Source organism: Bradyrhizobium sp. B025 (assembly GCF_042257955.1).
Lineage (GTDB): Bacteria > Pseudomonadota > Alphaproteobacteria > Rhizobiales > Xanthobacteraceae > Bradyrhizobium > Bradyrhizobium diazoefficiens.
Window position 1 is genome coordinate 8,587,664 of the sequence record NZ_CP170150.1, and the last position, 57,671, is coordinate 8,645,334.

Annotated in this window: 51 protein-coding genes (2 of these 51 running past the window's edge); 29 read left to right on the forward strand and 22 right to left on the reverse strand. The window is 65.4% G+C overall.

All coding sequences use genetic code 11. From position 1 onward, the window contains the following. From ACE10W_RS40650 to ACE10W_RS40660, 3 genes are all read left to right on the forward strand, one after another. Positions 1–1,039: the 3' portion of an AsmA family protein gene (locus ACE10W_RS40650; RefSeq protein ID WP_304549523.1), read on the forward strand. The gene continues 1,025 nt to the left of window position 1, outside the view; only the last 1,039 of its 2,064 coding nucleotides appear in the window; its start codon lies beyond the left edge, outside the window; its stop codon occupies positions 1,037–1,039. Positions 1,040–1,287: 248 nt separating this feature from the next. Continuing rightward, complete coding sequence (locus ACE10W_RS40655) at positions 1,288–3,735, forward strand: adenylate/guanylate cyclase domain-containing protein (RefSeq protein ID WP_304549524.1); 2,448 nt, start codon at positions 1,288–1,290, stop codon at positions 3,733–3,735. A gap of 396 nt (positions 3,736–4,131) precedes the next feature. After that, a complete protein-coding gene (locus ACE10W_RS40660; RefSeq protein ID WP_370205217.1) occupies positions 4,132–4,998 on the forward strand; it encodes a hypothetical protein in 867 nt (288 codons plus the stop codon). Here ACE10W_RS40660 and ACE10W_RS40665 read toward each other — a convergent pair whose 3' ends face one another. Continuing rightward, positions 4,999–6,270, reverse strand: a complete 1,272-nt coding sequence (locus tag ACE10W_RS40665; RefSeq protein WP_304553938.1) for a Spy/CpxP family protein refolding chaperone — start codon at positions 6,268–6,270, stop codon at positions 4,999–5,001. Positions 6,271–6,406: 136 nt separating this feature from the next. Further along, positions 6,407–7,432: a LysM peptidoglycan-binding domain-containing protein gene (locus ACE10W_RS40670; protein WP_304549528.1), complete on the reverse strand. Its 1,026-nt coding sequence runs from the start codon at positions 7,430–7,432 to the stop codon at positions 6,407–6,409. Between ACE10W_RS40670 and ACE10W_RS40675 the strand changes: the two genes are divergently transcribed. The 6 genes from ACE10W_RS40675 to ACE10W_RS40700 all read left to right on the forward strand — a co-directional run bounded on the left by ACE10W_RS40675 (position 7,407) and on the right by ACE10W_RS40700 (position 13,983). Beyond that, on the forward strand, positions 7,407–7,577 hold the full coding sequence (locus tag ACE10W_RS40675; protein ID WP_304549529.1) for a hypothetical protein: 171 nt from the start codon (positions 7,407–7,409) through the stop codon (positions 7,575–7,577). The genes ACE10W_RS40670 and ACE10W_RS40675 overlap by 26 nt on opposite strands. 40 nt (positions 7,578–7,617) lie before the next feature. Continuing rightward, on the forward strand, positions 7,618–8,310 hold the full coding sequence (locus ACE10W_RS40680) for a hypothetical protein (RefSeq protein ID WP_304549531.1): 693 nt from the start codon (positions 7,618–7,620) through the stop codon (positions 8,308–8,310). A gap of 233 nt (positions 8,311–8,543) precedes the next feature. Continuing rightward, entirely contained in the window at positions 8,544–11,207 is a 2,664-nt protein-coding gene (locus ACE10W_RS40685; protein ID WP_304549532.1) for an EAL domain-containing protein, read from the forward strand. Positions 11,208–11,486: 279 nt separating this feature from the next. Next, positions 11,487–11,765, forward strand: coding sequence for a 30S ribosomal protein S21 (gene rpsU / locus ACE10W_RS40690; RefSeq protein WP_011083197.1), 279 nt, complete (start codon positions 11,487–11,489; stop codon positions 11,763–11,765). Positions 11,766–11,868: 103 nt separating this feature from the next. After that, complete coding sequence (locus tag ACE10W_RS40695) at positions 11,869–12,129, forward strand: hypothetical protein (RefSeq protein ID WP_038967442.1); 261 nt, start codon at positions 11,869–11,871, stop codon at positions 12,127–12,129. A 159-nt stretch (positions 12,130–12,288) separates the two neighbouring features. Beyond that, positions 12,289–13,983, forward strand: a complete 1,695-nt coding sequence (locus ACE10W_RS40700; protein ID WP_271556328.1) for a GMC family oxidoreductase — start codon at positions 12,289–12,291, stop codon at positions 13,981–13,983. A 120-nt stretch (positions 13,984–14,103) separates the two neighbouring features. Here ACE10W_RS40700 and ACE10W_RS40705 read toward each other — a convergent pair whose 3' ends face one another. Further along, the gene (locus ACE10W_RS40705; RefSeq protein ID WP_256380414.1) at positions 14,104–14,226 is read right to left on the reverse strand and encodes a hypothetical protein; all 123 of its coding nucleotides are present in this window, start codon (positions 14,224–14,226) and stop codon (positions 14,104–14,106) included. 312 nt (positions 14,227–14,538) lie between these two features. Here ACE10W_RS40705 and ACE10W_RS40710 point away from each other — a divergent pair, with 312 nt between their 5' ends. The 4 genes from ACE10W_RS40710 to ACE10W_RS40725 all read left to right on the forward strand — a co-directional run bounded on the left by ACE10W_RS40710 (position 14,539) and on the right by ACE10W_RS40725 (position 17,287). After that, positions 14,539–14,676: a hypothetical protein gene (locus ACE10W_RS40710; protein ID WP_156149861.1), complete on the forward strand. Its 138-nt coding sequence runs from the start codon at positions 14,539–14,541 to the stop codon at positions 14,674–14,676. Between the two features lie 133 nt (positions 14,677–14,809). Then, entirely contained in the window at positions 14,810–15,934 is a 1,125-nt protein-coding gene (locus ACE10W_RS40715) for a lactonase family protein (protein ID WP_304549534.1), read from the forward strand. Between the two features lie 68 nt (positions 15,935–16,002). Next, positions 16,003–16,173, forward strand: coding sequence for a hypothetical protein (locus tag ACE10W_RS40720; protein WP_165448133.1), 171 nt, complete (start codon positions 16,003–16,005; stop codon positions 16,171–16,173). 223 nt (positions 16,174–16,396) lie between these two features. After that, positions 16,397–17,287, forward strand: coding sequence for an efflux RND transporter periplasmic adaptor subunit (locus ACE10W_RS40725; RefSeq protein WP_028175680.1), 891 nt, complete (start codon positions 16,397–16,399; stop codon positions 17,285–17,287). Between the two features lie 236 nt (positions 17,288–17,523). On the opposite strand, the gene ACE10W_RS40730 is transcribed toward ACE10W_RS40725, so the two are convergent. Then, positions 17,524–18,372, reverse strand: a complete 849-nt coding sequence (locus ACE10W_RS40730; RefSeq protein WP_011083202.1) for a caspase family protein — start codon at positions 18,370–18,372, stop codon at positions 17,524–17,526. 422 nt (positions 18,373–18,794) lie between these two features. Between ACE10W_RS40730 and ACE10W_RS40735 the strand changes: the two genes are divergently transcribed. From ACE10W_RS40735 to ACE10W_RS40745, 3 genes are all read left to right on the forward strand, one after another. Beyond that, positions 18,795–20,522 carry a hypothetical protein gene (locus tag ACE10W_RS40735; RefSeq protein ID WP_304549540.1) on the forward strand — a complete coding sequence of 576 codons (1,728 nt, stop codon included), beginning with the start codon at positions 18,795–18,797 and terminating at the stop codon, positions 20,520–20,522. Between the two features lie 149 nt (positions 20,523–20,671). Next, the gene (locus ACE10W_RS40740; RefSeq protein ID WP_011083204.1) at positions 20,672–21,394 is read left to right on the forward strand and encodes a thermonuclease family protein; all 723 of its coding nucleotides are present in this window, start codon (positions 20,672–20,674) and stop codon (positions 21,392–21,394) included. Between the two features lie 103 nt (positions 21,395–21,497). Further along, positions 21,498–22,685: an alanine--glyoxylate aminotransferase family protein gene (locus tag ACE10W_RS40745; RefSeq protein ID WP_304549542.1), complete on the forward strand. Its 1,188-nt coding sequence runs from the start codon at positions 21,498–21,500 to the stop codon at positions 22,683–22,685. A 268-nt stretch (positions 22,686–22,953) separates the two neighbouring features. On the opposite strand, the gene ACE10W_RS40750 is transcribed toward ACE10W_RS40745, so the two are convergent. Next, positions 22,954–24,063, reverse strand: a complete 1,110-nt coding sequence (locus ACE10W_RS40750) for a hypothetical protein (protein ID WP_304549544.1) — start codon at positions 24,061–24,063, stop codon at positions 22,954–22,956. Then, on the reverse strand, positions 24,063–25,499 hold the full coding sequence (locus ACE10W_RS40755; protein ID WP_304549546.1) for an MBOAT family protein: 1,437 nt from the start codon (positions 25,497–25,499) through the stop codon (positions 24,063–24,065). The genes ACE10W_RS40750 and ACE10W_RS40755 overlap by 1 nt, the downstream gene beginning before the upstream one ends. A gap of 336 nt (positions 25,500–25,835) precedes the next feature. On the opposite strand from ACE10W_RS40755, the gene ACE10W_RS40760 reads away from it, so the two are divergent. Beyond that, positions 25,836–27,941, forward strand: a complete 2,106-nt coding sequence (locus tag ACE10W_RS40760; protein ID WP_304549548.1) for a S9 family peptidase — start codon at positions 25,836–25,838, stop codon at positions 27,939–27,941. A gap of 46 nt (positions 27,942–27,987) precedes the next feature. Here ACE10W_RS40760 and ACE10W_RS40765 read toward each other — a convergent pair whose 3' ends face one another. The 5 genes from ACE10W_RS40765 to ACE10W_RS40785 all read right to left on the reverse strand — a co-directional run bounded on the left by ACE10W_RS40765 (position 27,988) and on the right by ACE10W_RS40785 (position 33,199). Next, entirely contained in the window at positions 27,988–28,707 is a 720-nt protein-coding gene (locus ACE10W_RS40765; protein WP_011083209.1) for a ribonuclease activity regulator RraA, read from the reverse strand. Positions 28,708–28,806: 99 nt separating this feature from the next. Next, positions 28,807–30,546 (reverse strand): L-arabinonate dehydratase, encoded by a 1,740-nt coding sequence (araD, locus tag ACE10W_RS40770; protein WP_304549549.1) that lies wholly within the window; start codon positions 30,544–30,546, stop codon positions 28,807–28,809. Continuing rightward, entirely contained in the window at positions 30,543–31,406 is an 864-nt protein-coding gene (locus tag ACE10W_RS40775; RefSeq protein ID WP_304549551.1) for an ABC transporter permease, read from the reverse strand. Before ACE10W_RS40775 ends, araD begins: the two co-directional genes overlap by 4 nt. 12 nt (positions 31,407–31,418) lie before the next feature. Then, positions 31,419–32,180 (reverse strand): ABC transporter ATP-binding protein, encoded by a 762-nt coding sequence (locus tag ACE10W_RS40780; protein ID WP_161532693.1) that lies wholly within the window; start codon positions 32,178–32,180, stop codon positions 31,419–31,421. Next, positions 32,180–33,199 (reverse strand): ABC transporter substrate-binding protein, encoded by a 1,020-nt coding sequence (locus ACE10W_RS40785; RefSeq protein WP_304549553.1) that lies wholly within the window; start codon positions 33,197–33,199, stop codon positions 32,180–32,182. The genes ACE10W_RS40780 and ACE10W_RS40785 overlap by 1 nt, the downstream gene beginning before the upstream one ends. A 94-nt stretch (positions 33,200–33,293) precedes the next feature. Here ACE10W_RS40785 and ACE10W_RS40790 point away from each other — a divergent pair, with 94 nt between their 5' ends. Next, a complete protein-coding gene (locus ACE10W_RS40790) occupies positions 33,294–34,004 on the forward strand; it encodes a GntR family transcriptional regulator (RefSeq protein ID WP_304549554.1) in 711 nt (236 codons plus the stop codon). Here the strand turns inward: ACE10W_RS40790 and ACE10W_RS40795 are convergent, their stop codons facing one another. Beyond that, entirely contained in the window at positions 34,005–36,176 is a 2,172-nt protein-coding gene (locus ACE10W_RS40795; protein ID WP_304549556.1) for a methyl-accepting chemotaxis protein, read from the reverse strand. A 392-nt stretch (positions 36,177–36,568) separates the two neighbouring features. On the opposite strand from ACE10W_RS40795, the gene ACE10W_RS40800 reads away from it, so the two are divergent. The 3 genes from ACE10W_RS40800 to ACE10W_RS40810 are packed head-to-tail and all read left to right on the forward strand — an operon-like array spanning position 36,569 to position 41,664. Beyond that, positions 36,569–36,988, forward strand: coding sequence for a response regulator (locus ACE10W_RS40800; protein WP_011083216.1), 420 nt, complete (start codon positions 36,569–36,571; stop codon positions 36,986–36,988). Then, positions 36,966–40,580 (forward strand): PAS domain S-box protein, encoded by a 3,615-nt coding sequence (locus tag ACE10W_RS40805; protein WP_375762495.1) that lies wholly within the window; start codon positions 36,966–36,968, stop codon positions 40,578–40,580. Before ACE10W_RS40800 ends, ACE10W_RS40805 begins: the two co-directional genes overlap by 23 nt. A 19-nt stretch (positions 40,581–40,599) precedes the next feature. Beyond that, positions 40,600–41,664, forward strand: a complete 1,065-nt coding sequence (locus ACE10W_RS40810; protein ID WP_011084514.1) for an IS630-like element ISRj1 family transposase — start codon at positions 40,600–40,602, stop codon at positions 41,662–41,664. Between the two features lie 130 nt (positions 41,665–41,794). On the opposite strand, the gene ACE10W_RS40815 is transcribed toward ACE10W_RS40810, so the two are convergent. Beyond that, positions 41,795–42,430 (reverse strand): response regulator transcription factor, encoded by a 636-nt coding sequence (locus ACE10W_RS40815; RefSeq protein ID WP_011083218.1) that lies wholly within the window; start codon positions 42,428–42,430, stop codon positions 41,795–41,797. 166 nt (positions 42,431–42,596) lie between these two features. Between ACE10W_RS40815 and ACE10W_RS40820 the strand changes: the two genes are divergently transcribed. Continuing rightward, positions 42,597–42,902, forward strand: coding sequence for a hypothetical protein (locus tag ACE10W_RS40820; protein WP_028175690.1), 306 nt, complete (start codon positions 42,597–42,599; stop codon positions 42,900–42,902). Between the two features lie 52 nt (positions 42,903–42,954). On the opposite strand, the gene ACE10W_RS40825 is transcribed toward ACE10W_RS40820, so the two are convergent. The 7 genes from ACE10W_RS40825 to ACE10W_RS40855 form a co-directional block, all read right to left on the reverse strand. After that, positions 42,955–43,458: a response regulator gene (locus tag ACE10W_RS40825; RefSeq protein WP_011083220.1), complete on the reverse strand. Its 504-nt coding sequence runs from the start codon at positions 43,456–43,458 to the stop codon at positions 42,955–42,957. A gap of 141 nt (positions 43,459–43,599) precedes the next feature. Next, the gene (locus tag ACE10W_RS40830) at positions 43,600–43,917 is read right to left on the reverse strand and encodes a hypothetical protein (RefSeq protein WP_011083221.1); all 318 of its coding nucleotides are present in this window, start codon (positions 43,915–43,917) and stop codon (positions 43,600–43,602) included. A gap of 2 nt (positions 43,918–43,919) precedes the next feature. Further along, positions 43,920–44,798, reverse strand: coding sequence for a protein-glutamate O-methyltransferase CheR (locus tag ACE10W_RS40835; RefSeq protein WP_011083222.1), 879 nt, complete (start codon positions 44,796–44,798; stop codon positions 43,920–43,922). 61 nt (positions 44,799–44,859) lie between these two features. Further along, positions 44,860–45,246: a response regulator gene (locus ACE10W_RS40840; RefSeq protein WP_028143851.1), complete on the reverse strand. Its 387-nt coding sequence runs from the start codon at positions 45,244–45,246 to the stop codon at positions 44,860–44,862. Positions 45,247–45,277: 31 nt separating this feature from the next. Then, positions 45,278–45,751, reverse strand: a complete 474-nt coding sequence (locus ACE10W_RS40845; protein WP_011083224.1) for a chemotaxis protein CheW — start codon at positions 45,749–45,751, stop codon at positions 45,278–45,280. An 81-nt stretch (positions 45,752–45,832) separates the two neighbouring features. Beyond that, entirely contained in the window at positions 45,833–48,682 is a 2,850-nt protein-coding gene (locus ACE10W_RS40850; protein ID WP_304549571.1) for a hybrid sensor histidine kinase/response regulator, read from the reverse strand. A gap of 409 nt (positions 48,683–49,091) precedes the next feature. Next, positions 49,092–49,571: a response regulator gene (locus ACE10W_RS40855; RefSeq protein WP_304549572.1), complete on the reverse strand. Its 480-nt coding sequence runs from the start codon at positions 49,569–49,571 to the stop codon at positions 49,092–49,094. A gap of 444 nt (positions 49,572–50,015) precedes the next feature. On the opposite strand from ACE10W_RS40855, the gene ACE10W_RS40860 reads away from it, so the two are divergent. The 4 genes from ACE10W_RS40860 to ACE10W_RS40875 all read left to right on the forward strand — a co-directional run bounded on the left by ACE10W_RS40860 (position 50,016) and on the right by ACE10W_RS40875 (position 52,497). Continuing rightward, entirely contained in the window at positions 50,016–50,726 is a 711-nt protein-coding gene (locus ACE10W_RS40860) for a Crp/Fnr family transcriptional regulator (protein WP_304549573.1), read from the forward strand. A 192-nt stretch (positions 50,727–50,918) separates the two neighbouring features. After that, positions 50,919–51,617, forward strand: coding sequence for a Crp/Fnr family transcriptional regulator (locus tag ACE10W_RS40865; protein ID WP_171901173.1), 699 nt, complete (start codon positions 50,919–50,921; stop codon positions 51,615–51,617). A gap of 156 nt (positions 51,618–51,773) precedes the next feature. After that, positions 51,774–52,151 (forward strand): Hpt domain-containing protein, encoded by a 378-nt coding sequence (locus tag ACE10W_RS40870; protein ID WP_304553939.1) that lies wholly within the window; start codon positions 51,774–51,776, stop codon positions 52,149–52,151. 97 nt (positions 52,152–52,248) lie between these two features. Next, positions 52,249–52,497, forward strand: a complete 249-nt coding sequence (locus ACE10W_RS40875; protein ID WP_060909763.1) for a hypothetical protein — start codon at positions 52,249–52,251, stop codon at positions 52,495–52,497. A 55-nt stretch (positions 52,498–52,552) separates the two neighbouring features. Here the strand turns inward: ACE10W_RS40875 and ACE10W_RS40880 are convergent, their stop codons facing one another. After that, on the reverse strand, positions 52,553–53,176 hold the full coding sequence (locus tag ACE10W_RS40880) for a helix-turn-helix transcriptional regulator (protein WP_060909762.1): 624 nt from the start codon (positions 53,174–53,176) through the stop codon (positions 52,553–52,555). Between the two features lie 341 nt (positions 53,177–53,517). On the opposite strand from ACE10W_RS40880, the gene ACE10W_RS40885 reads away from it, so the two are divergent. The 3 genes from ACE10W_RS40885 (at position 53,518) to ACE10W_RS40895 (ending at position 56,933) form a co-directional block, all read left to right on the forward strand. Then, on the forward strand, positions 53,518–54,681 hold the full coding sequence (locus ACE10W_RS40885; RefSeq protein ID WP_110115752.1) for a hypothetical protein: 1,164 nt from the start codon (positions 53,518–53,520) through the stop codon (positions 54,679–54,681). Positions 54,682–55,015: 334 nt separating this feature from the next. After that, positions 55,016–55,441: a hypothetical protein gene (locus ACE10W_RS40890; protein WP_304549575.1), complete on the forward strand. Its 426-nt coding sequence runs from the start codon at positions 55,016–55,018 to the stop codon at positions 55,439–55,441. 283 nt (positions 55,442–55,724) lie between these two features. Continuing rightward, positions 55,725–56,933, forward strand: coding sequence for an EAL domain-containing protein (locus tag ACE10W_RS40895; RefSeq protein WP_028174835.1), 1,209 nt, complete (start codon positions 55,725–55,727; stop codon positions 56,931–56,933). 173 nt (positions 56,934–57,106) lie between these two features. On the opposite strand, the gene ACE10W_RS40900 is transcribed toward ACE10W_RS40895, so the two are convergent. Continuing rightward, positions 57,107–57,671, reverse strand: the 3' portion of a protein-coding gene (locus ACE10W_RS40900; RefSeq protein WP_304549576.1) for a DMT family transporter. The gene runs 296 nt beyond the window's last position; the window shows 565 of its 861 coding nt (coding positions 297–861); the start codon falls outside the window, past its right edge — the gene reads right to left on this strand; it ends in the stop codon at positions 57,107–57,109.

A 57,671-nucleotide genomic window follows, 5' to 3' on the forward strand; every position in this document is an offset into this window, starting at 1 on the left:
CAATCTCGGCGCCTATGGCGGCCAGGTCTCCGGCGAAGTGATCCTGGATGCGACCAGCGGCGCGCCGAGCTTTGCCATGCATTCCGACCTCGTCGGAGTGCGCGCGCTGCCGCTGCTCCAGGGCCTTGCCGAATTCGACCGGATCGACGGCAAGCTGCAAGCCAAGCTCGCATTGCGCAGCGCCGGCACCAGCCAGCGCGCCCTGATGGCGAACATGCAGGGCACGGCCTTCGTCAATTTCCAGGACGGCGCCATCCGCGGCATCAACGTCGCGCAGATGATCCGCTCGCTGACATCGGGCACGCTGTCCGGCTGGCAAGACAACCAGAACAGCGGCCAGGACCAGAGCACGGATTTGTCGCAGCTCTCGGCCTCCTTCCGCATCGACAAGGGACAGGCGGTGACGACCGATCTCAACCTGATCGGGCCGCTGGTGCGCGTGACCGGCGCCGGCACCATCGCGCTCGACACCAAGATGTTGGGCTTTCGCGTCGAGCCGAAGCTGGTGATGACCACCGAGGGCCAGGGCCGCGCCTCCGAGCCGGTCGGCTTCGGCATCCCCGTGATGATCCAGGGCAGCTGGTCGCAGCCGCGGATCTACCCTGACATGGCCGGCATGCTCGACAATCCCGACGCCGCCTACGCCAAGCTGCGCGAGATGGGCAAGGGCCTGTTCGGGCCTGATGGCGCCGGGCTCGGCAATATCCTGGGCAGCCTTGGTCTCGGCGGCACGACCGCGCCGGGTGGCGGCAATGCAGCCGGCAACGCCAATCCGCAAACCCAGCAGCCGGGGCAGAACAATCTGCTCGGCGGCCCGCTGGGCGAGGCGCTCGGCAATCTGATCCAGCAGGGGCTTTCCAGCGGAGCTGCAACCGGTGCTGGCACCGGCCGCAGCCGCAGCCTGCCCGCGACGCCGTCCACACCGGCACCGGAGGCCTCGCCCGCGCCGGCGCCCCCGGCCTCGGACGAGCCGCCGGTGGCGCAGCAGGACAGCCAGCCCATGAACGACGTGTTGCGGCAGCTCTTCAATAATCGATGATTGGCGGACCAACAGGCTGGACTCCACGCCAATCCCTTACATCGGCCCGGCCTTTCCCTGCTTCCTCCGAACGGATGAGCCTGCGACAATTCACCACCCTTTAGGCCCGACCCGGCGTCCACTTCGGGTAACCACGCCGGCCGGTCCTCCGGTCCCCGGGACGTCCCTTGGCCCAAATTGTGATAGAAGGGCGGCTGGGCCTGTACGGCCCGTAGCGCCGGCGTCGATGGCGGCGCAAGAGGATCCGGATGGCGGGAGCGAACGACAAGACACGGTTTCTGCGCGAGGGCCTGTTCGCCAAATACGTCGTCTCCCTCGTCGGCCTCGTCGTGTTCGTCCTCGCCGTCAGCGGCGCGATGGAGACCTGGATCTCCTATCGCGCCACCAAGACACAGCTGACCGACGGGCTGGAGGACAAGGCGCAGGCCGCGGCCCGGCGGGTGGAACAGTCGATCTCCGAGCTCGAGCGCCAGATCAGCTGGGTGACCCGCGCGAGCCAGGACACCCTCGAGAAGCGCCGCGCCGACTACGCCCAGCTCCTGCACCAGGTCGCGGTGGTCAACCAGCTGTTCCAGCTCAACGGCGACGGCCGCGAGGTGCTGCGCGTCTCGCGCCAGTCGACCACGACCGGCGGCAATGCCGACCTCTCCCGCGACATGCGCTTCACCGACACCGTCGCCCGCGGCGTCAGCTACGCGCCGGCCTGGTTCTCCGACAGGACTCCGTTGATGTCGATCTCGGTGGCGCATTCCGGCTTCAACGCCGGCGTCACGGTCGCTGAGATCGATCTCAGCTTCCTCTCCGAATTGCTGTCCGACGCCCAGGTCGGCAAGGCGGCCTTTGCCTATGTGGTCGATCCGCGCGGCCGCGTGCTGGCGACGTCCTCGAAAGGACCCGATGTCGGCAAGGACCTCTCCAAGCTGCCGCAAGTGGCTGCCGCGATTTCGCCCGGCCGCGGGCCCGACACGTCAGGCACCGACTTCAACGGCTATTCGGTGCTGACCGCCGCGAGCACCGTACCGAAGCTCGGCTGGAGCGTGCTGTTCGAGCAGCCGACCACGCAGGCCTTGACGCCGATCCGCGATCAGCTGGTGCGCATCGCGCTCTTGATCGGCATGGGCCTGATGGTCGCGATCCTCGCCGGCACGCTGCTCGCCCGCCGCATGATCATTCCGATCACGGCGCTGCGCGACGGCGCGCACAAGCTCGGCGAAGGCGATTTCAGCCACCGCATCGACGTGCACACCTCCGACGAGCTGGAAGATCTCGCCGGCCAGTTCAACCGCATGGCCACCCAAATCCAGGAGACCTATTCGAACCTGGAGACCAAGGTCGAGGAGCGCACCCGCGATCTCGCGCAATCGATCAACGAGCTCAAGGTGCTGGAAGAGGTCGGCCGCGCCGTCGCCTCCTCGCTCGATCTCAACGCGGTGCTGCCGACGATCGCCGCCCGCGCGATCGAGATCACCCATGCCGATGCGGTGCTGATCTACGGCTTCGACGCCGGGACGCGTCGCTTCAACCTGGTCGAATCCAACGGCATCGACAAATCGGCTGACGGCGCCCATGTCACGATCGACGAAGGCGACAACATCCTGAGCGATGCCGCCGGTAGCGGCGAGCCGATCGCGCTTGCCGATCTCGACCATGCGGCCGAGCAGCCGCTGCGCGACGTCGCGATCGAGGCCGGCTTCCACTCCGTGCTGGTGGTGCCGCTGGTTGACCAGCAGGGCACGCTCGGCTCACTCGTTGTTTTGCGCCGTGCCGGCGGCGAGTTCGCCGCCAGCATCATCGGCCTGATGCGGACCTTCGCGAACCAGGCGGTGCTGGCGATGCGCAATGCGCGCCTGTTCACCGAGGTCGATCACAAGAGCCACGCGCTGGAAGCGGCGCACGAGACCGTGCGCGCCCAGGCGGACAAGCTGCGCGTGCAGACCGAGCAGCTCAAGGACTGGAATAAGTCGCTGGAGGAGCGCGTCGAGAAGCAGCTCGGCGAGATCGAGCGCATCCGCAAGCTCGAGCGGTTCCTGGCACCGCAGGTCGCGCAGTTGATCGCCTCCTCCGACAGCCCCGAGGGGCTGCTCACCAGCCAGCGCCGCGAGGTCACGGTCGTGTTCTGCGACCTGCGCGGCTTCACCGCGTTCACGGAAGCGACCGAGCCGGAAGAGGCGATGAACGTGCTGCGCGAATATCACGCGGCGCTCGGCACGCTGATCTTCAAGTATGAGGGCACGCTCGACAAATATGCCGGCGACGGCGTGATGATCCTGTTCAATGCACCGATTCAATTCGAGGACCACACCCAGCGCGCCGTGAAGATGGCGGTGGAGATGCGCGACACCATCGGCCCGCTGACCGAGCGCTGGCGCAATCGCGGGCATAGCCTCGGCTTCGGCATCGGCATTGCCCTCGGCTATGCGACGCTCGGCCAGGTCGGCTTCGAGCAGCGGCTGGAATATGCCGCGATCGGCAGCGTCACCAACCTCGCCTCCCGCCTCTGCGGCGAGGCCAAAGCCAACCAGATCGTGGTCAGCCGCCGCGTCTACGGCATGGTCGAACCCTGGGTGGAGGCGCGCGCACTCGACGACCTCGTGCTCAAGGGATTCAATCATCCCGTGCTGGCGATGGAGATATTGAGCTGGCGCGAGGAAGTGGAGAACGTGGTGAATGCCGCGGCGGCGCGCAGGCGGGGGTAGCCCTCGCTCTCAGCCGCACGCTCGCTGCGTTCCCTTCCCCCTTGCGGCAGGGCAATCGCATTTAAGGCCGTTGCTCTGCGGCCCATCCTTCGAGACGCCCGCCTTTGGCGGGCCCTCAGGATGAGGACGGAGTTCGCGGCAGCAATTTCGACCGGCAAGGATGCCGCTTAGCCTCATCCTGAGGAGACCGCGGAGCGGTCGTCTCGAAGGACGAGGCGCGCGCTCAGGCCCTGCCAAAAGTCATATGCGATTGCCCTGCCGCAAGGGGGGAGGGTGCGCAGTGGAGCAAGCCGCACCGTCGTCGCGACTCTTGCGACGACACTACGAACCACATCCCTCCAACCCGCGACTAACGATCGCCTCAACGACGAGGCACACTCCGGATGGGAGACGATCGTGTCGCTTGGCTTGCCTTCGCGCGCCTATGACTTGCAGATGCTGGACCGTCCGACTGAGCGTGCGCGCGACCACGGCTGGGTCTATGGCTTGCCGCCGGGCATCACATCCGAGCAATGGCCGCTCGATCCCGTCACCGGCTATCCGCTGATGCACGGGTTTACGCTTCTGCTGCCTGACGATTATCGCGTGCATGGCGAAGACATCGTCGCGGTGTCGTTCTTCGCCACCGCGCCCGATCACAATGACGGCGGCGCGCCCGATGATCCTGAAATCCGCGAGACGGTGCTGGCGCTCCCCTCGCATCCGCGCCTGTCGCGCATGACTGACATTCTCGATTACGAATATGCTGCGCTGCTGCTGACCAAGGCGGAATATGACGGCGCTTTCGCGACGCCGCCGGCGCCGCTTGCGCTGGCGACGGCCGACCGGCCGCGCTGGCTGGATGTCGGCGGCGCCTGCGCCTTCTTCGAGGCCGCCGCGCCCTACGCCAGGAAGATGTTCGCCGCGCCGCCGCGCGCCGATCTCGCCGAGACCCGCGCGATCGCCTTGACGCCGCGCGCGAGCGATCCCAATGCCGGCAAGGGCCCGCAGGACGAGCACGTCCGCCAGAACCCACCGACCGGCTATCAGCCCTATTACTATTATGTCGGCGGCGTGCCGAGCCGCGACAATTTTCGCCTGCACGATTGGAGCAAGGACCACGCCCACAACCATCTCGGCGGCACCATGCGGCCGTGCCAGGCGGTGCCGGAGATGAGCCCGTTCTACATCGAGTTCGAGGAATATTTCGGCGGCTACAATTTCGGCGGCGGCAATGCGCAGCTCGACTTCAAGGAGATGAAGTTCGACTGGGCGTGCGGATAGTCACGCCCCCCGCTTCGGTCCGATCGCCTCGAAGCCGGCCTTCTGCTCGTCGCTCAGGTCCGCCTCGAAATCGTCGAGCGCATCGGCAACGCCGTTCACCGCTTGCAGCATCGTCTCCAGCCGTGCCTTCACGGCCGTGAGGCGGCCTTGCGGTGTCGCGGCGGGCTTGGCCGGGCAGGCGCTCAGCGTCTCCATGGTGCGCAGCGTGGTGTCCTGGAGCACGTCGAGCCGGGCGCGGCCGATGTCGTCGAGGCGAAGCGTGGACGCGATGTCGGCCACGGGCCATTGCTGCTGCACGAGCTGCTCGTACTGGCGCTGCAGCTGGGTGTCATAGCGAGGATCGCTGTCCGCCGCGCAGGCGCTTGCTGCCTGCGCATCCTTGTGCTGGCCCGCTGCAAGCGCGGCGAGACGCTCTTGCCCCAGCGCGTCGAATTTCTTCTTCTGGTTCGCGTCGAGCAGATCGACAAATTTGGCGAGCTGCGGCGCTATCGCGTCCGTTGCCTTGATCATGGCCTCCAGGCGCTCGCGCATCAGGCCGAGGCGCTCCGATGCGGTCGCAGGCACCTGCGCCGGGCAGGTCGCGCGAATGCTGTTGCGCGCCGCCGTCGAGGCGGCACTGAGATCATCGAGCGCGGTGCGCTGCAATTCGTTCGGCTGCACGGCGGCAGCAATGCGATCCGCGGGGAAGCCGGCGGGATCGCTGACGTCACAGATGTTTTGCGCCGACGGAATCCTGCGCGCAAACCGGCCTTGCGGCGCGGCGTAGGCGGCAAGCTCCTTGGCCGCATAGGGCGAGAACAGCGCGGCGTAGATGTCGCCGTAGCCGTAGAGCGAGATGCTGGTCGTATCGCCGAGGATGACGGCATTGGCGAGATCGTCATGGGCGAACGGCCAGAACACCGGACCGGCCCAGCCATAGCTGCCGTCGGGGTGGCGCCACCAGCCCTGCGGGCGGCGGCCGCCATGCCAGCCCGACAGCGCCGCTTGCGCCGTGAGCACCGCGCGCAGGATGGCGGGATTGGGCGGTTGCCGGCTCTCGACGCCGCGGGGATCCTGCGACCGCAACGCGGCGGAGCGGTATCCGCCGCCTCGCACCGCCATGCGGGCATGACGCAGGCGCGACAGGCCGATCACGTGGCCGACGGCGAACCGCGCGACGCCGAGCGGCCCGCCGCGCAGCCCGAACTGCGCTTCGGCCCTGTTCGGCAGCAGCACCGCCAGAACGACAAGGGCGGCGCCCGCCAGCACGGGGCCCATCCGTGATCCCGACATGATCGCTGACCTGACCACCTTGGCCCTCCTCCAGCGCCAAGCGCGCACCACCTCGCATCACATGACGCGCGGGGGAACCAAAGGTTCCGGGAGTACGACGGTCAAAGCGTCGCGGCGGCGAGAAGAAGCGCCGCGCTCATTCCGCCTTTTGCGGCAGCACGAGAGTCTGGCCGGGATAGATCAGGTTCGGGTTGTGGATCTTCGCGCGGTTGGCGTTGAAGATCACGGCGTAGCGGGCGCCGTCGCCGTAAGCGAGCCGGCTGAGCGCCCACAGGCTGTCGCCGCGGGAGATCACCCGACTGCCGCCCGCCTCCGCCGGTGTGCCGCTGAGGGCGTCGCCCGGCGACGCCGATGCGACCGTCGTGGCGGCAGGCGCTCGCGCCATGCTGCCCCTAGATTTCGTCGCGCCCATCATTCTGGGCCGCGCCGCGGGCCTGTCCGATGCCGACGGCAGGGATGCCACGACATCCGATCTCGCGTCCGGCGTCGCGGCCCGCTTCGTTTCCAGTTTGGCGGCGGGCGGTGCAACGCGCGCCGGCGGCGGCGCCGCCTCCGCGATCGTCACCGGCATGGTGCGGCTGGACTGCGTGACGGTGCCATCCGGCGCCCTGGCGCGCAGGGTCAGCTCGTAGCTGCCGGCGGGAAGTTGCGGCGGCGTCATGACGAACTGGCCCGACGCATCGGCCACGACCGAATCAAGCGGCTGGCCGTCGCGCAGCAGCTCGACCTTTGCGCCCGGCGTGGCCTGGCCCGCGATCACCGCCGCTTCGCCATGGTCGTCGATGCGCGCGACGTCGAACCGGGGACCGGCGTCGGTCGCGGCCACCGGCGGCTTGACCGGCACGAGATCAGCCAGCGCCGTGACCTGCTTCTGCGTCTCGGCCAGTGGACCCGCAGGCTTCGGCGCGGCGGCGGACGCGGGCGGCGCGCCGGCCGCGAGCTTCGGTTCTTCGGGCGTCGGCGCTGCCTTGGTCTCGGGATTAGGTTCGGTCTTGATTTCGGCGTTGGCTCCGACCTTGGCCTCAGGCTTGGCCGCGACGGCGATCTCGGTGCTCGTCCCGCCCGGCAACAGGCGGCGCAGCTCGGTGGGGCCGATCACCAGCACGGTGCCGACCACCGCGAGCAGGCAGAATGCAATGAAAGCCTTGGAAGCGGTCATCATCAGAAAGCAGACCCTTGCTGGCAAATCGGCCGATGACGGCAAGTTGCTCCGATTTGGCTACGGCAGCAAGACGGTCGAAGGGATTACCGCCCTCCGTTCCCACCCGCTACGGATGAACCGGCGCGGCCCCGTCGGCGTCAAATGATCGAGGCCGCATCGCGGCCTATTTTTTGAGGATTTTTCCCGTGACTGCATTCTGCCGCCCCGCGCCATGGCTGGCGCTTGCCGTGATGCTCGCCGCCACCCCCGCACTTGCCGCCTCGGGCCCGCCGCCGGACTACATCCTCACCGACAATGCCGATCTCGCCTTCACCTCGCCCGACGGCGCCACCCGGATCGAGCAGTACATGAAGGACAGCAAGGATTTCGACGTCAAATGGCAGGCCTGGGCGAGGAACGGCGAGCGGATGACGGAGCTGAAGCCCGAGCAGGGCTATGGCGCCGGCTTCCGCTTCACCAGCGACTCGCAATGGCTGGTGCGGATGCAGAAGACCGGCTCGGGCGAGCAGGATCTGTTTCTCTACCATGTCGAGAACGGCGCCTTCGTGAGCACGACGAAGAAGTCGCTCAGTGACCTCGCCTGGGCCTATTTCCACAGCCGGCCGGACACGAAGAACATGAAGCTCGACTACCACATCTCGGCCAATCTGATGAAGGGCACCGAAGATGCTTATCGCTGGCTCGGCGTTGACTGGCCCAACAACCGCTACCTCCTGATCTCGCTGTCGGGCGAAATGGACAAGCATCCGAAGAACGTCGCCGTGAAGGGACTGGCCGACTGGAGATGCCGTTATGACCTCAAGACCGGCAAGTTCGACGTGCCGGCGATGTTCGCCAAGGGCAACGCGGAGGCGCTGAACTGGGAGATCCGCCGGTGAGATGTGGCCTCCGCCGACCCTGGGCGGCTGCGCTCAAACAAAAACGCGAAAACAACCCCAAGCACAGTAGAACCGCAGGGCGGGGCGGCGAGGCGTAACTTGCCTTGCGGACTGGCTTTCCGCCAGCCAGGGCGCCAACCTCCCGATTCCGTTCCGATTCATATTTTCGTAACCCTCACTGGTAACGGGGTCTTGTCGGTTTTGCTGCATCTTGCATCCCACGGGAGGGCTGGATGGGCACATCGATCCGATGGACCGCGCGGATGCGCGCGCTGCTGCGCCGTTGGCGCGGGGCGCCGCTGACATGGCTGATCGTCGGCGGCTTCGTGCTGATGGCTGCAACCGCCATCGGCACCGCGCTCACCGTCGATCGCTTCCGGCAGAATGCGATCGAGAGCGGCCGCGACAGCCTGGAGAGTGCCGTCCGCCTGCTGGCCCGCCATTTCGACCGCGAGTTCGCGGATTTCGCGGTGCTCCAGAAGAGCGTCATCGCCGAGCTCGAAAGCCACGGCATCGCCTCCACCGACGTCTTCCGCAGCGAGATGGGCACCCTCGCCATGCACGAGGCGTTGCGCGCAAAAGCCAGCGGCTGGTCCGACGTCGCCGGCGCCAATGTGTTCGACGCCAACGGCGCGCTCATCAACTCGTCGCGGCGCTGGCCGGTCGCCGACATCTCGGTCGCCGACCGCGGCTATTTCAACCGCCTCAAATCCGACCCGACCTCGCAGGAGGAGATCGAGGTCGTGCCCGGACGGTTCGGCAACGGACCGGCGATCGTGTTCGCGCGGCGCGTCTCCGGCCCCCATGGCGAATTCCTCGGCATGGTCTCGCGCGCGATCACGCCCGACCAGCTCGAATCCTTCTTTGCCTCGACGGGGCTCGGCGACGATTCCTCGATCGCGATGCACCACCAGAACGGCCAGCTGCTTGCGCGCATTCCGCATGTCGACGCGATGATCGGGCAGAACTACCACACCGGCTCCCCCGAGCAGAAAGCCGTGTTCGAGCGCACCTTCGTCACGATGCAGCTCGCGAGCCCGATCGACGGCAAGGACCGCATCGTCGCCTCCCGCCTCCTGACCGGCGCGCCGCTGGTGATCGTTGCGACCAGGTCGCTGGACGCGACGCTCGCCACCTGGCGCACGCAAACGAAATTCTTCGTCACCGTGGCCGTGCTGTCGATCGGCCTGCTCGTCCTGACGCTGTTCCTGATCTTCCGCCAGGTGACCCGCCGGCTCTCGCTGGAGAAGCAGCGGCTTGACACCGCGCTGAACACCATGACGCAGGGCCTTCTGATGTTCGACCAGGACGAGCGGCTGATCGTCTGCAACCGGCGCTACATCGAGATGTACCACCTGTCCACCGACGTGGTGAAGCCCGGGGCCTATTTCCGCGACGTCATCCAGCATCGCCACGACACCGGGTCGTTCGACGGCGACGTCGATTCCTATTGCGACGGCATTTTGGGCAGTGTCGGACGGACCCAGAGCACGATCGTCGAGACCGCCGACAGCCGCCTGATCGAGATCAAGAACCAGCCCGGCGCCGCCGGCGGCTGGCTTGCCACCCACGACGACGTCACCGAGCGCATCCGCGCCGACGAACGCATCGCGCATATGGCGCATTACGACGCGCTGACCGACCTGCCCAATCGCGTGCTGATGCGCGGCCATCTGGAACGCCGCGTGGCGGAGCTTGCCGAGGGCAAGCCGTTCGCGATCCTCTATATCGACGTCGACGAGTTCAAGGGCGTCAACGATTCGCTCGGACACGAGGTCGGCGACGAGCTGCTGCGCCAGGTCGCGAACCGCCTGCGCGCCTGCGTCAGCGGCAACGACCTCGTCGCGCGGCTGGGCGGCGACGAATTCGCCATCGTCAAGGCCGGTACCCGCGACCAGGCCGAGCTGACGGCGCTGGCGGAAACGATCCTCAACGCATTGCGTGCGCCCGTGAACTGCAAGGGCCAGGAGGTTCCGACCGATGCCAGCATCGGCATCGCGATCGCGCCCGACCACGGCGACAATCTCGACGACCTGCTCAAGCGCGCCGACCTGGCGATGTATGCCGCCAAATCCGAGGGCCGCCGCACCTTCCGCGTCTTCGTGCCCGAATACGACGCCAAGGCGCGGCTGCGCCGGCAGCTGGAGCTCGATCTGCGGCAGGCGCTCGCGCGCGGCGAGTTCGAGGTGCACTATCAGCCGCTGGTCGACCTCGCGGCCAACGTCGTGACCGGCTGCGAGGCGCTGCTGCGCTGGCACCATCCGGAGCGCGGCATGGTCTCGCCCGCCGACTTCATTCCGGTCGCGGAAGACACCGGACTGATCGGCGAGATCGGCGAATGGGTGCTCAAGGAGGCCTGCACGGAGGCGGCCTCCTGGCCCGGCGATATCCACATCGCCGTCAACGTCTCGCCGGTGCAGTTCCGTTCCAAGACGCTGGCGCTCAAGGTCGCCGCCGCGCTTGCCGAATCGGGCCTGGCGCCCGGGCGGCTCGAGCTCGAGGTCACCGAAACCGTCCTCATTCGCGACGACGAGGAGGCGCTGACGATCCTCCAGCAGTTGCGCGAGCTCGGCGTGCGCATCGCGCTCGACGATTTCGGCACCGGCTATTCGTCGCTGAGCTATCTGCACCGCTTCCCCTTCGACAAGATCAAGATCGACCGCAGCTTCATCAGCGACATCGGCGAGCCCGAGGACTCCTCTCCGATCGTCCAGGCCGTGGTGCACATGGCCGCCGCCCGCCGCATGGCGACGACGGCCGAAGGCGTCGAGACCGAGGCGCAGCGCGAGGTGCTGCGCCAGCTCGGATGCAGCCAGATGCAGGGCTGGCTGTTCAGCCCGGCCGTCCCGGCCGCGAAGCTGAAGCGGTTGCTGTCGGCGCAGGCGGCCGCGGCTTAAGCGCCGTTTGCGCAGGCGATGACGGTGAAAACACCTCTCGCGCGGCCCGGAATAGGCTTCAGGTGGCGAATTGACGCGCGCGGCGGCCTTATCGATTGACACGGCGGCCCGGGAGTGTTCACGTCGTCCCCGAACTGTATCGCGGCGACAAGCAGCTCGCGTGTTCGAGGCCGGCGCTGAAGATCGCCGTCACTGTCATCCTCACGATCGCAATGAAGCTCCTGCGCAATCGGCTGCGTGCAGGACTGCCGTATTTCGCAGCCGGACGAGGAGACACAATTGCAGGTACTTGTTCGCGACAACAATGTCGACCAGGCGCTTCGTGTCCTGAAGAAGAAGATGCAGCGCGAGGGCGTGTTTCGGGAAATGAAACAGCGGCGCTCCTACGAGAAGCCGTCGGAGAGAAAGACGCGCGAAAAATCCGAGGCCATTCGCCGCGCCCGCAAGCTCGCTCGCAAGCAGGCGATCAGGGAAGGCTTGCTGCCGGCGCCGCCGAAAAAGAAGCTTCCGGAGCGCAAGCCGCCGCTGCCGCAGACCGCTGCCAGGCCCGCGGGCTGAAACGGCGGCACGACAACGCCGTGAGACCGACCGGGCAATGAGAACAGGCCGGCATCGTTGCTGCGCATCTTGTATCCGGGAAGATGGTCCATATCTCATCGGCATGATGAAGCTCACACTCGTCCAGGACCAGGCTATCCAGGCGCTCATGGCAGGCATCGTCGGCGCCGAGACGTTCGATCGCGTCTTCGCGGGCATCCGCTTCGACAATATCGAGGGCACGATGCTCTACGCCTTCGCCGGGAACGCGGAGGTCGCGTCCGACATCGAGGACAGCTACTCGCCCTACATCGCCGCGGTCGCATCGCAGGTGCTGGACAAGCAGGTGGACGTCGTCATCGTGATGCCGAAAGTGCTGCAATAGGGTTCATCGAGCGAGACGGCGCACACCCGCCGTCCGTCTCGCCCCGCGGCATCGTCCCACCCTGCAGACCTCATGGCGCCACCAACAAAAGCCGTGGCGTGACCTCGAAATAAATCCGCGCTAACCTCTTGAGCACAAGAACAAGAGGAAACGCCAATCGTGTACGACTACATTATCGTGGGCGGCGGCTCGGCGGGGTCCGTGCTGGCCCACCGGCTCTCCGCAAAGAGTGCCAACAAGGTCCTGCTCTGCGAAGCCGGACAGGACACACCACCCGGCAACGAGCCGGCCGAGATCAGGGACAGCTATCCGGGCACGGCCTATTTCGATCCGCGCTTCCACTGGACGGAATTGAAGGTCACGACGCAGGTCGTCAGCCACAACAATCCGAACGAAGCGCGTCCGCCCTTGCGCAAATACGAGCAGGCGCGCGTGCTCGGCGGCGGCTCGTCGATCAACGGCCAGATGGCCAACCGCGGCGCGCCGACCGACTACGACGAATGGGATGCGCGGGGTGCCGAAGGGTGGACGTGGAACGACGTGCTGCCGTTCTTCAAGAAGGTCGAGCGCGACCTCGATTTCGACGGCCCGTATCACGGCAAGGACGGCCGGATCCCGGTGCGCCGGATTCCGCGGGAGCACTGGACACGGCATTCGCAGGCCTTCGCCGATGCCTTCCAGCAGGCCGGTCATCAATTCGTGGCGGACCAGAACGGCGAGTTCGTCGACGGCTATTTCGCGGTGACGCACTCCAACCAGGCCGAGCAGCGCGTCTCCGCCGCGATGGGCTATCTCGATCGCGACACCCGCAAGCGCGCCAACCTCACGATCTCCACCAACACGCAAGTTCGGGAGCTGCTGTTCGAAGGCACGCAATGCGTCGGCGTGAAGGCCAGGGTCGACGGGCGGGAGCAGGAATTCCGCGGACGCGAGATCATTCTCTCCAGCGGCGCCATCCATTCGCCGGCGCATCTGCTCCGCGCCGGTATCGGCCCGGTCGGCCACCTCAAGGACATGGGGATTCCCGTGCTGACGGGCTTGCCGGGCGTCGGCCAGCGCCTGATGGATCATCCCTCGATTTCGCTGTCGTCCTTTGTCCGCCGCGGCGCGCGCATGAACGAGCATACCAGGCGCCACATGCAGCTTGGCCTGCGCTATTCGTCCGGGCTGTCAGGGGTGCCGAAGGGCGACATGTTCGTCGTCGTGCTCAGCAAATCGGCCTGGCACGCGGTCGGCGCGCAAATCGGCTCGCTGCTGACCTTCGTCAACAAGACCTATTCCGAGACCGGACAGGTCAAGCTTGCCTCGCGCGACCCTTCCGCAGAGCCGATCGTCGAGTTCAACCTGCTGTCGGACCGGCGCGACCTCGATCGGCTGATGAGCGGCTTCCGCAAGATGGCGGCGGTGCAGATGAGCGAAATCGTCAGGAAGGTGACGGACAAGCCGTTCCCGGCCGCCTATACCGACAAGGTCCGCAAGATCGGCGTGGTCAACACCAGGAACAAGATCCTGACCAGGATCGCGGCGGCGCTCATGGACGGGCCGGCGGCGCTGCGTCACTATCTGATCGACAATTTCGTGGTCGAAGGCTTCACCTTCGATGACGTGATGAACGACGACGAGGCGCTTGAAGCCTTCGTGCGCAAGGCGACCATCGGCGTGTGGCACGCCTCGTGCTCATGCCGCATGGGCCGGGCCGACGATCCGATGGCGGTGGTCGACAACCAGGGCCGCGTCAGGGGTGTCCAGGGTCTGCGGGTCGTCGACGCCTCGATCTTCCCGGTGGTGCCATGCGCCAACACCAACTTTCCGGTGCTGATGTCGGCAGAGAAGATCGCTGCAACCATGCAGTGAGCGATCCCGGCGGGACGAGGTCCGGAAGCGGAGGCGAGTCCAAACCGGACCTCGGACCGCAGACGTCACCCTCGGGCGAAGCCGGCGATCGGGGAACAGCATCCCGGTCGGGACGAAAGTTCACATCAGCCGTTTGGCCGCGTGCACTTCGACGAACTCGGCGTCGGGATGCGTGACGATGGTGGCGAACATGATGCCGCTGATGATCAGCGACCAGGCGGTGTCCCAATAAATCCAAAACACGTGCCAGCCTCCGTTTTGGCGTCCTCCGCCCGCGAGATCAGGGGTAACGGCGGGAAGGGGGCTGCCGTTCCCTAGCGATCATGTGGCCCTGCGGCCTGAGATGGAGCAGAGGAAGCGCAGCGCTGTTCAAGTTTGTCGGAGAGACCTTGCGATCGGTTTAACCGGTGTGGCGCTTTGCCACGACATCCTCATCCCGCGGACCCTTTCATCCCCTTGGGCTGTGAACGAGTTCATAGAGGCGCGGCCGTTTGCAGTGCACGATGGTTCGCACGCGCCCCGGCGCATCGAACATTCGACCGACGGATTTTCGCCATGCGCAAACGACTCGTCGCCTGGACCATCCTGACCTCGGCATTGCTCGCGGTCGTCGTGTGGACCGTGCTCGGGCCGCCCGACCATCCCGCCGGCCCGAATCTGCACTTCCGCAACCTGACGGCCGCGGTGCGGTAGCCGCCTTCGGCGCGACGCAACCGATACCATTTCGGCATCGATCGATCTCATTTGGAATTTGGTGCGGCGAGGCGCCTGCCGCTATCCTCTGCGACAAAACGACAATGCCGCACTGGCCCCGAGGAGAACGCCCATGCCGAGACCGACACGCTGCGTCGCATCCAAAACGCCCCGCGCTGCGATCGCCACCACCCTCGCCTTCCTTGCCCTCATTTCGGGAGTTCGCGCCGGCATGGCCGAGACCTTTGCCTATGTCGGCAATGCCGACAGCAACGACATCAGCGTGTTCAAGCTGTCCGAAAGCGGCGAGATGACACCGGTGCAGACCGCCGCCTTCACGGGCGTCGAAAAGCCGGGCTCCTCGACGCCGCTCGCGATCACACCCGACCACGGCGTGCTGATTGCCGGCGTCCGCTCGCAGCCGTTCCAGGCGGTGAGTTTTGCGATCGACCCCAAGACGGGCCAGCTCAGCCATATCGGCAACGGGCCGCTCGCCGACAGCATGGCGAACATCGCAACCGACCGCGGCGGCAAGGTCCTGTTCAGCGCCTCCTATGGCGGCAACAAGGTCGCGCTGAATCCGCTTTCCGCGAACGGCGTCGTGGGCGAGCCGAAGCAGGTGATCCCGACCGGGCTGAACGCGCACGCCTTCCTGCCCTCGCCCGACAACCGCTTCGTGTTCGCGACCAATCTCGGCTCCGACCAGGTGCTGAGCTTCGCGTTCGACGCCACGACCGGTACGCTCACGCCGAGCGATCCGCCGAACTACAAGGTGCCGGAAAAATCGGGGCCGCGGCACTTCGTGTTCCATCCGAACGGCAAGTTCGTCTATCTCATCCACGAACTGAACGGCGATGTCGCTGCTTTCACCTATGAGGCCAAGAGCGGCGCATGGGACGAGATCCAGCGCACCACCGCACTGCCGGAGGGTTTTAATGGGAAACCCTGGGCCGCCGACATCCACATCACCCCGGACGGGCGCTTCCTCTACGCCTCCGAGCGCACGACCAATACGCTCACCGCCTACAAGGTCGATGCGGCCAGCGGCAAGCTGACCACGGTCGGCAGCGTGCCGACCGAGAAGCAGCCGCGCGGCTTCAACATCGATCCGTCCAGCCGCTACCTCGCCGCGGTCGGCGAGCTGTCCGACGGCATGACGGTCTATGCCATCGACCAGAGCAGCGGCGCGCTCAGCAAGCTGAAATCCTACCCCACCGGCAAGAAGCCGAACTGGGTGGAGTTCCTGAGCCTGCCGTGAGGGGCCGCGGCCGGCCTAAGTAATCATCCGTAATTTCAAAGTCCGGGGCTTTTCATCATATGACGGTCATGGACCGTCATATTGTCTTCAAGTGCCCCCAGACCGGCATGAACGTGCAGCATCGGCTTGGCGACGAGCCGGCCGATCGCACGCACGTGTCCGTACCCTGCCCGGCCTGCACGCGGCTGCATCTGATCGACCGTTCCTCCGGCAAGCTGCTCGGCGATCGCCGAAGCTGACCGGCAGCCAGGCAGAACCGTCGCACCCCATCTCGAACCACGAGCTGTGCGGCCGCCGCGCCCTGCCCGGCGGCGAGCGAACCTGTTCTCCAATCCCGCGACTAATCAAAGACTTGCCGCGGCAGCCCGGGCGGCGCGGCATCCCGCTTTGGGACAACGCTGCCGTAGTCCTTGCCGCTGCCATCTGCTATCGATTGGAGGCATAGCCCCCGTGGAATTTCCGATGCGCCATTTGCCCCGTGCCGCTGTTCGAGCCCTGTTTCCCGCAACCATCGCCGCAGTGCTCGTCTTCGGCCAATATCCGGCCGGAGCCGCCGATGACGACGCCCCCAAGGGGCCGGCCGTCACAGTGCTGAAGGTCGCAAAATCCTGCTTCTCCGACATCGTCGAGGCCACCGGCACAATCATCGCGCGCGAGGAGACCTCGGTGCGGCCCGAACGTCCAGGCCTGAAGGTAACGGAAGTGCTGGCGGAAGCCGGCGAGACCACCACCGCCGGCCAGGTGCTGGCGCGCCTCGCGCTGCCCGAAGGCGGCACGCTTCAGGTCACCGCGCCGGTCGCGGGTGTGATCGCCACCTCGACCGCGCAGATCGGCAACCTCGCCTCGGCCAAGGGCGAGGCACTGTTCACGATCGTGGCGCGCAGCGAATACGATCTCGTCGGCCTCGTGGCGACGACCGACATGCGCAAGCTCGCAGTCAACCAGCAGGCGACCGTGCGTATCGCCGGCGCCGGCGACATCGACGGCAAGGTGCGCCGCATCGGGCCGACCGTCGAGCCGAACATCCAGCAGGGCATGGTCTATATCGGCATCTCCTCGCAGAAGCGGCTGCTGCTGAATGCGAGCGGGCGCGCGCTGATCAAGACCGGGCAGAGCTGCAACGTCGCGGTGCCGCTGACCTCCGTGCAATATTCGTCCGCCGGCACCGTGGTGCAGGTGATCCGCCGCAACCGCGTCGAGACCAAGCGCGTCGAGATCGGCTTGATGTCGGGCGGCAATATCGAGGTCCGCGACGGCCTCAACGAAGGCGACGTCGTCGTCGCTCGCGCCGGCGCGCTGCTCCGCGAAGGCGATCCCGTGCGCCCGGTGATGGCCGCGGAAGCGGCGAAGTAGCAGCCACGATCGTCATTGCGAGGAGCTCTTGCGACGAAGCAATCCAGAGTCTTTCCGCGGAAAGATTCTGGATTGCTTCGCTGCGCTCGCAAGGACGGTGTAGGGGCAGATGTGCGCTACACACGCATATCGTAGGGTGGATTAGCCGAAGGCGTAATCCACCTCTTTGCTTTCCGCTCTGAGAGAGAAGTGGTGGATTACGCTTCGCTAATCCACCCTACAATCGCCGGGAAAAACTAACCGCCGGCTTCGCCGAAATGAACGTCTTCGAGCAGCGAGGAGGAGACGGTCGGGACCTGGTCGCCTTCGGAGGCGCGGGAGATGGCGACGCGGGTCTTGTTGAAGGCGCTTTCGGCGCTGCCCTGCGCAGCGAGGTTGCCGAGCAACTCGCTCACCAGCACGCTGTGCTCGCCCTTGCCGTCGTCGACGACCTTGCCGGGCGAAGCGGAGGAGAGGATCAGCGCATTGTCGGGCGCGCTGATCGGCGCGAGGCCGTGGCTGTAGGAGCGGAAGCGGCGCTCGTAGGGGTTACGGCGGGAGGCATCGACGACGACGAGCTTGGCCTTGGCGCCCTGCTCCTTCATCATGTCGAGCACGCCGTCGATGGAGACGCCCTGGCGGCGGACGTCGCTTTCCTTCCAGATCACGGCGTCGATCGGCAGCATGTAGCTCTGGCGGCCGGCCTGCACGCCGTAGCCGCCGAAGAACAGCATGACGACGGTGTCGCGCTTGATCCGGGACTTCAGGCGGTTGACGGCGCGGACCATGTCGTCCTTGGTCGCGTCTTCCACCATGTCGACGTCAAAGCCGTTCTTGCGCAGGGTCGAGGACAGCGCGCGGGCGTCGTTGATCGACTGCGTCAGCGGCGCGTTGGCGTCGGGATAATGTCCATTGCCGATGACGAGCGCGAGCCGGGAGGCCTGGCCGATCGACCCGGTGACCTGGTCGGTCGTAACAGCCTTGGCGGCATCGAGCGCGCGCATGTTGAGGGCAGCATGGGCGCCGATCACGAGCGAGACCGTGCCGATGAGGGCTGCGGCCACCGCAATCGTGCGTCGGGAAATGTCGAGCTGCCTTACATTCATCTCGCTTCATTCCTGTCAGTGCCAAAGACCGGCCACGCGCGCGCATACAGGTTGAGTAGCGCGATAGCGTCTTTAGGTTTGAGGGATTGGCCGGGGGAGTGCCCCCGAATTGCGCGCAATTTGCGGCGCCGCACCAAACAAACCTTTAACGGGATATAGGGTGTCCCGCAATAGATTGCCCAAAATTTGAGCTAAGTCGCTGAAGATGTTAGTTAATTACCTGACCTGGATTTCTCCGTTTTTGGTATTCCCGTAGCCTTCCAGGCTCTGATCATGCAGCCCTCGTGCCGACTTTTTCCGTGACTGCCATCACATTTGTTTTTCCTGCGAATCCGGGTAGCTTTTTCAAAGACTTGCAGGGGTGGTGCGCAGATGGGAGCGCACCGGCCGTCCCCGACCAAGGCCCCGCGACCAGGTATTTCATGAGCTTTCATTATTTTGCCGGCGCCGCCTGCCGGGCGCTGACGGCGCGGAAGGACGGCCCCTCGCTTTACGACGTCTGCGATCCCGTATTGTCAGGCCCCGCCAGCGGCGATCCGCATCTGGCCAAATTCTACAAGACCGCACTCGGCAATCCCGCGCTGCGGGTGCTGCTCCGGCGGGCCGGGCTGCCCGAGTTGCGCAACGAGGCCAAGCTCACCCGGCTGCGCGAGGCACTCACCCGCGCCCGCGACGAGGCCGAGCCGGACTGGGCGGCGGTCGGCCAGCCCGTCGCCGATCTCGTCGACAGCATCAGGCTCGACCATCCGAGGCCACCGCCGGCGCTGTTCGTCGGCGCCATGCCGCAGGCTTCACAGATCGACGGCGTGATCCGCGACTGCGCGCAGCATCTGCTCGGCTCGTACCGCAAGAACGGTTTCCTGCCGACCTATGCCGCCTTCAACCTGATCGGCGACCCTGATTTCCGGGGACGCGAGCTGACCATGGCGCTCACCGGGTTGAACGCGCGCGGCTACAAGAACTCCTCGCTGCTGTTCAATCTCGCCCGCGTCTTCATCGCGCGCTCGAAGGCAGCCGCCGTGGTCAATCCGCCCTGGACCGGCATCGCCGAGCCGATGTGGGAGCCGGTGCAGATCCGCCACCGCTCGGCCTATTACGATGCGTTCTTCATTGAAGCGCTGCTCAGCTTCGTTGAGACCGGGCTCGCTTCACCGGCCGACAAGACGGCGGCAGAGCGCGCCATCGCCGACATGGTCGATTTCTGCGTCAACATCAGCCGCGAGGAGGTCGAGGGCACCGACGGTGCGCGCTTCAATGTCATCACCGCGCTCGCGCCCGCGCCACATCCGCGCTTTTCCCGCTTCTTCGCCCAGATCAAGCAGGATCTCGGCTTCGGCGTCTATGTGCCGGACTGCGACACCACGGCCTGCTCGATCTCGGCGGCGACGCAGGCGGGCTGCACCGATCCGATCATCGACCAGCCGCTGCTGGATTTCTACAGCAGTTACCAGGTGCGCGCCGGCGTCAACGAGCCGCGCGTGACCGTGCCGCTCAATGACAATATCGACTACGAGGGCGGGGTCGCGACCTGGATCGACAATCTCAGGGGCGAACGGCCCTACGGCAACGATCTCGATCCGACGCTCAATCTCGACATTCTAGAGGTCAGCTTCCGCAACCTCGTGCGCTGGAAGATTCTGGAGACGCCGGCCCGGCTTGCGACCGTGCATCGCATCATCGGCTTCCAGAAGCGGCTCGCGGCCAGCGGCGCCTTCGCCAATCCGCGCTCGCACATCTATTACCTGCCGGAACTCTACAGCGCCTATTTCGGCCGCTGCTATGCCGCCTTCCTCGCGCTGCCGCTGGCGGCGCAGGCGGCGATCGATCCGGACGGCGACTTCGATTTCATCCGCCACCGCGTGCTCTCCTACGTCAAGGGCGAGCTGATGGCCGCCGAGATGAACGTGTTCGACGCCGCACTCGCCTTGATCGCGCTCGGCCATCTCGGCGCCGACCCGCGGGCCTTCGCGCCGGCGCTGAATGTCATCGTCGCGAGTCTGGGCGAAGGCGGCCGCCGCGGCCCGTTCCGCGCCTATGAATGGAACAAGATGAAGACACCGACGCGGATCCTGGTGGGCGGACCGGAGGTGACGTCGGCGTTCGTGCTGATGGCGCTGGCGGTGGCGAAGCGGGCGATGGCGCGGGGGTAACGTGTCTTCCCCCTCCAGGGGAGGGTAAGTGGCGTCCACGACAATGACGGGAAGTTGAAAGCTTAATCGTTAGGCAAGCGCTGGCCGGGCGGCCAAAAGCCGACCACAATTGCGCGGATTATCGAGATTTTCCTGAACACTGGACCGGCATGTTGCGAAAATTCCTGCTTGCGCTGTCTTTGCTCGCCCCGACGCTCGCCCAGGCCGCCGACATCACCGGCACCGCAAAGGTCCGCGACGGCGATTCCGTCGTGATCGGCAACACGAGGGTCCGGCTCGGCGGCATCGACGCGCCGTCGTCCGACCAGCTCTGCCTCAACACCCATACCGAGCGCTGGACCTGCGGGATCGCGGCACGCGACGAGCTCGCCAAATACACCGAGGGCAAGAACTGGGTCTGTCATGCCCGCGCGATCGACCGGCGCGGCCGCACCGTGGCGCGCTGCGAGGTCGGCGGCGAGGACATCCAGAAATGGCTGGTGCGCAGCGGCTGGGCGCTGTCCTACACCCGCGTTTCGCACGATTACGACGCCGACGAGGCTGCCGCGCGTGAGGCTAAGGCCGGCATGTGGCAGGGCGCCTTCATTGCGCCCTGGGACTGGCGCGTGCGCAACAAGAAGACGACGATATTGGGCGCCACCAAGCCGCCGGAGGGAGCGCATGCCGTGCTGCTCGCTTCGGCCTCGGGGCCGGTCGCGCCCTCGCCGGACTGCACCATCAAGGGCAACGTCAACACCGCCGGCGAGTGCATCTATCACCAGCCGACCAGCCGCTGGTACACCCAGATCAAGATGAAGATCAGCAAGGGCACCCGCTGGTTCTGCTCGGTGGAGGAGGCGGAAGCCGCCGGCTGCCGCGAGACCAAACGATAACCCAGCCCTGCATTTTGCGTGCTTTTCTTGGCTTCCAGCAGCGCGTAAAAGTACGACTCGAGCGACCCACCAGCCTGTCCTCCAGCAACAAGGACCAACAGCAATGACCGTTCGCGCGGGCCGGGAATTTCTGGCCATCCCCGGGCCCACCACGATGCCCGACGAGGTGCTGCGGGCGATGCATCGTCCGGCGATCGACATCTACTCCAAGGAGATGCTCGACCTGACGGAGAGCCTGCTCAGCGACATCTCGAAACTGTTTGCGACCAAGGGCAAGTCCTACATCTACATCGCCAACGGTCATGGCGCCTGGGAAGCCGCGCTGAGCAACGTGCTGTCGCGCGGTGACAAGGTGCTGGTGCTGGAGAGCGGCCGCTTCGCGATCGGCTGGGGCAATGCGGCAGCGCTGATGGGTGCCGAGGTCGAGGTGCTCAAGGGCGACTGGCGTCGCGCGGTGCGGCCGCACGAGGTCGAGGAGCGCCTGCGCCGCGACAAGGAGCACAGGATCAAGGCCGTCGTCGTTGTCCAGGTCGATACGGCCTCGGGCGTGCAGAACGACATCGAAGCGATCGGCAAGGCGATCAAGGCGAGCGGTCATCCCGCGCTGTATATGGTCGACACCGTCGCCTCGCTCGGCTGCATGCCGTTCGAGATGGACAAATGGGGCGTGGACGTCGCGATGTCCGGCTCGCAGAAGGGCCTGATGACGCCGCCCGGCCTCGGCTTCGTCTCCGCCAATGCGCGCGCGCTCGAGGTGCACAAGAAGGCGAACATGTCGACGCCCTATTGGAGCTGGAGCGAGCGCGAGGGCACCGAGAATTATCGCAAATATGCCGGCACCGCGCCGGTGCATCTGCTGTTCGCGCTGCGCAAGGCGATCGACCTGCTGCACGAGGAAGGGCTTGAAAACGCCTTCCGCCGCCACAGCCTGCTCGGCGAAGCCGCGCGCCGCGCGGTATCCGCCTGGACGGAAGGCCAGGTGCTCGGCTTCAACATCGCCGAAGCCAGCGAGCGCTCCAACACCGTGACCACGGTGACCATGAGCAACGGCCATGATCCCGCAGTGCTGCAACGCTATTGCAAGGACAAGTGCGGCGTGGTGCTCGGCACCGGCATCGGCGACCTCTCCGGACAAGCCTTCCGCATCGCCCATATGGGCCACATCAACGCGCCGATGCTGCTCGGCACGCTGGGGGTGGTCGAGATCGGCCTCAACGCGCTGAAGATCCCGCACGGCAAGGGCGGGCTGGAGGCGGCGGTCGCGTATCTCGGCGAAGAGGTGGCGGCGTAGGCGCAAGCCACCGCTGTCGTCCCGGCGAAGGCCGGGACCCATACCGCGTGATCTATCAGTGACGCACGGTGTGCGTACCACGAGAAGACTCTTTAACTACGAGTCTTCGCCAAATTCCTCCCTGGGGTTATGGGTCCCGGCCTTCGCCGGGACGACAGCGGGGTTTTTGGCTACTGCTGACCATCACAGCTGCAGTCTTGCAGCCCGGGTGAGCGAAGCGACACCCGGGATCTGCGCAAGGTCCCGCATATCGCTTCGCTCTTGCGGGCTACGGCTGCGGCACGCGATACGCCTCGACCTGCGCCTTCAGCTCCTCCAGCGACGCGAGCGGCGCCTTCGGATCGACCCGGTATTCCCCGCTCGCCAGCCATTTCAACACCATCGCGTCCACGGCCGGCGAATGGTGGATGACGTCGCCGTAATTGTTGAGGTCGTGGGTCACCGCCTTGATCGCGCGGAAATCGTGGAGGCGCACGTTGGCAAGCTGCGTCAGGCGCTGCGCGATGCGGGCCGTGAGATCGGTGACGATGGTCAGCGTCGCCGGTGAGGCATCGCGCATCGCGACGAATTGCAGGATCGAATAGGGCGGGAAGTAGACGTCGAAGGTCACGTCCGGATGGCGCGTGATCAGGCTGGCGGCGTCACGCTCGAAATGCCTGATCATGGCGTCACGCTCGTAGCCCTCGCCGAGAAAGCTGCTGCGCACCGGATCGGTGATATAGGCGAAGGCGGCGCGTGTCCTCTCGGCGTTGTAGGCGCGCGCGACGTCGAAATCCCGTGGCAGCGCGTAGATGTCGTCGACGTCGGACAGCGCGAACTTGACGGGGAGAAACGGCGCCGCACGGCTCAGCGGCTCCCTCAGCGACGGGACAGACCGCAGCAGCGCGAACAGGGATTCCTTCGCCATCGGCCCGCTGAACAGATATGCCGCGATCCCCTTGGCCGTCCTCCGATAAAGATCGACGGACAGATAGGGATCGGCCTCGATGCCGGCCGCATCGACAAAGCTGAAATCGTCCATCGCCCAGATCACGCGCCGGGCGCCGCGATCGATCGCCTGCTCCAGCACAAAGCCCTGCTGGCGCGAATTGGACCCGGTCATCGCCAGCTTGAGCGAACGGACGCCGAGCGCGCGGTCGATGTCGCTCTGGCGGAAATGGATCGCGAGCGAGGTGCCGATGAAGGCGGTGTCGAACGACTGGCTGCGGATCAGCCCGGCATTCTGCATGCGCGTGTCGTCGGAATAGAACGGCGCGACGAGGCGCGACGGGCGGAACAGTTGCAGGGGATCGACGGCAAAGGTGAGCGCCGCGGCGCCCAGCACGCACGCGACGCTCGCAAGGAGAAGGCGCCTCACGCTGGTGAACGATCCCCGCATCAGAACCGGAAGTAGATGAATTCGCTGTGGCTCTGGATGCCCAGAAGCCCGAATGCGAGCACGAGCGATGCACCATAGAGGAACAGCGGCCGCATGCGCCCTGCCCGCAAGCTTTCGCCGACCCTGCGATTGCCGTGATCGTAGCCCATGATTCCTTGCGTGTTCGGCGCCAGCCACACCAGCGCCGCATAGATCGCGACCTGCACCAGCGCCGCGATCTCCTCGCGGCCGAGGACGATGTTCAAGGGATCAGCCATGGCACTGACGATCCGCAACGCCCAATCGACCCGCTCGGCGCGGAAGAACACCCAGGCGACGACGACGGCGAGGAAGGTCAGCGCGGCACCAAGGATGCGGACCGGGCGCGCATGAAGCGACGGGATGGTCTGCACCAGCGCGCTGAAGGCGTGATTGACGCAGAGATAGGCGCCGTGCAGCGCGCCCCACACCACGAATGTCCAGGCCGCGCCGTGCCAGAGCCCGCCGAGCACCATCGTGATCAGCAAATTGACATAGCGCAGCACGTGGCCGCGGCGGTTGCCGCCGAGCGGGATGTAGAGATAGTCGCGCAGGAATTGCGACAACGTCATGTGCCAGCGGCGCCAGAACTCGACGATGCTCGCAGCCTTGTACGGCGAGTTGAAGTTGACGGGCAGGAAGATGCCGAACATCAGGGAAATCCCGATCGCCATGTCGGAATAGCCGGAGAAGTCGAAATAGAGCTGGAACGTGTAGGCGAGCGCACCACACCAGGCCTGGTCGAAGCTCGGCGAGCGCGCGTCGAAGGCGAGCGCGACCAGGGGCTGGATGCCGTCGGCAAGGCAGGTCTTCTTGAACAGGCCGATGGCGAAGATGATGATTCCGCACAGGATCAGATGCGCGTGCGGCTGCTTGGACTCCTCCCGCTCGAATTGCGGGATCATGTCCTTGTGGTGGAGGATAGGCCCCGCGATCAGATGCGGGAAATAGGTCACGAACAGCGCGTAATGCGGCAAGGCATAACGCGCGACCTGGCCGCGATAGGCATCGACCAGGAACGCGATCTGGGTGAACGTGTAGAAGGAGATGCCGACCGGCAGCAGGATGTGGACCGCGACATGCGTGCCGAGCAGCGCATTGAGATTGTCGGCGGCGAAGCCCGCATATTTGAAGATGCCGAGCACGAGGAGGTCGCCGGCGACACCAAGGGCAAGCGCCGCCCGGCGCTGCGTTGGCATGAGCTCCGCCGCAATCAGGAGATAGCCGACACCGTAGTTGAAGGCGATCGACGCCAGCAGTAGCGCGACAAACTGCCAATTGCCGATGGCATAGAAGGCGAGCGAGGCGACCGCCAGCCAGATCACCGGGGTCAGATTTCCGCGCCGCCCGAGCCAGAAGTACCCGGCCAGCACAGCCGGCAGGAACAGCAGGATGAACGGGTAGGAATTGAACAGCATCAGGCTGGACCGGCGGCGGGGTACGCCCCTAAAGCATACACGGGGGCGATCAACAACCCGGCGACTTGGCGCAGTCCTTTGTCCGGTCCTTGGCGCAGCGACGCTGGCAATCCGCGGAATCGGGACGATATAAGGTGGGACACGCTGTGCTAATTCCCCCTCTCCCCGTTCTTACGGGGAGAGGGTCGGGGTGAGGGGCCTCTCTCCACACGCGAGATGGTCGAGAGACCTGTACCCCCTCACCCGGATTGCATCTCCGATGCAATCCGACCTCTCCCCGCAGGCGGGGAGAGGTAAGGAAGAGGCGCCATACGGACGTGAGATGATGAGGATCGAGTGACCCAGATCAAGACACCTTCCCAGCCCCCCGTCGCCCCGCGCCGGCCGCACAGCTTTACCCGGCACGGCATCACCGTGACCGACGACTATGCCTGGCTGAAGGACGAGAAATGGCAGGAGGTGCTGCGCGACCCCGGGGTGATCAACCCCGACATCCGCAAATATCTGGATGAAGAGAACGTCTACACCGAGAGCCTGCTCGGCCATACCGCGGCGCTGCAGAAGACGCTGGTGCGCGAGATGCGCGGGCGGATCAAGGAGGACGATTCCAGCGTGCCGTCGCCGGACGGCCAGTTCGCCTATTTCCGCAGGTTTCGCGAGGGCGGGCAGCACGAGCTGTTCGGCCGCATGCCGCGCGAGGGCGGCGACGGCCATATCGTGCTCGACGGCGATGCGCTCGCCAAGGACCACAAATATTTCAAGTTCGGCGGCAGCCGGCATTCGCCCGATCACAAGCTGCAGGCCTGGAGCGCCGACACCAAAGGCTCCGAATTTTTTTCGATCCGCGTGCGCGACTGGGCGACGGGGAAGGACTTTGACGACCTCGTCGAGGAGACCGACGGCGGCATCGTCTGGAGCAAGGACGCGAAAAGCTTCTTCTATGTGAAGCTCGACGACAATCACCGGCCGATGCAGGTGTGGCGGCACCGGCTGGGGACGAAACAGGCCGACGACACGCTCGTCTATGAGGAGCAGGATTCCGGCTGGTTCACCCATCTGCACGAGAGCACCAGCGGCCGCTTCTGCGTGATCGCGGGCGGCGATCACGAGACCTCCGAGCAGCGGCTGATCGATCTCGAAAGCCCTGATACGCCGCCGCGGCTGGTCGCGGCGCGTGAGGAAGGCGTGCAATATTCGCTGGCCGATCGCGGCGATCAGCTCTTCATCCTCACCAATGCCGATGACGCCATCGACTTCAAGATCGTCACCGCACCGCTTGGCTCGCCCGAACGGAAGAACTGGCGCGATCTGATCCCGTATCGTCCGGGGATCTACATCATCGACCTCGATCTCTATGCCGGCCATCTGGTGCGGCTGGAGCGCGCCAATGCGCTGCCGGCGATCGTGATCCGCGATCTCGCATCGAACGAGGAGCATGCCATCGCCTTCGACGAGGCCGCCTATTCGCTCGATACGATGGGCTCCTACGAATTCGAGACGACGAATTTGCGCTTCGCCTATTCGTCGATGACGACGCCGTCGGAGGTCTATGATTACGACATGGCCAAGCGCACGCGGACCTTGCGCAAGCGCCAGGAGATCCCGTCCGGCCACAATGCGAGCGACTACGTCACCACGCGCATCATGGCGAAGGCGCAGGACGGCGCCGAGGTGCCGGTCTCGATCCTCCATCGCCATGGGCTGAAGCTCGACGGATCGGCACCGCTCCTGCTCTACGGCTACGGCTCCTATGGCATGGCGATGCCGGCCTCGTTCAACGCCAACCGCCTGTCGCTGGTCGATCGCGGCTTCGTCTATGCCATCGCCCACATCCGCGGCGGTGCCGACAAGGGCTGGGGCTGGTATCTCGACGGCAAGCGCGAGAAGAAGACGAATTCGTTCGACGATTTCGCCGCCAGCGCCCGCGCGCTGATCGACGCAAAATACACCAGCGCAAGGCGCATCGTCGGCCATGGCGGCTCGGCCGGCGGCATGCTGATGGGCGCGGTGGCCAACCGCGCCGGCGAGCTGTTCGCCGGCATCGTCGCCGAAGTGCCGTTCGTCGACGTGCTCAACACCATGCTCGACGACACGCTGCCGCTGACGCCGCCGGAATGGCCGGAATGGGGCAACCCGATCGAGAGCGAGAAGGATTTTCGCACCATCCTGTCCTACTCGCCCTACGACAATGTCGCGGCCAAGGCCTATCCGGCCATCCTGGCGATGGGCGGATTGACCGATCCGCGCGTCACCTATTGGGAGCCCGCCAAATGGATCGCGCGCCTGCGCGCCACCATGCGCGGCGGCGGCCCGGTGCTGCTGCGCACCAACATGGGCGCCGGCCACGGCGGGGCCTCGGGACGATTTGATCGTCTGGACGAGGTGGCGATCGTCTATGCGTTCGCGCTGTGGGCGGCGGGACTGGCGGAGGCCGGGGTGTAGCCCCGTCGTCGTCCTGGCTTTCGCCAGGACGACGACGGAGTGTAAACTACCTGCCGTTCTTCTTCCGCCATTCCGCGAAGTCGGTGAGCGTCTGCGGATCGGTGGCAGGATAGAGACCGAAGATGCCGCGCCCCTTGCCGACTTCCTCGGTGACGAAGTCCTCGAACGCCGTCATCTCGAACGTCTCGTTGGCGATATCGTCGGCAAGATGCGCGGGGATCACGATGACGCCGTCGGCATCGCCCAAAATGACGTCGCCGGGAAACACCGGCGCATCGCCGCAGCCGATCGGCACGTTGATCTCGATCGCCTGATGCAGCGTGAGGTTCGTCGGCGCCGAGGGGCGATGGTGATAGGCGGGGATGCCGAGCTTGGCGATCTCGGCAGAGTCGCGGAAACCGCCGTCCGTGACGACACCGGCGACGCCGCGCTTCATCAGCCGCGTCACCAGGATCGCACCGGCGGAAGCCGCGCGCGCATCCTTGCGGCTGTCCATCACCAGCACGCTGCCTGCCGGGCAGTCCTCGACCGCCTTGCGCTGCGGATGCGAGCGATCCTTGAAGACGTCGATGGTGTTGAGGTCCTCGCGCGCCGGCATGTAGCGCAGCGTGAAGGCCTCGCCGACCATTGTCGGCTGATCAGGGCCGAGCGGGTGCACATCCTGGATCATCTGGATGCGCAGGCCGCGCTTGAACAAGGCGGTGGCGACGGTGGCGGTGGAGACGGATTTGAGCTTGTTGCGGGTGGCTTCGCTGAGTTTTGTCATTGGCGCTTTCTTTCTCGTTCGTCATTCCGGGGCGCGCCACTTGGCGCGAACCCGGAATCTCGAGGTTCCGGGTTCGCTTCGCGCCCCGGAACGACGGTGTTAGTAGATCGACGGCTCGCCGATCGGCGCGCCGAAATCGGTCTCGAGGAAGTCGAAGTCGCAGCCGTCATTGGCCTGCTTGATGTGCTTGGTGAACATCCAGCCATAGCCGCGCTCGAAGCGGCGCTCGGGCTGCTTCCAATCGGCGCGGCGCTTGTCGAGCTCGGCTTCGCTCACATCGAGATTGATGGTCCGCGCGGCGACGTCGAGGGTGATGCGGTCGCCGTTCTGCACCAGGGCCAGCGGGCCGCCGATGTAGGACTCCGGTGAAACGTGCAGGATGCAGGCGCCGTAGCTGGTGCCGCTCATGCGCGCGTCCGAGATGCGCACCATGTCGCGCACGCCCTGCTTCACGAGCTTGGTCGGGATCGGCAACATGCCCCATTCCGGCATGCCAGGTCCGCCCTGCGGCCCCGCATTGCGCAGGATCAGGATGTGGTCCTCGGTGACGTCGAGATTGGGATCGTCGACCGCCTTCTTCATCGACTGATAATCGTCGAACACCAGCGCGGGTCCGGTGTGCTTGAGGAAGCGCGGCGCGCAGGCGGAGGGCTTGATGACGCAGCCGTCGGGCGCGAGGTTGCCCTTGAGCACGGCGAGCGCGCCTTCCTTGTAGATGGGATTGTCGACCGAGCGGATCACGTCGTCATTGTGCACCTCGGCATGCGCGATGTTCTCAGCCACCGTCTGGCCGGTGACGGTGATGCAGTCGAGATGCAGATGCGGCTTGATCTGGCCCATCAGCGCCGGCAGGCCGCCGGCATAGAAGAAGTCCTCCATCAGATAGGCATCGCCGCTCGGCCGCACGTTGGCGATGACAGGCACCTTGCGGCTCGCGATCTCGAAATCGTCGAGACCGATGTCCTGGCCGGCACGGCGGGCCTGTGCGATCAGATGGATGATCGCGTTGGTGGAGCACCCCATCGCCATCGCGACCGCGATCGCGTTCTCGAACGCCTTGCGGGTCTGGATCACCTTCGGCGTCAGATCCTCCCACACCATCTCGACGATGCGGCGGCCACATTCACTGGCCATGCGGATGTGGTTGGCGTCCGCCGCCGGAATCGAGGAGGCGCCCGGCAGCGTCATGCCGATGGCCTCGGCGATCGCGGTCATGGTCGACGCCGTGCCCATGGTCATGCAGGTGCCGTAGCTGCGGGCGATGCCGGCCTCGATGTCGAGCCAATCCTTGTCGGAGATCTTTCCGGCGCGGCGCTCGTCCCAGTATTTCCAGCCGTCCGAGCCGGAGCCCAGCGTCTTGCCCTTCCAGTTGCCGCGCAGCATGGGACCTGCCGGCAGATAGATCGCCGGGATGTTCATCGAGGTCGCGCCCAGCAGCAGCGCGGGCGTGGTCTTGTCGCAGCCGCCCATCAGCACCACGCCGTCGACGGGATGGCTGCGCAGCAGCTCCTCGGCGTCCATGGCGAGCAGATTGCGGTAGAGCATGGTGGTCGGCTTGAGCAGCGATTCCGACAGCGACAGCGCCGGCAGCTCGAGCGGCAGGCCGCCGGCCATCAGGATGCCGCGCTTGACGTCGTCGACGCGCGACTTGAAGTGCATGTGACAGGGCTGCGCGTCCGACCAGGTGTTGAGGATCGCGATGATCGGACGGTCCTTCCACTCCTCGGGGGCGTAGCCCATCTGCATGGTGCGGGAGCGGTGGCCGAACGAGCGGAGATCGTCGGGCGCGAACCAGCGCGCGCTGCGGAGCTGGTCGGGTGTTTTCTTCTTCTTGGTCATGATTGAGTGCCCCATTTCTGGACCGTGTTCCGCTCGATGGCGCGGAAGATCAGGTTCTCGACAAAGAGCCCGATGATAATCACCGTCAAGAGGCCTGCGAAGACGGCGGGTATGTCGAGGAGGTTGCGGTTCTCGAAGATGAACCAGCCGAGCCCGCCTTGGCCCGAGGACACGCCGAACACCAGCTCGGCCGCGATCAGCGTGCGCCAGGCGAAGGCCCAGCCGATCTTGAGGCCGGTGAGGATCGAGCCGAAGGCGGCGGGGATCAGGATTTTCGCGACATAAGGCAGCCCGCGCAGGCCGTAATTGCGCCCGACCATGCGCAGCGTGTTGGACACACTCTTGAAACCGGAATGGGTGTTGAGCGCGACCGGCCACAGCACCGAATGGATCAGCACGAAGACGAGGCTGCCGTTGCCGAGCCCAAACCAGATCAGTGCCAGCGGCAACAGCGCGATCGCCGGCAGCGGATTGAACATCGCCGTGACGGTCTCGAGGAAATCGGTGCCGATGCGGGTCGAGATCGCAAGCACCGTGAAGATGGCGGCGAGCGCGATGCCGGCCGAATAGCCCATGAACAGGACCTTCAGCGAGGCCCAAGCCCGCATTGGAATCGTGCCGTCCTTCACGCGCTCGAACATCGTGACGATGGTGTCGTGCAGCGTCGGAAACAGCAGGGGATTGTCGAGGGCGGCGCCGTAGGCCTCCCAGACCGCCGCCAGGAACAGGATGATGACGGTCTTGCGGACAAAACCGTCGTTCCACAACAGCTCGGCCACGCTCAGCTTGCGCTCGACCTCGGCAGCGCCGCTGGCAGCAGCGACCGACGCGTCACGCAGCAATATTCTCGCTTCGCCCATGTCGAGGCTCCCTCAATGCGCGGTGGCTTCGGCGGCGAACAGGAGATCGTGGATCTCCTTCTCCAGCCGGCCGGCGCTGCCGTCCGCACTCGAGACCTTGTCGACATCGACCACCTCGGCCTTGACGCGGCCAGGATGCGGCGACAGCAGGAGGATGCGGTTGCCGATGCGGATCGCCTCCGCGATCGAATGGGTCACGAACAGCACGGTGAATTTGGTCTCGCTCCAGAGCTGGAGCAGCTCGTCCTGGCAGGTCCGGCGCGTCAGCGCGTCCAGCGCCGCGAACGGCTCGTCCATCAGCAGGATATCAGGCTCCATCGCCATGCCGCGCGCGATCGCGACGCGCTGCTTCATGCCGCCGGACAGCGTGTGCGGATAGGCATCGACCACGCGGGTGAGGCCGACCTTCTCGATGTAGGCCCGCGCGCGGGCCTCGGCGTCCTTGCGCGGCAGCTTTCGCGCCGTGAGCAGCGGAAACATCACGTTGGCGAGCACGGTCTTCCAGGGCAGCAGCTGGTCGAACTCCTGGAAGATCATCATGCGGTCGGCGCCCGGGCCGTGGATCTCGCGACCGTTGATACTCATGCGGCCTTCGCTCGGGCTCATGTAGCCGCCGACGGCCTTGAGCAGGGTCGACTTGCCGCAGCCGGACGGTCCGAGCAGCACGAAGCGGTCGGACCTGTCGACGGTGAAGCTCACCCTCTCGGTGGCGGTGACGACGGCGCTGGAGGTCTTATAGCGCAGCGTCACTCCGTTGACGTCGAGCAGCGCCATCAGTTGCCCTTCAGGTCGTGCACGACGGGGAGATAGTAGTCGGTCCAGGCCTTGGGCTGATTCTTCAGCGTGCCGGTCTTGAAGAGATGGGCGGCGAATTTCATCGTGCCCTGCGGCTCGAGATTCCACTCCATCATGCCGGGTTCCTTGAGGAGATCGAGCAGTTCCTCCACCGAGGTCTTGTCGCCGGTGATCTCCTTGTAGATCTCGACGGCCTGCCTGGTGTCGCTGCGGATCAGATCCTGCGCTTCCTTGGTGGCGTCGCGCACCGCCTGGATGATCTTGGGATTGGCGTCGGCGAATTTGGTCGTGGTGAAGAACTGGGCCTGGCTGAGCGGCCCACCCATCACGTCGGGCGACGACAGCACGACATGCGCACCGGGCACGTTCTTCAGCTCCAGGAACGTGAACGGCGGGATCGAGAAGTGGGTGTGCACCTCGTGCTTGGAATTGGCGAGCGCCGCATAGGCGTCGGGATGGCCGAGCTGCACGGTGTTGGCGTCGAGCTTGGACCATTGATCGGCGCCGAAGGCCTCGGCCGCCGCGATCTGAAGCACGATCGCCTGGGTCGAGACTTTCACCGTCGGCACCGCGATCTTGTCGCTGGGGCCGAAATCCCTGATCGACTTGATGTTGGCATCGCGGCTGATCAGCGTCATCGGCTGCGCCGAGGTTGCGACGATGCCCTTCACGCCGCCGCGGGTGCGGTCCCACAGCAGCAGCAGATTGCCGGTGCCGGTGTTGAGGATGTCGACGCCGCCTGCGAGCAGCGCATCGGTCTGCGCGCCGCCGCCGGAGAAGGTGACCCATTTGGTCGTGACGCCTGATACCCCGAGCGAAGCGGCATGCTTCTCGATCAGCTTCTGCTTCTCCATGATGTGGCTCGGCATGTAGAAAATGCCGGGCTGGCGCGACAGCGAGACCTCGGACTTCTGCTGCGCCTGCGCCGCGGACACCGGGAGGGCGGTTGCGGCGATCAGGGCGGCAGCCGCAAGCTTGCTACGAAGATGCTTCATCATTGTTGTGTGTTTCCTCCGGCCAGCGTCGAGCTGCGTTGACCCTGCTGATGCACTAATATATTAGTGCATCAAAGGCAAGCCCGCGGGACCCGACATGGAAGCAACCCATACCGCGCCGCGCGCGGCACGACCCGCCCGGCTCGACCGCGCCCGCCAGGCCGCACCGCAGGTGTTCGAACGGTTGCGCAATGCGATCATCGCGCTGGAGCTGCCGCCGGGCGCGCCGCTGTCCCGCGCCGAGCTCGCCGGCCAGTTCGGCGTCAGCTCGACGCCGGTGCGCGATGCCTTGATGCGGCTCGAGGAAGAGGGCCTGGTCGACGTCTTTCCGCAGCACGCGACCGTGGTCAGCCGGATCGACATCGGCCGCGCCCAGCAGGCGCATTTCCTGCGTCAGGCGCTGGAGCTCGAGATCGTCCGCCTGCTTGCGGAGACGCATGACGACGCCCTGATCATCCGCCTCGACCACGCCATCGCACTCCAGCAGCAATTCGCGAAGGCCGGCGAGTTCGAGGCGTTCATGGCCGCCGACAACGACTTCCACGCCCAGCTCTACGCCGCCGCCGGCAAGCAGGAGCTGTGGGCACTGGTGCGCAGCCGTAGCGGACATATCGACCGGCTGCGCCGGCTGCACCTGCCCTCACCGGGCAAGGCCCAGAACATCGTGCGCCACCACAGGCTTATCACCCGCGCGATCGAGGCCGGGGACGCCGACGCCGCGCAACAGCATCTGCGCAAGCATCTGTCGGGCACGCTGAGCGAGCTCGACAAGATCCGGAGCCACCACCCGGAGTACCTGACGGACTAGTCAGGCGGCGGTGCGCCGCTCCGGCCCGCGATAATCGGCATCGTCGCTGTTGCGGCGGTCCATCGGACCAGTGCGCAGCCTGACGAAGAAGGCCTGGACCTCGGTGGCGAGACGTTCGGCCGCTCCCGAAACGTGGTTCGCGGCGCCCATCACGTCGTCGGCCGAGCGGTTGGTTTCCGCGATGGCGCCGGAGACGGTCCCGATGCTGGTTGCGAGCGTCTGCGTGCCCGACGCCGCCATCTGGACGTTCTGCGAGATCTCCCGCGTCGCCGCGCCCTGCTCCTCCACGGCGCTGGCAATTGCCGCGGTCACCTCGTCGATCCGGCGCATGGCGGTTGCGACCTCCTTGACGGAGGCGACTGCGCTGCCGGTCGAGTTCTGGATCGCGGCAATGTGCTGGGCGATGTCCTGCGTCGCATTGCGGGTCTGGTCGGCCAGCGCCTTGACCTCGGAGGCCACCACCGCAAAGCCGCGGCCGGCTTCACCGGCGCGCGCGGCCTCGATGGTGGCGTTGAGCGCCAAAAGGTTGGTCTGGCCCGCGATCGCCTGGATCAAATCGACCACCGAGCTGATGCTCTGGGCGGCGTGCGCGAGGCCTTCGATCTCGGCCTCGGAGCGCGCGGTCACCTCGCCCGCCGACCGCACGGTCTTGTTCGACAGTTCGATCTGCCGGCCGATCTCGACGATGGAGCTCGCGAGCTGCTCGGCCGCCGCGGCGACGGTCTGGACGTTGACCGCGGTCTGTTCGGATGCGGTCGCTGCGGACGCGGCCCGGCTCGTCGCATGGTTGGCGATGCCGCCGAGGCTCTCTGCGGTCTGCCGCATGGTGCCGGCGTTCTCGCCGACCAGCGCGAGCAGGTCGCGCGAGGTCCCGCGAAATTCCTCGACCGCGTCCTCCATGTTGCGGTTGGCCGCTTCGCGCGCCTCCGCCTCGCGCGCGAGAGACGCCGCCGCCTGCTGCTGGGCGATCACGTTGTCGCGGAACTTGGCCACCGCCTGCGAGACCACTCCGATCTCGTCGCCGCGCCCGGCCGTCTTGAATTCGACACTGGTGTCGCCCCCGGACAGGCGCGCGGAATCGCCCACCAGCTCGACGATCGGACGGGTGATGGAGCGCGCAACCAGGATCGCAATCGTTGTCCCGAGCGCAAGCCCCGCGGCGAGCAGGATCCATTGCAGCAGCAGCAACCTCTCGACCGCGTCGGCCACGCTGCGGGCGTCCTCGGCGAGCTTCGACTGCTGGTCGCTCTTGAGTCCGCCGGAGCGCTTGCCATCGGTGTCCTTGCGACCGTCGAGCAGATCGAGGATGCGGGCCGCGCGCGGCGCGGCCTCGGTGGACAGGATGAAGACCGGCATGTTCCATTGCGGCGTCTGGCGGATCGCGAAGATCTTCTGCGGCAGCGGCGTGAAGGCCTCGTTCGCCCTGGCGATGGCCCGGTAAGCGGTCGCCTGCCTTTCGGTGAGCAGATCCGCCTGGGTGCCGACCGATGCGAGCGCGGCCCTGAAGGTCGCGAGCGGCTTTTCGAACTTGTCACGGTCGGCCGCCTCGCCCGAGGCGACGTAGAGCCGCAATTGCGATCCCGCCGCGGCGAGATTGCCGCGCACGTCGGCGAAGGTCTTGAGCAGGCGCTTGCGCTGGGGCGTCGCCTCCAGCGCGTCCTCCTCGTCGATCATCGAGGTGATCTCGGCGAACATGGTCGCGATCAGCGGCGCGGCCTCCTTGGCCAGGAGCTCGCTCGCCGGATAGGCCGACGGGGTGAAGGCGGCGAGCTCGGCCTTGTCCTGAGCCTGGCGGAACTCCGCGATCAGCGCCCTGGCTTCGCTCCAGTTGGCCTTGTTCTGCGGGTTGGAAAACCCCTCCGCCATGCGGTCGACCGCGGCGGCGGTGCGATCCAGGTCGGCCCAGACCGCCGCCCGGTCACGCTTGCCCTGCGCATCGCCGGTCAGCAGATAGCCGCGCAGCACCGAGAGCGTGGAGTAGAGATTGCCGACGAGCTCCGTGCTTGCGACCGCGACCGGCGCTCGCAGATCCACGACCGTCTTGATCCGCGACGAGATGTCCGAGACGGCGGCGACGGTGTAGATCACGGTCGCTGCGAGCAGAATGCAGATCAGCGCAAAGCCGCCGAGCAGCCGGGTCCGAATTCCGGTGTTCGCAATCGATTTGAACATGAGGGGTCTCGTGCTGATGGCCGGTTGGAAGGGCCGGCCTGGTCGGATGCCAGAATGCAAAATGAAATGCGCGAAATACTGATACGAGGACTATCGGAGATTGTAGTCAGCGGCCTTTAATCCATAGTGAAGGCTCGGGTTCCGTACAACTACGGCGAGAGAAATATCTCCCGATGCTAAAATGGGTTACGATGTTTGGAACCAGGCCCGACCTCAAATGCACGCAAGAGTGCGTATGAAGTGCAAGGAATTGCCTCCCGGCGCGCCAGGAAAGGCAATCGCGGCAGACGCGAGGCGCTTGCGGGGCGGATAGAATCCGCGCAACAATTTCGTATTTGATGCCTTGATTTGCGGTCACTGGAACGTCCCAGCCGACCCGGAGGAATTCAGACGTGGCCAACATCCTGATCGTGGATGACGACCCGGCCGTGCAGATCACGATCCGGCTGCTTCTGGAGAGAGCCGGCCATCACGTCACCGTCGCCGGCGACGGCCACAAGGGACTTGCGCTGTTCGAGGCCAGCCCGTTCGACCTCTTGTTTCTCGACATCTTCATGCCCGGCATGGACGGGCTGGAGACGATGCGCCACATCCGGGCGCTAGCCCCGGCGATTCCGATCATCGTCATTTCCGGCCGATCAATCACGCCGGACGCCCATGCGGAGCCGGATTTCCTGAAGATGGCGACCAAGCTCGGTGCAGTGGCAAGCCTTCAGAAGCCGTTCCGGGCAGACGCGCTGCTCGCCGCGGTGAGCGGCTGCCTCGACGCGGGCAAGCCGGAGGGGCCCGATGTCAGTACCGGCCGCCGATGACGAGGGCGTCTCCTCTGCTGCAGGCCAGAACACGCACGGTCATCCGGGAACCCCTGCGAATATCTCCATGACCCTCGCAACCCGGCTGGCCATCGCGATGATCCTGCTGGTGGCGGCTACCGTGACCGCCGTCGGCTGGCTGGGCTATCGCAACATCACACAAGCCGTCATTCCGCGGGTGCTGGAGCGGGTCGAAGCCCAGTCACGCCTGCTGGCCACCAATCTTGAATCCTACGTTGCCGGCGTTCGCGGCGATTTGGTCGGCTATCGCTCCGCCGCGGCCATCAACGGTCTGATCCGGGCCCACCTCGGCGGAGGAATTGACGCTCTTGACGGCGTCTCGGAGCAGACCTGGCGCGAGCGTATCGCGGCGCGGCTCGCGGCCGAGATCGAGGCCAAGCCCAGCTATGGACAGTTTCGAATCATCGGTCTTGACGACGATCAGCGCGAGCTGGTCCGCGTCGATCGCTCCGGCCCGAACGGAGCAGTACGAGTTGCCCCCGACAGCGAACTGGAGCGCAAGAGCGAACGAACCTACTTTCAGGAAACGATACGACTGGCGCCGGGCGAGATTTATGTGTCGCCCATCGAACTCGCGACCCGCCAGGGGGGAACCACGGCCTTGCACACTCCGACCCTGCGGGCCGCGACGCCGCTGTTCACGCCCGACGGCAAGCCGTTCGGCATCATCATCGCCAATATCGACATGCGTCCGGTACTCGACCGCATTCGCTCGACGACGAGCTCGGGAGGCGAGATCTACGTCGTGAATGCGCGCGGCGACTATCTGGTTCATCCCGATCAGACGCGAGAATTCGGCTCGTTGCGCGCCCCCCCCACCAACTGGCGCAGTGATTTTCCATTTTTCTCAGCCCTGGCAGGCTCGCCGGGAGTATCCACGCAGCTCGCGACCGATGGATCGGGCCGGCCGAGCGGCGCGGCGATCGCGCCTGCGCTGCTTGCGAGCAAGGAATGGGTCGCAATCATCGTGACCATTCCCCCGGCCGTCTTTGGCCGCGTGCCGGCCGCCATTCAAAAAACGTCCTTGCTCGTCGGCTTGCTTGCCGTCCTCGCCGCGGCTTCGCTCGCGGTGCTGCTGGCGCGCTCCCTGACTCGCCCGATCGGGCGCCTGACCGCGGCCGTGGAGGCCATCGGCAGCGGACGGCCAGCGGACATTCCCGTCGATGCAAGCGGCGAGACGGGCGTGCTGGCGCGGGCCTTTGCCCACATGGTCGAGGAGATGAAGGCAAAGACGTCGGCACTGGAGCACGAGGTCGAGGAGCGGCGTCGCACCGAGGCCGTCCGCGACCAGCTCGCCGTCCGCGAAAGCCTGTTCAGCGCGGCGGTCCAATCCTCCGACGATTCGATCGTCCTGCAAACGCTCGACGGCATCATCATCGGCTGGAACGCGGCAGCCGAACGCCTCTACGGCTATTCGGCCGAGGAAGCGATCGGACAGCCGACCTCGATCCTGCTTCCGCCGGATCGCCGCGAAGAGGGCAAGGACTATCTTCGGCGGATTGCGAGGGGTGAGCGGATCGAACATTTCGAAACCGCGCGCCTGCGCAAGGATGGCAGCCCGGTCGAAATCTCGGTGAGCCTCTCACCGATCAGGGGCCCCTCCGGCGAGATCATCGGCGCCTCGGGCTCGGCGCGCAGCCTCACCGAGGCGCGACGGACCGAGCGGGCGCTACAGCAGCAGCTCGAGGAGCGGCGGCAGCTTTTCGACGCCTCGCAGGACCTGATCATGATCATGGACTCGCAGGGCCATATCGCGCAGATCAGCCCGAGCTGCGAGGCCATTCCCGGCTACCGGCCCGACGACATGATCGGCTACAGCGGCGCCGATTTCATCCACCCGGCCCATCTCGAACAATCGCGCGAGGAAATGCGCGCACTCAGGCGCGGCGGGCACCCGAAGCTCGCCGACACCCGCTGCCTCCACAGGGACGGACGCGAGATCTGGCTGTCCTGGCTCGGCAACTGGTCCGATCAGGCCAAGCGCTACTTCTTCGTCGGGCGCGACATGACCGAGGCAAGGCTGGCCGAGGAGTCCTTGCGCGAAAGCGAGCAGCTGGCCCGCAACATCGTCGAGACCGCGCTCGACGCCTTCGTCCAGACCGACGACCGCAGCAACATCCTGAACTGGAGCTCGCGGGCCGAAGAGCTGTTCGGCTGGCGCCGCGACGAAGCGCTGGGCAGGAATGCGATCGACCTCATCGTCGCCACAGGTGAGCGCGAGAGGGTCAAGGCGGGTCTCGCACGCTTCCTCGATTCCGGAGACGGTCAGACGCTCAATCGCCGCCGCGAGCTGGTCTGCTGCCGCCGTGACGGCAAGGAATTCAAGGCCGAACTGAGCGTCACGGCGCTGAAGCGCCGCGAAGGCATTCTGTTCAACGTCTTCTACCGCGACCTCACCGACAAGATCGCGTCCGAGGAACGCATCCGCCATGCGGAGAAGATGGAGGCGGTCGGCCAGCTCACCGGCGGCGTGGCGCACGACTTCAACAACATCCTCACCGTGATCACCGGGACGATCGAAATCCTCAGCGACGCAGTGGCCAAGGAGCCCGAGCTTGCGGCGATCACCCGGATGATCGACGAGGCCGCCGGCCGCGGCGCCGAGCTGACCCAGCACCTGCTCGCGTTCGCGCGCAAGCAGCCGCTCCAGCCGCGCGAGGTCGACATCAACTCGCTGATCGTCGACACCGCAAAGCTGCTGCGGCCGACGCTGGGCGAGCAGATCCAGATCGAATCCGTGTTCGAGGAGGAGAGCTGCGTTGCGATCGTCGATCCCAACCAGCTCACCACCGCGATCCTCAACCTCGCGCTCAACGCCCGCGACGCCATGCCCGGCGGCGGCAAGCTGATCGTGGAGACGGGCGCCGCCTATCTCGACGAGGTCTATGCCAGCGTCAACGACGTCCGGCCCGGGCACTACGTGCTGATCGCCGTGAGCGACACCGGAACCGGCATTCCGTCCAACATGCTGACCAGGGTGTTCGATCCCTTCTTCACCTCGAAGGGACCGGGCAAGGGCACCGGGCTCGGGCTTTCGATGGTCTACGGCTTCATCAAGCAGTCCGCGGGCCACATCAAGATCTACAGCGAGGAAGGCCACGGCACCACGATCAAGATGTACCTGCCGCCGGGCAAGACGGCGACGGCGGTCGGCGACGGTGTGATCCCCGCGACGATCGAGGGCGGACACGAGACGATCCTGGTGGTCGAGGACGACCGGCTGGTGCGCGACTACGTGCTGGCGCAGCTGCATGCGCTGGGCTACGTCACCTTGCAGGCTGCGAACGCCGCGGAAGCGCTCGCGATCGTCGCCGCCGGAAAGCCGTTCGACCTCCTGTTCACCGACGTCATCATGCCCGGCAGGATGAACGGACGGCAGCTCGCCGACGAGCTGATGAAGACGCGCCCCGATCTCAGGGTGGTCTACACGTCAGGCTATACCGAGAATGCGATCATCCATCACGGCCGGCTGGATTCGGGCGTTCTGCTGCTCGCAAAGCCCTACCGCAAATCGGATCTCGCGCGGATCATCCGCAAGGCGCTGCTAGTACCCACTTTTCTTGGAACGTGAGTCGTGATTCAAGGTCGGGATGATACCCGAAGCAAGAGAAGTCCACCTTTCGAGGAAAGATCGCAAGGTGCTTGAGGCGTGCTGTCGCTCACCGGTGACGTTGCAGCGCGATTTGAAGCGGGCGCGGATAGTTCTGTTGGCGGCGGATGGGCGCAGCACCCGGTCGATCGCCAAGGAAGTTGGGGTCCAGCCGCGGATTGTCAGCCTTTGGCGGCATCGCTATGCCGACCATGGCCTTGAAGGGCTGCAAGACAAGCCGCGGCCTGGCAAGCAGCCGATCTATACGAAGACGACCGACAAGCGGATTCTGAAGCTGCTGGATAAGCCGCCACCGCAAGGGTTTGCGCGCTGGACCGGCCCCCTGCTGGCCGAGGCGCTGGGCGATGTCGATGTCCAATATGTCTGGCGGTTCCTGCGCAGCCACAAGATTGACCTGGTGGCTCGCAAGTCCTGGTGCGAGAGCAACGACCCGAACTTTACGGCCAAAGCCGCCGATGTTGTCGGCCTCTATGTCGCGCCGCCGGCGAAGGCCATTGTGCTGTGCGTGGACGAGAAGCCCTCGATCCAGGCTTTGGAGCGAGCGCAGGGTTATCTGAAGTTGCCCAATGGCCGCGCCTTAACCGGCCAAAGCCACGATTACAAGCGGCATGGCACCACAACATTGTTTGCGGCGCTCGAAGTCGCCACCGGAAAGATCATCGCGACCCATTCAAAACGCCGGCGCCGCGTCGAGTTTCTCGATTTCATGAACAGCGTCACCGCGACTTTTCCGAACCGCAAGCTTCACGTCATCCTCGACAACCTCAACACCCATAAAAAGAACGAGGACTGGCTCAAGGCCCACCCCAACGTGCAATTTCATTTCACGCCGACAAGTGCGTCATGGCTCAATCAGGTCGAAGTATGGTTTTCCATCTTGCAGGGGCAGTCGCTCAGCGGCACCTCCTTCACGAGCCTCAAGCAGCTTCAGGAACACATCGATGCCTACGTCAACGCATACAACGACAGAGCCGAGCCCTTCGTCTGGACCAAGAAAAAGGTCCGTCAACGCCGTTTCAAAGGCCGCCGTATCACTCAGCTCTGATTCCGGGTACTAGGGTGAGACTTGGGAGTCATTCCGGACGCGCGTAGCGCGATCCGGAATCTCGAGATTCCGGGTTCGATGCTCCGCATCGCCCCGGAATGACGAAGAAATGTCCGCGATGCAACCGACCCTACGACGCGCGCTGCGCCGCGGTCATCACGATCCGGATCAGGTCGGCGGCATTGCGCGCACCGAGCTTCTTCATGATGTTGGCGCGGTGGTCCTCGATGGTGCGCGGGCTGATGCCGAGAGTGCGGCCGGCTTCCTTGTTGGAAGCGCCGGCGGCGAACTGCTCGAGCACCTCGCGCTCGCGCCGCGTCAACGGCTCGCGTCCGGGGAAATGCAGCGAGCCGAATTTCGGCGCTGCGTTCTCCGCCTGCCTGCGTGCATAGGCGCCGATCGCCTCGTCGAGGCGGCCGACGATCTCGCTGCCGCGGAACGGCTTCTCGATGAAGTCGAGCGCGCCGCTCTTGATGGCGCCCACCGCCATTGTGATGTCGCCCTGCCCGGAGATCATGAAGATCGGCGCCGGATAATCCTCACCGTGCAGCTCCTTCAGAATGTCGAGACCCGACTTTCCGGGAATGTGCACGTCGAGCAGGATCGCAGCCGGTGTGCGGTTTCGCGCGACGGAGAGCAGCGCTGCGCCGTCCGCAAAACAGATCACCTCATAGCCCGCCGCCTTCAACACCATCGACAAGGTGTCGCGAACAGCCGGGTCGTCGTCGACTACGAAGATTTCACCGCGAGAGGTTTGTTCGGCCATGTGCCATGTCCAATTGGCATTAGAGTCCATTCGGCATTGAGGACTCGCGTCCGCGCCAACCGTTATGGCGTTCGGCGCGGATTCGGCCCACCCGTATTTGTACGGGACATAGACTTAACGCACAAGTAGCGGCATGGCGCCTAATTGCGGGGGACGGAGAATATCCATGCTAAATTTGGCCAGCACGCCACCTCTCGTCACGACGCCCGAGGCCGACAGCCGTCAGTTGATTGCGGCCGACCTTCGCTGCCTGATCGCGCAGATCGAGAGCAGCATGCGCCTGATCGACGCAGCCATGATCGATGCAGGCCCGGAGCAGGACGACAACGGCGATCAGGCCGGTTCCGCCGACATTTTCGTGCTCGACGACGTCACGCCGCGCTATGCCACGGCGAGTGCCGCCCTCAACGTCTGCCGGGCGGGCCTTGGCCACGCCCTGCAATACCTGTCGGATTCCGGCGACCCGGTGTAGGTCGCGATCTGCGCGGCGGCGGCTGCGTCCGAATGCATGGCAGCTCCGCGCGTCAGGTGCGGTGCCGTTCCACGATCGCGTCGCTGGCGACACCACCCCAGGTGTGGATCGCCGGCAGCCCCATCGCGGTCTTGCCGAGGTTGGCGAGGCTGATGCGCAGGGCCGCCAGATCGAGCGGCTTCGGCAGGCCCTGGAGCTGGATCCCGACGGAGCGGGCGAAGCTGCGGGCGGCGCTGCGGCGCTTGCCGTCCATGCCGCTGATGACGATCACGGCACCGGCGAATTTCGCGTTCGCCATCTCGCGCAACACGTCGATGCCGTCGCCATCCTCCAGCACGAGATCGAGCGTCACGCAGTCGAAGCGCGCGGCGCGGAGCTTCTCGATCGCTTCCGCCACGGACGGCGCCACGGTGACTTCGTGGCCGGCCTGCTTGGCGGCGACCGTGATCAGGCTGCGCTGCGTGGCGTCGTCATCGACCACCAGGAGCTGGAGCGCACGCCGCTCGGCGACGTCGGGCAGGTTCGATGGCACGGGGGAGAGGGAACTTCTGGGCATTGCCGTATTCCTGAGATTGAGACAGGCAATGGATACACGGCGCGCGCTTAGGCCACGTAAAGCCGCCGCGGCAAATTCGCCCGGATGTTTCAGCAAATGTAAAGCAACGTGGCGGAAAGCGCCGGCGCCGCCACGCTCCGGTCAGGCTGCCGCGTCGTGGCCGCCGGCCGCGCCGCGCTTCTTCCGGTTCTTGCCGCGCAGGAACTGGATGTCCATTTCGGCGCCGTTGACGCGCACCAGCTCGCAGCGGCGGTAGGCTAGGCCGGTGGACGACAACAGCAGGAAGAACTCTTTCAGGTTCAGCCCCTGGATCGAGCCTTCAACCGTAAGGATGGCGTCGGTGTCGGAAATGGCGTTGAGCTTGCAGTCACGGCGCCAGGTGCCGTCGATGGCCATGATGCAGACATCATAGCCGCGACTGAAGGTGACGCGCTCCGCGCCTTTTCCATCCTCGGCCATGCCTATCGTCCCGCCATCACCGCCATGCGCGGCGCCACGCCGGCGAGAGCCGGCTTGGCCACGGCTGCACGCGGATCGTTCGGCTTGTAGAGGCCGCGCCGGTCGGGAATTGGCCTGAACGTATCAGTCAGTCCGACCACGGTTTCGGCGGCACCCAGCACGAGGAAGCCATCGGGCTCGATCTGGCGCGCCAGGCGGTTGAAGATGTTGATCTTGGTGTCCTGGTCGAAATAGATCAGCACGTTGCGGCAGAAGATGACGTCGAACGTACCGAGCTGGGCGAAGTCGTGCAGCAGGTTGAGCTGGCGGTGCTGGATCATCGCCCGCAATTCGGGATTGATCTGCCAGGTCTCGCCGGTCTGCTTGAAATATTTCACCAGCATCTGGATCGGCAGGCCGCGCTGCACCTCGAACTGGCTGTAGACGCCGGCTCTGGCCTTCTCCAGCACCTCCTGCGACAGGTCGGTCGCGATGATCTCGACGCGCCAGCCGGTGAGGGCCGCACCCATCTCCTTCAGGCACATCGCCAGCGAATAGGGCTCCTGTCCGGTCGAACCGGCGGCGCACCAGATCCGCACGCTGCGGCGGCCGGCGCGCGCCTTGATGATCTCGGGCATGATGGTGTCGCGGAAATGATCGAACGGGACCTTGTCGCGGAAGAAGAAGGTCTCGTTGGTGGTCATGGCTTCGACCACGTCGGTGATGAGCGCGCGCGAGCCGCCCTGCAGCTTCTGCACGAGCTCGGGGATGCCGGAGAGCCCGGCCTTGCGGGCGAGCGGCAAGAGGCGGCTTTCGATCAGATACTGCTTGTCTGCGGACAGATCGAGACCTGAATTGTCCTTCAGGAACTTGCGCAGATACTCATACTCGGTCGGGGTCACAGATGGCCTCTCGAAAGCTGTACTGAAAACACTCTGGCCGGAACACTCGGGCCAGACACACTCAGACCATGGCTTGTCCGACCGGGATCAAGCCGACTTCAGCGAACTTGTCGGCGATAATGTCTTTGTCGAAGGGCTTCATGATGTACTCGTTGGCGCCGCCACTGAGCGCCTGGGCGATATGGGCCACATTGTTCTCGGTGGTGCAGAACACCACCTTCGGCTGGTCGCCGCCGGGCAGGCGGCGCATGTGGCCCATGAACTCGAAGCCGTCCATCACGGGCATGTTCCAGTCGAGCAACACCGCATCGGGCAGTTGCCGCTGGCAGATCTCGAGCGCCTTCGAGCCGTCCTCGGCTTCGGTGACCTGGAATTCCAGGCCTTCCAGGATGCGGCGCGCGATCTTGCGCACGACGCTGGAATCATCGACCACCAAACAGGTCTTCATTTTGGTTCTCCGGCTTCGATGTTTCGTTGGTTCACGCAGCCATTTGCACTTTGGTTTCGAGCTCGAGGACGCGATCGACGTCGAGGACGACCATGAGCTGGCCGTCGAGGCGGTGGACACCGCCGGCGAGCTTGGCCATGCGGGGGTCGAGGTTGACGGGGTTTTCTTCCTTGCCGTCCTCGGGCAGGCGCAGCACCTCGCCGATCTGGTCGATCAGCAGGCCATAGGATTCGCCGCGCAGGTCGACACCGACCGCCATCGGCACCTTGCCGTCCTCGGGCCTCGGCAGGCCGAGGCGGGCGCGCATGTCGACCACGGTGACGATGCGGCCGCGCAGGTTGAGGACGCCGGCGATCTCGCGGGAGGACAGCGGAACGCGGGTGACGCGCTCGGGCATGAACACGTCCTGGACGCGGGAGATCGGCAGGCCGAACAGCTGGCCGCCGATCATCGCGGTGACGTATTCGACCATGGCGCCTTCGGTGGACTGGGTCTTGTTGGCCATCAGCGTATCTCCTGATCCCGCTTTTTCGTTTTGAGCATGATCTCGTCGGAAAACCGCTTCACACTTTTCCGGATCATGCTCTTACGCCGCTGCCCGGCTCAGCTCGGAGGCGCCGGCGGCGCCCGCGGTCTGCTCCTTCAGCGCCGCGATCAGACCGGGACGGTCGAACTTGGCGACATAGTCGTGGAAGCCGGCCTGACGGCCGCGCTCGATCGCCGCCGGCGACACCAGCGCGGACAGGCCGATGATCGGCATCGCGCCGAGATTGTTGTCGGAGCGGATCACCTCGGCGAACTCGAACCCGTTCATGTCGGGCATCTCGATGTCGGTCAGGACCACGTCGAAGCTCTGGGCGCGCAGCGCGGCCAGGCCCTCCTGCGCGGTCGGCGCGGTGCGGACGCGGTAGCCGGCGGCTTTCAGCACCGGCGCCAGCATGTTGCGGAAGAACGCGGAGTCGTCGACCAGCAGCACCGACTGCGAGTGCATCGACGGCTTCATCTCCTTGCGGGTGAACCAGTCGGCGAACGCCATCGGCAGGAAGTGGCCGACATCGATCACCTCGGTGGCCTGCCCCTTGATCACGGCCGAGCCCAGGATGCCCTGGCTGGAGCCGCCGACCTCGATGTTGAGGCGTTCCTCGACGATGTCGATGATCTCGTCGACGACGAGGCCCATGGAGCGGCCGTCGTCGGCGAACACCAGGATCGGCTGGGCGCCTTGGCTCGCAACAGTGACGCTCTCCATGGCGACGAGCGGCATCAGCTGCTCGCGGTACTGCACCATGTAGCGGCCGTTGCTGAACTCGATCTTGTCGGCGGGGAGCTCCTCCAGGCGCGTGACGAGCCCGAGCGGGACCGCCTTGGGCTGGGACGAGCCGGCGCGGAACACCAGCAGCGAGGTGGTCTGCTCGCCACTTCCGATGTGATGCGCCCCGTTCTCGTCGCCCATGTCATGGGCCGAGGAGCCGGCGGCACCCAGCGCCTTGGCAATGCCGTTGGGGTCGATGATCATGATGACGGCGCCATCGCCCAGGATGGTGTTGCCGGAGAACATGTCGATGTGACGCAGTTTTGTCGACATCGGCTTCACGACGATCTCTTCCGTATGGAAGACGCCGTCGACGACGATGCCGAAGGTCTGGCTGCCGACCTGCGTCACCACGATAAAACCGTTCTCGGGATCGCTGGCCGCGCCGTCGTCGATCTTGAGCAGCTTCTTCAAATGGATCAGCGGCAGCAGCTTGTTGCGCAGACGAAGAACAGCGGTGTCCTTGATGCGCTCGATGCGGTGCTCGCTGTTGGCGCGGGCCCGGACCAGCTCGACGACGGAGAGCTGCGGGATCGCGAAGCGGTCGCCGGCGGCTTCCACGATCAGCGCGGAGACGATGGCCAAGGTCAGCGGGATCTTGATGGTGACGCTTGAGCCCTCGCCGGCCACCGACTTGATGTCGATGGTGCCGCCGATCTGGTCGATATTGGTGCGCACCACGTCCATGCCGACGCCGCGCCCCGACACCGAGGTGATGGCGGCCGCGGTCGAGAAGCCCGGCGCGAAGATGAACTTGTGGATCTGGGCTTCGCTCATCTTCTCGAGCTCGGCCTCGGTGACGAGACCCGAGGAAATGGCCTTGGCCTTGATCCTCTCGGTGTTGAGGCCGCGGCCGTTGTCGGCGATGCAGATGATGATGTGGCCGCCCTCGTGATAGGCGGAGAGGCGGATGGTGCCCTGCTCGCCCTTGCCGGCCGCGAGGCGCTCAGCGGGGGTCTCCAGGCCATGGTCGGCGGAGTTGCGCACCATGTGGGTGAGCGGGTCCTTGATCAGGTCGAGCACCTGACGGTCGAGCTCGGTGTCGGCGCCGTGCATCTCCAGCTCGATCTGCTTGCCGAGTTCGCTCGACAGGTCGCGGACGATGCGGGGCAGCTTCTGCCAGGCATTGCCGATCGGCTGCATGCGCGTCTTCATGACGCCTTCCTGCAGCTCGGCGGTGACGTTGGAGAGGCGCTGCAACGGCACCTTGAACTCGGTGTCCTCGTTGCGGCGGGAGATCTCCAGCAGCTGGTTGCGGGTCAAGACCAGCTCGGAGACCATGGTCATCAGATGCTCCAGCGTATCCACGTTGACGCGGATCGACTGGTTGGCGATGCGGTCGCCCTCGGAGGCGCCCTCGTCGGCCATCGACTTCTTCGGCGCGGCCTTCTCCTTGGCGGCAGGCTTGGCAGCTTCCTTGGCAGCCTCTTTGGCAACAGGGGCCGGAGCCGGCGCAGGCTCAGCCTTGACCTCGGCCTTGACAACGGGTGCGGGGATTGGGGCTTCGATCGCGGTCTCGCGGAAGGCGCGCTCGAGCTCGTCCAGCGACACCTCGCCCGGGCGCAGCGGGCGCTCCAGGGTCTGATCGATCAGTGAACCCGTGGTCATGTCCTTGGCCGGCGCAGCGGCGGCCGGAGCTTCCGGCGCCAGCGGCGGGGCGTCAGCAACAGCAGTAGCGCTGCCAGCCGCCGGCATCGGCTGCGCCGAGCCTGACGCGATCGGCGAAGCCGACGCTGACATTGCCGCCATGCCCTGCTCGACCATCGCTTCCAGCTTGTCGATGAGATCGCGGTCGGTGCCCTCCGGCTCGGCTTCGGTCGCCTCGAGGCCGGCGAGGATCTCCTTGATGCGGTCGATCGAGGACAGGATCACCGTCACCGCCTGCCCCGTCACCGGCATGCCGTCGCGGAACTTGCCCATCAGCGTCTCGCCGGCATGCGCCAGCGCTTCCAGTCGCGGCAAGCCGAGGAAGCCGCACGTCCCCTTGATGGTGTGGACCAGGCGGAAGATGTTATCCAGGATCTTGGCGTTGTTCGGCTCCTGCTCGAACTTCACCAGCTGATTGTCGACGGTGTCCAGGCTCTCGCTGGTCTCCGTCAAGAACTCCCGCAACAGATCATCCATGAGCTACGCCTTACTGAGCTGGACTTCGACGCCTGAGCCACGCTTGGCATCGACGGAGGTCCCCGTCTGGATCGTTAGACAACCCCTTTCACGGTCCCGTTAATTTCATCCTCCGTGCTAATACGGATATTGAAGAGAAGTTTGTGGTTCGATCACATGCGGCAGCGCTTCTCGGTAAAACCGGCACCGAACTGTCACCAAAAGAAGCGTTAGGTAAACGCACCGACAACGGCGCGACGACGCGCGCAAGAAAGTCCTGCTCGTGAAGGACGATATGCACGGCCCACGTGAAATCGAAGCCGATCGGGAGCGCTCTCGCGACCGTCGCGGCGTGCCCTGCCGGGATCCGCAAGGCCCGCGTTTGTGGTAAACAGACGCTTACCCCGCCGCTACGACGGCCTGCGCTGCGCTAACCCAGGCGCGCGGCCGAGGCAACGTCGTCGGAGCGGTGCTCCGCGAAGCAATCGTTGACGGCGGCGAGCAGAGCGTGCGGCGTGAACGGCTTGCGCAGACAGCGTGCCGCGCCGAGCTCGAGCGCCATCCGGAGGAAATCGGGAGCGGGTGAATTCAGATTTGCGAAAGCGTAGCCGGACATCGCGATCAACGGAATGGTGGGCGCCCGCTCGTGGAACACCCTGATCGATTCGAAGCCGCGCATGTGCGGCATGAAGATGTCGATGATCATCAGATCGAACTGTTCGTGTTCGAGAGCGCGCAGTCCGACCTCTCCTCCTTCGGCAATCGTCACCCGAAAATGGTTTCGCTGAAGATAGACCTCGATGGCCATGCACACCATCGGGTCGTCGTCGACAACGAGAATATGGCGCAGACTTTCTGTCCCCGTTTGAGCTTCCCGTTTCGGCGATTCAATAATTGAACCGTGGGGCACGCCTTTCTCCTCTGGTTGGGATCGAAGAACTGACGGTCGCGAACGTCTTTGGCGAAGCCAGGAGGACGGAAACGACGGACGCGAAATCTGCAGCCATGCGGCGCCATGAATCGGTGCGATGTCCGGTCGCTGTAACCACTCGTCCAATAGACGAGGCTGCGCGGACTGACCGGTGTCCGATCGCCGCGCGGATGCAGTGCTCCCGGCTCATGAAGGCCCCCCTGCCACTTTTTCCTGCGCGCCCTCACAGGACTGGCGCGAAGGTTCTCGAGCGAATCAGCGCGCTGTACTTATTTCCGCCGCAAATGCGGCAGCCTGTCTGCCCTCTAACGGGTATATGGACAGCACCACAACCTGTACAATATGCTTTTGTTACCGTGCAACTGAACGACGCAATAGGGCGCTGCATCGATCTTAGGTCGAACGCGCCGGAATTGATCCTGAATGACCACGAGCGGCTTCCCGCCCAATCAGTTGCTGCAAATGCTCGATGCGGCAGATTTCGACCTGCTGCGCCCCCATCTTGCGACGGTCGAAATGGTCAGGGAATCTGTCTTGGGCGAGGCGGGCGCCGCGTTGCGATACGTCTACTTCCCGCACGGCGGGTCCGTTTCGATCACGCTGGGCTTGTCCGAAGGACAAATGATCGAGATCGCAATGCTGGGGCGCGACAGCGTCGTGGGCAGTGGCGCGGCGCTTGCCGACGGCATCGCGCCGGCGGACGCGGTCGTGCTCTTCCCCGGCACGGCTTCCATGCTTGAAACCGCGGCTTTCCGGACGATCGCCGCCGCGAGCGTCCCGTTTCGAAATCTGATGGTGCGTCATGAGCAGGTCCTGCTCGCGCATGCGCAGCAATCGTTGCTCTGCAATACGCTGCACCCAGTCGAGGCCCGGCTGGCGCGCTGGCTCTTGCGCGCCCGCGACCTGTCCGACAGCGCGATCCTTCCGCTGACACAGGAGACGCTGGCACAGATGATGGGCGTGCGGCGCAACGCCATTTCTCTCGTCGCGCATGCACTGCAACGGGCCGGCATTATTCGCTACACCCGCGGGCAGATCGAAATCATCGACCTGCGCGCGCTGGAGACGACGTCCTGCGACTGCCATTCGGCGGTCAAGGCCACCCATTCACGCCTGCTCGGAGCGCTGCGGTGACGAGAAGTCGATGCGACCATTCTGCATGCCGAGGTGCACACAGCGCCGCGAAGGTGACCGTCGCACCCGGACAACTTGTCCCAATTGCCTATATATCCCGACGGGAACATGATGGAGCTTGCCCGTGCCGGGATCCGCAAATTCGCTCTCGCAAGTCCCTGCCTGACGAGACGGGAGGCAGTTTTGGAAACGATGGTGCGTCCGTCCAACGGTTTCCTGTCCGCGCTCACGGCGGACGATTATGAGCTGATCCGCCCATATCTGCGCACGGTCGAGCTGCCGCACGAGGCCGTGCTGGTCGAGACCGGCGAGACGCTCAAGCGCGCGTTCTTTCCCCACCGCGGCGTCATCTCGCTGGTGGTGAACCTCGCCAAGGGCGAGCATGTGCAGGTCGCCATGATCGGCCGCGACAGCCTGCTCGGCACGCTCTCGACCATGGGCGATACTTGCGCGCTGAACACGGCAATCGTGCTGGTTCCCGGCGTCGCGTCGGTGATGGATCTCGACCGGCTGCGCATCGCGGCCGACCAGAGCGGCACCCTGCGGACGTTGCTCACGCGCCACGGGTTGGCGGTCTACGCTCAGGTCCAGCAGACCGCGGGCTGCAACGCCGCCCATCCGGTGGAATCGCGGCTGTCGCGCTGCCTGTTGCACACCCATGATCTGTCAGGCGACTACCGGCTGCTGCTGACCCAGGAGGCCATGGCGCAGATGATCGGGGCGCGGCGCAACAGCGTGTCGCTGGTCGCCAATACCTTGCAGCAGGCCAATTTCATCCACTACAGCCGCGGGCACATCCAGATCCTGAACCTGGACGGCCTGCGCCAGACCGCGTGCGAATGCTACGCCACGGTGAAAGCCCAGTACGACCGGCTGCTCGGCCAGCGCTGACCGGCGCCGTCGCGTGGTAAACCTGCGGCTAACGCCGGCCTGCAAACACCTGCTGTCCCGCTACCGGAACTGAAATTCAAATGCCGTAGACACAGGCCGGACCTCGCGCCGGACGCGCCGCGCGACAAACGGACCGTGACCAAGGCAGGCAAAGCCATGTTTGAAATGACCGCTGCGCCTGCGCAGGCAGCGCTCGATGCCGAGCCCGCGCGCGAGCCGGGCGCGTACGCGGCGCTGGTGCGCGAGATCGGCGAGGACGGTGCCGGCGAAGTGCGCGCCGTGTTCTGGAGCGAGACCTGCGCGCGCCTGCAACTGTTCCGCACGCTCGCGCTCGCGCAGCACCACGCGAAGATCGCGCGCGAAGCGCATTCGCTGAAGAGTGCGGCCGGGACGTTCGGCTATGCCAGGCTCGCGGCGCTGGCGCTGCAGCTGGAGAAGACCGCGGAGACGCTCGGTGAGGCCGAATTCGGTGATCTGCTGGAGCGCATGGATGCCGCCTACGCCGCCGCGCGCGCGCAGGAGCCGCAGGCATAGCGAGACCGATGCAACCCCGCCGTACTTCTACGGTTTGGGATTTTCACAGATGGCTAATCATAGGTGGCGATAGTCGCGGGAAACCAGGAGGGTTTCCATGTTCACCTACGAGACAGTGGACCAGAAGGAGGTCCGTCGCTTCCGTATCGCGCAGTTCAACGGCCGGATGGCGACGGTGAAGGCTGGCGAGTCGACGGTGACCGGCTTCGTGCGCTCGGTGCTGGAGCAGGAATCGAGCACCCCTCCCCGCTGGACCATCACGATCATTCCGAACGCGCCGAAGGAAGAGATCAAACCGCTGCGCCCCAGCTCGCGCGCGCGCGCCTTCTCCGAAGACTATTTCTGAACGCGATCGGCTTCTCCCGCCCCCGCGCCGCCACCGGCGGCGCAAGACAAGAACCTCAATCGATTGAATGCAGCAGCGCCGCGCGGACGAGGTCCGCGGTATTGCGCGCACCGAGCTTGCGCATCGCCTCGGCGCGATGGCTCTCAAACGTGCGCGGACTGATCTGCATCCGAAGCGCACCCTGCTTGTTCGAATAGCCCTCACTGATCAGCCGGAGCACCTCGCGCTCGCGCTTGGTCAGCCGCTTCTGACCCGACAGGCCCAGGAGTTCGGGACTCGGCACGCGCTGCGCCTGCGGCGCACGGGCGATCTTCGCTTCGGCGTCCTCGATCCGGGGCGGGATCGGCGAGTCAACCTTGTGGGGGCCGGCAAGCTGCTTGACCAGGCCGCAAACGCGCTCGGTCTGCGTCAGCGCATTCTCCACCACCCGCTGCAAATAGGCACGGTCGCCGGTAGCCGGCGCGAGCTGATCGCTGTGATGCTTGATCTCGCCCATGTAGAGCAGGAGCGCAGTCAGGGGGCCGTTGAGCTCGCGGGCGATGACAGCGGCCATTTCGTCTGCGGCCTTGGCGCGAGCGGCGTTCAGGCGGACGAAATCGAGCTCTTCAGCCGGAGCAGTGCTGCTTTCGTACCATTCCGACGGCCGCGAATCGGTAGCCGTATCGTTCTGTGACCCCATGTGACCTGTTTAGCGGAACCCGGGCCGATCTGTGGTTAACTTTTTGCTCCGTAAGACTACGGTAATTTTGGCAGTTTTGCGCTAAAATACCGGCGTCGGCACAATTTATGCTTGCGCGAAGCTTGCCTTGACCATGCAAGGGTTGAGAATTTCGCCCACTTCCTGGGCAGACGGGCCGAAGCCTCCTTAACCGCCGTCGCCCGGACGGTCCTCCGCCGCCCCCGGATTTTACGGATAAATTAACGGCGACTTGCTTCTCTAGAGCCCGATTGAGAGCGCGCAAATGCCTCCATGCATTGAGCCCGTAGGCTTGCTGGAATCGTTGCGGAAGATTGCGTGCCATGAACGAGATCGATCGGCTGACCGAATTCTTGCAGAGGCTGACGCCGCTGTCGCGCAGCTGTCTGCTCAGCGAGCTCGAACGGCTCGAGCTGTGCGGCATCGACATGCCGGGCTCGGCCGACGTCCAGGCCCGCCTGCGCGCCGAGTTTCGCAAGGACGGTTCGACCCAGGCGCGCGCCACCAGCCCCTCGCGCTATTTCTTCGCCCCGCTCGAGCTGCTGCTGATCGACGGCGCACCCGAGCATGCCAATATGGGGCGAATTTCGCGCAACACCCTCACCCCGATCTGGGAGTGGATCTGCCGCGATCTGCTGCCGACCATGGCGCGCGACTACATCAAGGCGATCAACGACCAGGTCGCCGCCAACAACCCGAAGGAAGTGCTGAAGGTCGCGTCGATCTTCCAAACCAAGGTCGTCAAGGTCCTCGAGAACACCCTCGCATCAGCGGAGAGCGCCGAGTTCGCCCGCGGCAAGCTCGCGCAATACACGGCTTCGCGCAGCGCCTTCGACGACGTGAAGAAGATGCAGCAGGTGCTGCGCGCCGGCGCCGCGCTGCCGAAGTTCAACGAAAAGCTGCCCGAGAAGATCGCGAAATTCGACGACGGCCAGGTTGCCCAGATCACCGCGCAGCTCGATGCCTTCAAGAAGGCTCATCCCGAGGCGCTGCCCTTCGCGCTGGCGCTGGTGGCGCGGCGGCTGAAGACGTCCTGGCAATTGGTGCGCCTCGCCACCAAGGCCGCCGCGAGCAAGAGCGCGGCCGACGTCGCTGCCGCGCCCTATGCCTGCGTCGTTGCCATGGTGCTCGACCGGCTCGACGACAAGCGCCTCGCGCTCAGGATCGCTCTCCGGCACAACCGGGTGCTGGTCGCCCGCGACCTGCTCGCCGAAATCTACGACACCGAATATGCGCTCAAGGTCCGCATCGACGGCATCGAACATTGCGAATGGGGCGTCCGGCTCCAGCAATTGATGGACGCGATCGCGGCGCTGGTGGCCGCCGAGGTAAGCCGCTTCCCGGCCAATGTCGGACACATTCTCGGCTCGCGCCGGCTACGCAGTCACGATACGCTCGGCGGCAAGCTGTCCTACCTGGCGTGGAAGGGACGCGATGCCGTGCAGGACGGCGCGGCGGCGTTTCGCAAATTGATCGGGCAGACCTGACCTCCGGCAGCGCGCTCAATGCGCGCGCGGCAGGCACAGGAAGCGATCGAGAAATCGCCCTGACAGCACGAACCTGAACCACCAATACAATATCCGCCGCGTCGTCATTGCTGCGATCCTCGACAGCCCACCACCGGCTGCCTGGAGCAATAGCGCAGGTGCAGCAAACCGCATGTGATCTGCTTCACACTTGCGCCGTCGCGGCCACGCATTGTCGCAGAACCGTCACGAGAAGAGGCGGAACATGCGCGCATCGCGCGAAAATGAATTCTTCGGCCGTAGCTGCCGCTCTTATCCTCCGATGCACGGCATGAGCATTGGGAAGGAATCCGCGATGAGATCGAACCGACGGACATTGACGATGGCGGCCCTGCTTACGGGCGCGCTGGCGCTCACATCGACGACGATGGCACAGACGTCGCCGCCGCAAGGCAATGCCGCGCCGACCGCCGACAACGCGGTGCTGCTCACCGTCTTCTTCAAGCACGACCAGTCCCGCCCGCTCAACGAGCTGAATGCGCAGCTCGATAGGCAGGGATTCCACAAGGCGTTTCCGCCGCCCGGAATCGAGGTCGTGAGCTGGTACGTGATGATGGGCATCGGCCAGGTGATCACGCTGCGCCTGCCGGCTTCGCGGCTGCGCGAGGTCAATCGCGTCATCGAGGATACCGCGTGGGGCTCGTACCGCACCGAGTTCTATCCGACCTATGACTACAAGGCGGTCGGCATGGCCCAGCACGACAAAGCCACAGCCAATTGAGGCGAGCGTTATTCAATTGGGCGACACGCGAACGGCTTCGTCCAATTGCAGGACACCGGTCTTGATCTCGCACCGGCCGCATCTTTCAAAAATCTCTCGCGATGACCGTGTCATGCGCCCGTCACGCACGGTCAGACGTAAAGACTCTTCGAAGAAGATCCGAACAATTTTAGGAATGATGAGGGCTTTAACGTTACCCAGATAATCCGACGATCGACTGAAGCCCTCCATATTTGAAACTGCTCCCATCGCTAACACCGTCGCGGAACGGGAGTGGTTTGCGATGAACGATCAAATTGTAGAACTCGCCGGCGGAAGGCCCAGAACCTTCGGACGGCGAAAGGTAACGCCGCGCGCTTGCGTCGCCGACGGCAAGCGCCATCTGCGTGCTTTCCTCGCCGAGGTGCTGGAGGATCTCGGCTTCGTCACGACCGAATGCGCCAGCGCGGAGGAGCTGCAAACCGTACTGACGCGCGAGCTGCCGGACCTGATCCTGCTCGGAATCGCCGCCGACGGCATCGAGCCCGGGACATTTCTGCAGACGCTGGTTCGCGAGGCATTCGACGGCAAGGTTCTCGCCGTCGGCGCCCGCGAGTCGATCATCGTCAGGGCCGTGCAGCAGGTCGGCGAGGAATATGGCCTTGCGATGCTGCCGCCGCTGACCACGCCCTTTGCCGCCGAGACGCTGCGCGAGCGCGTCGCGATGCTGCTGCCGGAGGAGCCGGCGCCGAGCCCGGCCGTGCATGTCGGCGAGGCCCTGCATGCCGGCTGGCTCGAGCTCTGGTATCAGCCCAAGATCGACGCGAGGACGCTGATCCGCAACGGCGCCGAGGCACTGGTGCGGATCCGCCACCCGACCTGGGGCGTGGTGCCGCCCGCCTATTTCATCCCCGAGGCGCACGATCCGCATCTGCGCGACCTGTCCGAATTCGTGATCGGGCGCGCCGTGCAGGACTGGCACTATCTGCTGGAGCACCAGAGCCCGGTCGATCTCTCGATCAACCTGCCGGCCTCGTATCTGAAGGAGCCGCAGGCCGTGCGCGATCTCTGCCGGCGCGTGCCGACGCATCCGGCCTTCGGCGGACTGACGATCGAGATCGACAGCGAGGAGGCGATCCGCGACCTCGATCACCTCGCCGAGGTGGCGCGCGAAGTGCGCCTGCACAATATCGGCCTGTCGATCGACAATCTCGGCGCCAACTGGCCGTCGCTGATGGACCGGGACAGGCTCCCCTTCATCAAGCTGAAGGCCGACCGGCACTTCGTCACCGGCAGCGGCAATGACCGCCTCAAGCGCACGGTGTGCCGCCACATCGTCGAGCTTGCGCAGGGCTACGGTGCGTGCGCGATCGCCGAAGGCGTCGAGAGCCGCGCCGACCTCGTCGCCGCGAACGAGCTCGGCTTCGACTTCGTGCAGGGCTTTCTGTTCGGCAAGCCGATGCCGCTGAAGAAGTTTGCCCGTTCGACGCTGACGAAGACGGTGATGGAGTGAGCGCGTTCGCGGCGATCACGCTCGCAAGCGTGCACTGTCGATTGCTTCGAAGCGCTTCCGGCGTGCCACGCGCGGGTGTCGTGATCCCGCGCGCGTTCGCCGTGATGCAAGACAATTCGGAGAACTACGCTGTTGCCGCGCGAACATCCGTCGGCTGCGGCAATGGGCTGTCGTCAGGCAAACCGCCGCGCGAAGAAGACGCAGACGACGACGAGCGCGGTCGCGGCGATCATGCCCCATGCGACCGGCTCATGCAGCAGGAAGCCGGCAAGCGCGAGACCGAAGAACGGCTGGAGCTGCTGCAACTGACCGACGCGCGCGATGCCGCCGATCGCAAGGCCGCGGTACCAGAAGATGAAGCCGACGAACATGCTGAAGATCGAGACGTAGGCGAGCCCGATCCAGGCCGGCGCACCGACGCCGCTCCATGTCGACGGCCAGGTCAGGATCGCGACCGGCACCATCAGCGGCACCGCAAGCAGCAGCGCCCAGGAGATCACCTGCCAGCCGCCGAGGCGGCGCGACAAAGCGGCGCCTTCGGCATAGCCGAGCCCGCACAGCACGATCGCGGCGACCATCAGCAAATCGCCGGCGAGTGACGCCGAGCCGTCGTTGGAGAGAGCAAAGCCGCCCACCGTGGCGCTGCCGAGGATCGCGAACAGCCAGAACAGCGGTCTTGGCCGCTCGCCGCCGCGCAGCACGGCGAAGATCGCGGTCGAGAGCGGCAAGAGGCCGATG

Bases quoted from the DNA above. Each gene is read 5' to 3' on its own strand.
- ACE10W_RS40655 (WP_304549524.1), top strand. From the start codon at position 1,288: ATGGCGGGAGCGAACGACAAGACACGGTTTCTGCGCGAGGGCCTGTTC.
- ACE10W_RS40665 (WP_304553938.1), bottom strand. From the start codon at position 6,270: ATGTCGGGATCACGGATGGGCCCCGTGCTGGCGGGCGCCGCCCTTGTC.
- ACE10W_RS40675 (WP_304549529.1), top strand. From the start codon at position 7,407: ATGAAAGCCTTGGAAGCGGTCATCATCAGAAAGCAGACCCTTGCTGGC.
- ACE10W_RS40670 (WP_304549528.1), bottom strand. From the start codon at position 7,432: ATGATGACCGCTTCCAAGGCTTTCATTGCATTCTGCCTGCTCGCGGTG.
- ACE10W_RS40685 (WP_304549532.1), top strand. From the start codon at position 8,544: ATGGGCACATCGATCCGATGGACCGCGCGGATGCGCGCGCTGCTGCGC.
- ACE10W_RS40695 (WP_038967442.1), top strand. From the start codon at position 11,869: ATGATGAAGCTCACACTCGTCCAGGACCAGGCTATCCAGGCGCTCATG.
- ACE10W_RS40710 (WP_156149861.1), top strand. From the start codon at position 14,539: ATGCGCAAACGACTCGTCGCCTGGACCATCCTGACCTCGGCATTGCTC.
- ACE10W_RS40715 (WP_304549534.1), top strand. From the start codon at position 14,810: ATGCCGAGACCGACACGCTGCGTCGCATCCAAAACGCCCCGCGCTGCG.
- ACE10W_RS40720 (WP_165448133.1), top strand. From the start codon at position 16,003: ATGGACCGTCATATTGTCTTCAAGTGCCCCCAGACCGGCATGAACGTG.
- ACE10W_RS40725 (WP_028175680.1), top strand. From the start codon at position 16,397: ATGCGCCATTTGCCCCGTGCCGCTGTTCGAGCCCTGTTTCCCGCAACC.
- ACE10W_RS40730 (WP_011083202.1), bottom strand. From the start codon at position 18,372: ATGAATGTAAGGCAGCTCGACATTTCCCGACGCACGATTGCGGTGGCC.
- ACE10W_RS40735 (WP_304549540.1), top strand. From the start codon at position 18,795: ATGAGCTTTCATTATTTTGCCGGCGCCGCCTGCCGGGCGCTGACGGCG.
- ACE10W_RS40740 (WP_011083204.1), top strand. From the start codon at position 20,672: ATGTTGCGAAAATTCCTGCTTGCGCTGTCTTTGCTCGCCCCGACGCTC.
- ACE10W_RS40745 (WP_304549542.1), top strand. From the start codon at position 21,498: ATGACCGTTCGCGCGGGCCGGGAATTTCTGGCCATCCCCGGGCCCACC.
- ACE10W_RS40750 (WP_304549544.1), bottom strand. From the start codon at position 24,063: ATGCGGGGATCGTTCACCAGCGTGAGGCGCCTTCTCCTTGCGAGCGTC.
- ACE10W_RS40755 (WP_304549546.1), bottom strand. From the start codon at position 25,499: ATGCTGTTCAATTCCTACCCGTTCATCCTGCTGTTCCTGCCGGCTGTG.
- ACE10W_RS40765 (WP_011083209.1), bottom strand. From the start codon at position 28,707: ATGACAAAACTCAGCGAAGCCACCCGCAACAAGCTCAAATCCGTCTCC.
- araD (WP_304549549.1), bottom strand. From the start codon at position 30,546: ATGACCAAGAAGAAGAAAACACCCGACCAGCTCCGCAGCGCGCGCTGG.
- ACE10W_RS40775 (WP_304549551.1), bottom strand. From the start codon at position 31,406: ATGGGCGAAGCGAGAATATTGCTGCGTGACGCGTCGGTCGCTGCTGCC.
- ACE10W_RS40780 (WP_161532693.1), bottom strand. From the start codon at position 32,180: ATGGCGCTGCTCGACGTCAACGGAGTGACGCTGCGCTATAAGACCTCC.
- ACE10W_RS40785 (WP_304549553.1), bottom strand. From the start codon at position 33,199: ATGATGAAGCATCTTCGTAGCAAGCTTGCGGCTGCCGCCCTGATCGCC.
- ACE10W_RS40790 (WP_304549554.1), top strand. From the start codon at position 33,294: ATGGAAGCAACCCATACCGCGCCGCGCGCGGCACGACCCGCCCGGCTC.
- ACE10W_RS40795 (WP_304549556.1), bottom strand. From the start codon at position 36,176: ATGTTCAAATCGATTGCGAACACCGGAATTCGGACCCGGCTGCTCGGC.
- ACE10W_RS40805 (WP_375762495.1), top strand. From the start codon at position 36,966: ATGTCAGTACCGGCCGCCGATGACGAGGGCGTCTCCTCTGCTGCAGGC.
- ACE10W_RS40810 (WP_011084514.1), top strand. From the start codon at position 40,600: ATGATACCCGAAGCAAGAGAAGTCCACCTTTCGAGGAAAGATCGCAAG.
- ACE10W_RS40815 (WP_011083218.1), bottom strand. From the start codon at position 42,430: ATGGCCGAACAAACCTCTCGCGGTGAAATCTTCGTAGTCGACGACGAC.
- ACE10W_RS40820 (WP_028175690.1), top strand. From the start codon at position 42,597: ATGCTAAATTTGGCCAGCACGCCACCTCTCGTCACGACGCCCGAGGCC.
- ACE10W_RS40825 (WP_011083220.1), bottom strand. From the start codon at position 43,458: ATGCCCAGAAGTTCCCTCTCCCCCGTGCCATCGAACCTGCCCGACGTC.
- ACE10W_RS40830 (WP_011083221.1), bottom strand. From the start codon at position 43,917: ATGGCCGAGGATGGAAAAGGCGCGGAGCGCGTCACCTTCAGTCGCGGC.
- ACE10W_RS40840 (WP_028143851.1), bottom strand. From the start codon at position 45,246: ATGAAGACCTGTTTGGTGGTCGATGATTCCAGCGTCGTGCGCAAGATC.
- ACE10W_RS40845 (WP_011083224.1), bottom strand. From the start codon at position 45,751: ATGGCCAACAAGACCCAGTCCACCGAAGGCGCCATGGTCGAATACGTC.
- ACE10W_RS40850 (WP_304549571.1), bottom strand. From the start codon at position 48,682: ATGGATGATCTGTTGCGGGAGTTCTTGACGGAGACCAGCGAGAGCCTG.
- ACE10W_RS40860 (WP_304549573.1), top strand. From the start codon at position 50,016: ATGACCACGAGCGGCTTCCCGCCCAATCAGTTGCTGCAAATGCTCGAT.
- ACE10W_RS40865 (WP_171901173.1), top strand. From the start codon at position 50,919: ATGGTGCGTCCGTCCAACGGTTTCCTGTCCGCGCTCACGGCGGACGAT.
- ACE10W_RS40870 (WP_304553939.1), top strand. From the start codon at position 51,774: ATGTTTGAAATGACCGCTGCGCCTGCGCAGGCAGCGCTCGATGCCGAG.
- ACE10W_RS40875 (WP_060909763.1), top strand. From the start codon at position 52,249: ATGTTCACCTACGAGACAGTGGACCAGAAGGAGGTCCGTCGCTTCCGT.
- ACE10W_RS40880 (WP_060909762.1), bottom strand. From the start codon at position 53,176: ATGGGGTCACAGAACGATACGGCTACCGATTCGCGGCCGTCGGAATGG.
- ACE10W_RS40885 (WP_110115752.1), top strand. From the start codon at position 53,518: ATGAACGAGATCGATCGGCTGACCGAATTCTTGCAGAGGCTGACGCCG.
- ACE10W_RS40890 (WP_304549575.1), top strand. From the start codon at position 55,016: ATGAGATCGAACCGACGGACATTGACGATGGCGGCCCTGCTTACGGGC.
- ACE10W_RS40895 (WP_028174835.1), top strand. From the start codon at position 55,725: ATGAACGATCAAATTGTAGAACTCGCCGGCGGAAGGCCCAGAACCTTC.